At 61.0% G+C, this 42,823-nt stretch carries 40 protein-coding genes; 18 read left to right on the forward strand and 22 right to left on the reverse strand.

Translation table 11 applies throughout. The annotated features are described in order from the left end of the window. On the forward strand, positions 1-744 hold a 744-nt coding region (locus BN1143_RS00020), incomplete at its 5' end, for an MFS transporter (RefSeq protein ID WP_042049175.1). Positions 745-899: 155 nt separating this feature from the next. Here BN1143_RS00020 and BN1143_RS00025 read toward each other — a convergent pair. After that, entirely contained in the window at positions 900-1,940 is a 1,041-nt protein-coding gene (locus tag BN1143_RS00025; RefSeq protein ID WP_042049176.1) for an FAD:protein FMN transferase, read from the reverse strand. A 332-nt stretch (positions 1,941-2,272) separates the two neighbouring features. Between BN1143_RS00025 and azu the strand changes: the two genes are divergently transcribed. Beyond that, positions 2,273-2,713 carry an azurin gene (gene azu, locus BN1143_RS00030; RefSeq protein ID WP_016351438.1) on the forward strand — a complete coding sequence of 147 codons (441 nt, stop codon included), beginning with the start codon at positions 2,273-2,275 and terminating at the stop codon, positions 2,711-2,713. A gap of 192 nt (positions 2,714-2,905) precedes the next feature. Continuing rightward, positions 2,906-3,112 carry a hypothetical protein gene (locus BN1143_RS00035; protein WP_005302947.1) on the forward strand — a complete coding sequence of 69 codons (207 nt, stop codon included), beginning with the start codon at positions 2,906-2,908 and terminating at the stop codon, positions 3,110-3,112. A 24-nt stretch (positions 3,113-3,136) separates the two neighbouring features. On the opposite strand, the gene BN1143_RS00040 is transcribed toward BN1143_RS00035, so the two are convergent. Beyond that, positions 3,137-3,694, reverse strand: a complete 558-nt coding sequence (locus BN1143_RS00040; RefSeq protein WP_042049179.1) for a HutD family protein — start codon at positions 3,692-3,694, stop codon at positions 3,137-3,139. A gap of 301 nt (positions 3,695-3,995) precedes the next feature. Here BN1143_RS00040 and BN1143_RS00045 point away from each other — a divergent pair, with 301 nt between their 5' ends. Together BN1143_RS00045 and BN1143_RS00050 are read left to right on the forward strand one after the other, a co-directional pair. Next, the gene (locus tag BN1143_RS00045) at positions 3,996-4,964 is read left to right on the forward strand and encodes a nucleoside hydrolase (protein WP_042049181.1); all 969 of its coding nucleotides are present in this window, start codon (positions 3,996-3,998) and stop codon (positions 4,962-4,964) included. A gap of 121 nt (positions 4,965-5,085) precedes the next feature. After that, on the forward strand, positions 5,086-5,421 hold the full coding sequence (locus tag BN1143_RS00050) for a DUF3634 family protein (protein WP_042049182.1): 336 nt from the start codon (positions 5,086-5,088) through the stop codon (positions 5,419-5,421). Positions 5,422-5,483: 62 nt separating this feature from the next. Here the strand turns inward: BN1143_RS00050 and BN1143_RS00055 are convergent, their stop codons facing one another. Next, positions 5,484-6,677 carry a c-type cytochrome gene (locus BN1143_RS00055; protein WP_042049183.1) on the reverse strand — a complete coding sequence of 398 codons (1,194 nt, stop codon included), beginning with the start codon at positions 6,675-6,677 and terminating at the stop codon, positions 5,484-5,486. Next, positions 6,674-8,599 carry an NAD(P)-binding protein gene (locus tag BN1143_RS00060; RefSeq protein WP_005302938.1) on the reverse strand — a complete coding sequence of 642 codons (1,926 nt, stop codon included), beginning with the start codon at positions 8,597-8,599 and terminating at the stop codon, positions 6,674-6,676. The genes BN1143_RS00055 and BN1143_RS00060 overlap by 4 nt, the downstream gene beginning before the upstream one ends. Before the next feature lie 607 nt (positions 8,600-9,206). On the opposite strand from BN1143_RS00060, the gene cyoA reads away from it, so the two are divergent. From cyoA to BN1143_RS00090, 6 genes are all read left to right on the forward strand, one after another. Further along, positions 9,207-10,277, forward strand: a complete 1,071-nt coding sequence (cyoA, locus tag BN1143_RS00065; RefSeq protein ID WP_082038360.1) for a cytochrome o ubiquinol oxidase subunit II — start codon at positions 9,207-9,209, stop codon at positions 10,275-10,277. After that, on the forward strand, positions 10,277-12,253 hold the full coding sequence (cyoB, locus tag BN1143_RS00070) for a cytochrome o ubiquinol oxidase subunit I (RefSeq protein WP_042049185.1): 1,977 nt from the start codon (positions 10,277-10,279) through the stop codon (positions 12,251-12,253). Before cyoA ends, cyoB begins: the two co-directional genes overlap by 1 nt. Positions 12,254-12,257: 4 nt before the next feature. Continuing rightward, positions 12,258-12,869, forward strand: a complete 612-nt coding sequence (locus BN1143_RS00075) for a cytochrome o ubiquinol oxidase subunit III (RefSeq protein ID WP_011706742.1) — start codon at positions 12,258-12,260, stop codon at positions 12,867-12,869. After that, complete coding sequence (locus BN1143_RS00080; protein ID WP_005302933.1) at positions 12,869-13,198, forward strand: cytochrome o ubiquinol oxidase subunit IV; 330 nt, start codon at positions 12,869-12,871, stop codon at positions 13,196-13,198. Before BN1143_RS00075 ends, BN1143_RS00080 begins: the two co-directional genes overlap by 1 nt. Before the next feature lie 11 nt (positions 13,199-13,209). After that, positions 13,210-14,106: a heme o synthase gene (gene cyoE, locus BN1143_RS00085; protein WP_005302932.1), complete on the forward strand. Its 897-nt coding sequence runs from the start codon at positions 13,210-13,212 to the stop codon at positions 14,104-14,106. A 189-nt stretch (positions 14,107-14,295) separates the two neighbouring features. After that, on the forward strand, positions 14,296-15,657 hold the full coding sequence (locus tag BN1143_RS00090) for an MFS transporter (protein ID WP_042049187.1): 1,362 nt from the start codon (positions 14,296-14,298) through the stop codon (positions 15,655-15,657). Between the two features lie 92 nt (positions 15,658-15,749). On the opposite strand, the gene BN1143_RS00095 is transcribed toward BN1143_RS00090, so the two are convergent. The 6 genes from BN1143_RS00095 to BN1143_RS00120 all read right to left on the reverse strand — a co-directional run bounded on the left by BN1143_RS00095 (position 15,750) and on the right by BN1143_RS00120 (position 22,633). After that, positions 15,750-17,429, reverse strand: a complete 1,680-nt coding sequence (locus tag BN1143_RS00095; protein ID WP_042049188.1) for an alpha/beta hydrolase — start codon at positions 17,427-17,429, stop codon at positions 15,750-15,752. A 233-nt stretch (positions 17,430-17,662) separates the two neighbouring features. Further along, positions 17,663-18,517, reverse strand: a complete 855-nt coding sequence (gene tauD, locus BN1143_RS00100; RefSeq protein ID WP_042049189.1) for a taurine dioxygenase — start codon at positions 18,515-18,517, stop codon at positions 17,663-17,665. Beyond that, the gene (gene tauC, locus BN1143_RS00105; protein WP_042049191.1) at positions 18,514-19,344 is read right to left on the reverse strand and encodes a taurine ABC transporter permease TauC; all 831 of its coding nucleotides are present in this window, start codon (positions 19,342-19,344) and stop codon (positions 18,514-18,516) included. The genes tauD and tauC overlap by 4 nt, the downstream gene beginning before the upstream one ends. Further along, positions 19,341-20,108 (reverse strand): taurine ABC transporter ATP-binding subunit, encoded by a 768-nt coding sequence (gene tauB, locus BN1143_RS00110; RefSeq protein ID WP_042049192.1) that lies wholly within the window; start codon positions 20,106-20,108, stop codon positions 19,341-19,343. Before tauB ends, tauC begins: the two co-directional genes overlap by 4 nt. A 23-nt stretch (positions 20,109-20,131) precedes the next feature. After that, positions 20,132-21,106, reverse strand: a complete 975-nt coding sequence (tauA, locus tag BN1143_RS00115) for a taurine ABC transporter substrate-binding protein (RefSeq protein ID WP_042049194.1) — start codon at positions 21,104-21,106, stop codon at positions 20,132-20,134. A gap of 372 nt (positions 21,107-21,478) precedes the next feature. Further along, positions 21,479-22,633 (reverse strand): YdcF family protein, encoded by a 1,155-nt coding sequence (locus BN1143_RS00120; RefSeq protein WP_197069827.1) that lies wholly within the window; start codon positions 22,631-22,633, stop codon positions 21,479-21,481. Positions 22,634-23,115: 482 nt separating this feature from the next. Between BN1143_RS00120 and BN1143_RS00125 the strand changes: the two genes are divergently transcribed. Then, entirely contained in the window at positions 23,116-24,327 is a 1,212-nt protein-coding gene (locus BN1143_RS00125; protein ID WP_042049196.1) for a NupC/NupG family nucleoside CNT transporter, read from the forward strand. Between the two features lie 182 nt (positions 24,328-24,509). Beyond that, entirely contained in the window at positions 24,510-24,953 is a 444-nt protein-coding gene (locus tag BN1143_RS00130) for an inhibitor of vertebrate lysozyme family protein (protein WP_017765669.1), read from the forward strand. 69 nt (positions 24,954-25,022) lie between these two features. Here the strand turns inward: BN1143_RS00130 and BN1143_RS00135 are convergent, their stop codons facing one another. The 12 genes from BN1143_RS00135 to BN1143_RS00180 form a co-directional block, all read right to left on the reverse strand. Beyond that, positions 25,023-25,565, reverse strand: a complete 543-nt coding sequence (locus tag BN1143_RS00135) for a beta/gamma crystallin-related protein (RefSeq protein WP_042049197.1) — start codon at positions 25,563-25,565, stop codon at positions 25,023-25,025. 197 nt (positions 25,566-25,762) lie between these two features. Next, the gene (locus tag BN1143_RS00140) at positions 25,763-26,005 is read right to left on the reverse strand and encodes a DUF3297 family protein (RefSeq protein ID WP_005302916.1); all 243 of its coding nucleotides are present in this window, start codon (positions 26,003-26,005) and stop codon (positions 25,763-25,765) included. Positions 26,006-27,013: 1,008 nt separating this feature from the next. After that, positions 27,014-27,997 (reverse strand): PDDEXK family nuclease, encoded by a 984-nt coding sequence (locus BN1143_RS00145; RefSeq protein WP_042049198.1) that lies wholly within the window; start codon positions 27,995-27,997, stop codon positions 27,014-27,016. A gap of 147 nt (positions 27,998-28,144) precedes the next feature. Further along, positions 28,145-29,062: a phage exclusion protein Lit family protein gene (locus tag BN1143_RS21560; protein ID WP_156141268.1), complete on the reverse strand. Its 918-nt coding sequence runs from the start codon at positions 29,060-29,062 to the stop codon at positions 28,145-28,147. A gap of 106 nt (positions 29,063-29,168) precedes the next feature. Further along, positions 29,169-29,483, reverse strand: a complete 315-nt coding sequence (locus tag BN1143_RS21565; RefSeq protein ID WP_082038363.1) for a CBS domain-containing protein — start codon at positions 29,481-29,483, stop codon at positions 29,169-29,171. 88 nt (positions 29,484-29,571) lie between these two features. Then, positions 29,572-30,231 carry a 7-cyano-7-deazaguanine synthase gene (locus BN1143_RS21570; protein ID WP_082038364.1) on the reverse strand — a complete coding sequence of 220 codons (660 nt, stop codon included), beginning with the start codon at positions 30,229-30,231 and terminating at the stop codon, positions 29,572-29,574. Positions 30,232-31,262: 1,031 nt separating this feature from the next. Further along, on the reverse strand, positions 31,263-32,069 hold the full coding sequence (gene trpA, locus BN1143_RS00155; RefSeq protein ID WP_042049200.1) for a tryptophan synthase subunit alpha: 807 nt from the start codon (positions 32,067-32,069) through the stop codon (positions 31,263-31,265). After that, positions 32,066-33,259 carry a tryptophan synthase subunit beta gene (gene trpB / locus BN1143_RS00160; protein WP_042049201.1) on the reverse strand — a complete coding sequence of 398 codons (1,194 nt, stop codon included), beginning with the start codon at positions 33,257-33,259 and terminating at the stop codon, positions 32,066-32,068. Before trpB ends, trpA begins: the two co-directional genes overlap by 4 nt. Before the next feature lie 80 nt (positions 33,260-33,339). After that, positions 33,340-34,836, reverse strand: a complete 1,497-nt coding sequence (gene trpCF / locus BN1143_RS00165; RefSeq protein WP_042049203.1) for a bifunctional indole-3-glycerol-phosphate synthase TrpC/phosphoribosylanthranilate isomerase TrpF — start codon at positions 34,834-34,836, stop codon at positions 33,340-33,342. Further along, on the reverse strand, positions 34,836-35,849 hold the full coding sequence (trpD, locus tag BN1143_RS00170) for an anthranilate phosphoribosyltransferase (protein WP_005302896.1): 1,014 nt from the start codon (positions 35,847-35,849) through the stop codon (positions 34,836-34,838). The genes trpCF and trpD overlap by 1 nt, the downstream gene beginning before the upstream one ends. Positions 35,850-35,859: 10 nt before the next feature. Then, positions 35,860-36,459, reverse strand: a complete 600-nt coding sequence (locus tag BN1143_RS00175) for an aminodeoxychorismate/anthranilate synthase component II (RefSeq protein WP_005347355.1) — start codon at positions 36,457-36,459, stop codon at positions 35,860-35,862. Next, complete coding sequence (locus BN1143_RS00180) at positions 36,452-38,086, reverse strand: anthranilate synthase component 1 (RefSeq protein ID WP_042049205.1); 1,635 nt, start codon at positions 38,084-38,086, stop codon at positions 36,452-36,454. Before BN1143_RS00180 ends, BN1143_RS00175 begins: the two co-directional genes overlap by 8 nt. Positions 38,087-38,523: 437 nt before the next feature. Here BN1143_RS00180 and rnm point away from each other — a divergent pair, with 437 nt between their 5' ends. The 5 genes from rnm to rluB all read left to right on the forward strand — a co-directional run bounded on the left by rnm (position 38,524) and on the right by rluB (position 42,691). Further along, positions 38,524-39,405, forward strand: a complete 882-nt coding sequence (gene rnm, locus BN1143_RS00185) for an RNase RNM (RefSeq protein ID WP_042049207.1) — start codon at positions 38,524-38,526, stop codon at positions 39,403-39,405. A gap of 237 nt (positions 39,406-39,642) precedes the next feature. Next, positions 39,643-40,263, forward strand: a complete 621-nt coding sequence (locus BN1143_RS00190; protein WP_005302891.1) for an L-threonylcarbamoyladenylate synthase — start codon at positions 39,643-39,645, stop codon at positions 40,261-40,263. Beyond that, positions 40,256-41,146, forward strand: coding sequence for a segregation and condensation protein A (locus tag BN1143_RS00195; RefSeq protein WP_042049209.1), 891 nt, complete (start codon positions 40,256-40,258; stop codon positions 41,144-41,146). The genes BN1143_RS00190 and BN1143_RS00195 overlap by 8 nt, the downstream gene beginning before the upstream one ends. Positions 41,147-41,178: 32 nt before the next feature. Continuing rightward, complete coding sequence (scpB, locus tag BN1143_RS00200) at positions 41,179-41,775, forward strand: SMC-Scp complex subunit ScpB (RefSeq protein ID WP_017780785.1); 597 nt, start codon at positions 41,179-41,181, stop codon at positions 41,773-41,775. Then, a complete protein-coding gene (rluB, locus tag BN1143_RS00205; protein ID WP_005302885.1) occupies positions 41,768-42,691 on the forward strand; it encodes a 23S rRNA pseudouridine(2605) synthase RluB in 924 nt (307 codons plus the stop codon). The genes scpB and rluB overlap by 8 nt, the downstream gene beginning before the upstream one ends. The last annotated feature ends 132 nt before the right edge of the window (positions 42,692-42,823 follow it).

A 42,823-nucleotide genomic window follows, 5' to 3' on the forward strand; every position in this document is an offset into this window, starting at 1 on the left:
GTCATGGTGGGGCTGGGCGCGCGCCAGGAGACCTTCGTGGTGACGGCCGCCAGCTATGGCCTGCTCGGCATCGCCTTCCTGCTCGGCTTTCGCCGCGACTGCGCCAGCCGGCCGGATGCCGGTCTCTCCCTGGGGGCCATGCTCAGGGTGGTGGGGCGAGATCGCGCCTTCATGCTGTTCATCCTCGCCAACCTGCTGATGAATCTGGTCTATGCCCAGGTGGAGTCGCCGCTGATCCAGTACCTGACCCGCGCCGGCGCCCCCGAGGTGGAGACGCTGGTGGCCCTGCTGGTGGCCACCAATGCGCTCACCATCATCACCTTGCAGTTTCCGCTGCTGCACCTGACCCGGTGCTGGCGGGTGAGCCTGCGGCTGCAGTTCTCCATCCTGCTGATGGCATCGGCCCAGGTGATGTTCGCCCTGTCGAGCCCGGCCCTGCTGTGGCCCTGGCTGGTGGCGATGTTCTTGCTGAGCGTGGGGGAGGCGGTGCTGTTTCCGCTCTTCAACGTGCTGATCGACCAGATGGCGCCGGCTCACCTCAAGGGGAGCTACTTCGGCGCCAGCGCCCTGGCCGGGCTCGGTTGGGCATTCTCGCCTATGGTGGGGGGCTGGTTCTTGCAAGTGTGGGGTGGCCCGGCCCTGTTCGCCGTGATGACCGCGATCTGCATGCTGGTGTTTGCCCTCTACGGGATGGGTCGCCGGGAGGCGCGTCCGTCGGCCTCGCCTGCCGGCTGCGAGGATTAACACGCAAGCGCGTTGACGGCGCTCACTGGCTTGCTGTCGCCGAGGGAATACGCCAATGCCTCACTGCATTCCTATCGAATCACGCCGGCTTGCAAACAACGAGGCCCCGCACTGCGGGGCCTCGTTGTTATGATTGCTGGGTCATGGCTGCAGCTTTATGGCTGCTTGGGAACCAGATAGGGGGCGAACTGGGGTGTATGGCTGGCGGCGAAGCCCTGCTCGGTCTTGACGATGAGGTAGACCGCAAGCCCATGCTCCTTGGCAAAGGCCATCGCCTGCTCCGGACCCATCACCATGAGGGCGGTGTCGATGGCGTCGGCCTCGAGCGCGGTCGGGGTGATGACGCTGGCGGAGACCAGCTTGTGGGTGATGGGCTGGCCAGTGGCGGGGTCGATGATGTGGGAGTAGCGCTGGCCGTCGAGCTCGTAGTAGTTGCGATAGCTGCCGGCGGTGCTGAGGGCCATGCCGTTGGGGATCACCACGTCCGAGAAGGCGCCGGGCTGATCGGACGGCTCGACGATGGCCACCCGCCAGGGTTTGCCCTTGGCGTTGTTGCCCTTGCTGCGCACGGCGCCGGCCACCTCGATGAGGTAGTTGTGCACCCCCTTTTGCTCGAGCAGGCCGGCAATCTCGTCGGAGGCCGCCCCCTCGCCCAGGGTGGAGAGATCGAGGTAGAGATCGGGAATGCCCTTGCCGAGCAGGAAGTGATCCCCCTCTGGGGTCAAGGTCAGCCGGTCGATGCCCACCTTCTGGCGGGCGCTGGCGATCTGCTCGGCGCTGGGGCGCTTGATGGGACGTTTGTCCGGCCCGAATCCCCACAGGTTGACCAGCGGGCCCACGGTGACGTCGAGCTTGCCTTTGGTGAGATGGCCGGCATCGATGCCCTGCTGCACGATTTTGGCCATGGTGGCGGGAATGGCCATGGGGGGCTGGCCGCTGCCCTGATTGAAGCGGGAGATGAGGGAGTTCGGGTCGTAGGTGGAGATCTCGTGGTTCATGCGCGCCAGCAGGGCGTCGACCTCCTGCTGCAGTGCAGGCTCCCCACCCGGGAAGGGGTCGCTCAGGGTCACCGCATAATAGGTGCCCATGGTCTTGCCCTGGATGCGGGTCTGGGTCGGGGCTGGCTGACAGGCGGTCAGCATCAGCAGCAGGGTCAACAACAGGCCGCGGTGGGCCGGGCGAGCAAGGAGCGACATACGGGATCTCTCTGGCTAAAAACGGATGGCTCGGGCGCGGGCTGCGAGCCGGGGTCGCCAGCTTAGCCAAGGGCGCAGCGGCGGGCGAGCGCCGGTTGGAGAAAAGCGCGGGAGATAATTAAACGAAGAGTGGTTAATGGGCGGCGCGGCCGGTTTGTCCAGTCAAATAATGGGAACAATCTGGTGACCTGACCCGCAGCTTTGCGCTAAAGGCATAGCCGAATGACGACAGTTGAGTAGAATAAGGTCGATTTTGACAGCATGTTTGCCAGCCATGGTGCGAGCCTGCAGGCAATTGTGTTGCCATCTATTGCCAATCAAAGGAGAGGATGATGAAAAAGGCGATTACCCTGCTGTTTCTGAGCACCCTGGCTGCCCCGGCTCTGGCCGATGAGTGCGCGTTGGTCATCGAAGGCAATGATGCCATGCAGTACAACCTCAAGGAGATGAGCGTCCCGGCCACCTGCAAAGAGGTAACCGTGACCCTGAACCATACCGGCAAGATGCCGGTGACCGCCATGGGCCACAACTGGGCGCTGGCCAACACCGCCGACTATCAGGCCGTGGCCACTGCCGGCATGAGTGCCGGTGCCGACAACAACTACCTGCCCAAGGATGACCCGCGCGTGCTGGCCCACACCAAGCTGGTGGGCGGCGGTGAGAGCACCAGCGTCACCTTCAAGACCGACGGCCTGGCCGGCAAAGATCTCACCTTCTTCTGCTCCTTCCCCGGCCACTTCGCCATGATGAAGGGCACCTTCAAGGTCGGCTAAGCAGCGCTTGTCGATCCAGAAGCCGGGCAGTGCCCGGCTTTTTTGTGGCCGCTTGCCATGCCGTAGGAAACCCTGGCTCTGCGCCGGGAGTTGTGTGCCGTTTTATGATCCGGCGCGGGGTGAGTGGGGAGCATAGCGGGTAAGATAGGCCCCTTTCGGGCCTGATGGTCCACCTGAGAGGAGTCGTTTGTCGTGAGAAACGCCATCAATTGGGTGGTCGGCTGTTGCCTGCTGCTGGTATGCGCCATTGCGCTGGCGGCAGAGCCGCCGGTGAAGAAGAGCCGCAACGGCATCTGCCATCCCAAGGGCGGCACCTACTACAGCCGCACCAAGCACTACACCCCCTATGACTCCATGCAGGCCTGCCTCGACAGCGGCGGCCGGGCGCCGAAACGCTGACCGGGCTCGGCCTGCGCCTGCCACCTATTTGGGCTGCAGGGTAAAGAAGGCGATGGCGCTCTTCTTCTGGCAGTCGAACTGGATGCTCTGCTCGCCGCTGATCAGCAGGGTCTCGTTGACCGCCATGGGCTGGCCCGCCGCCGTGAGCTGGCCGCTCAGCAGGTAGCAGAGATAGGTCTTGTCCGCCTCCAGGGTGAGGCTGAGCGGGAAGGGGAGGTTGAGCACCCGCACGTTGGCACTGAGGCGGGCCGGATCATAGATGAGCCCCAGATCCGTCACCTCTTTTTTCAGCAGCTCGCAGTGGGTGTCGTCATCCCCGCTGAAGTGGGCCGCCTCGAAGGTGGCGTAGGGGTGGCCGTTGAGCACGAAGCCGGCCCCGCTGATGGGCAGCAGGATGCGCTGATAGCCGGGGAATTTCGAGAAGGGGCCTGCCCCCTTGATGGGCGCCGAGCTCAGCCGATAGGCAAAATCGAGCTTGTCGAGGCTGGCGCCGGCAGGGGAGATGAGGATCTGGGCTGTGGTGCCCTGCTTGTTCTTCCAGGGCATCTTCAGCTGGTCGGACTCTTTTATCAGGGTGATCAATGGCGCCTCGGCGGGTGGTTAGCGGAGTGAATTGTGTGGCCCAGTGATACCATCCCGCCCGCCGACCCACAAGGCCGCGTCTGTCCGTCCCGCACTGCCCGCCCACTATTTCATCAGTTTCATCAGTTTCATCAGTCAGGCCAGCCATCGCCCTTGCGTTGGCTGCTTGCCCGTCGCGGCTGTATGAAACGCAACCACTTGTGCGGGGCGGCGGGAGGGCAAAACGGCAGGCTGTGATCCCGTCGCTGTTAAAGCGGCGGCGGCTCGCTACACTGGCGGTTCTGTTGCCCAAGGAGGCCCCATGATTCACAAGATCATTCTGGATACCGATCCCGGTATCGATGACGCCATGGCAATTCTGTTTGCCGAAGCCCACCCCGCCATCGAGCTGCTCGCCATCACCACGGTATTTGGCAATGCCACCATCGAGAACGGCACCCACAACGCCCTCTGGCTCAAGCAGCAATATGGCATGAAGGCGGATGTGGCGCAGGGGGCGGCCGCCCCGCTGCGACGCGAGCCGGTGGGCCCGACCACTGTGGTACACGGCCCGAGCGGGTTTGGCGACGTGACGGCGGGGGAGGTGACGCTCACTCCGGATCCCCGGCCGGCCTGGCAGTATATCGTCGAAGCGGTGAAGGCAGCCCCCGGCGAGATCACCCTGGTCACCATAGGGCCGCTCACCAACCTGGCGCTGGCGCTGCAGGCGGCCCCCGAGATTGCCGGCCTGGTGAAGCAGGTGGTGGTAATGGGCGGGGCCTTCGGCGTCAACGGCCATCGCGGCAATGTGACCCCCTATGCCGAGGCCAATATCCACGACGATCCGGATGCCGCCGACCGGGTGTTCACCGCCCGCTGGCCTGTGGTGATCATCGGGCTGGACGTGACCCAGCAGAGTTTCTTCAGCAGCACCTATCTGGACGCACTGCGCGACGACGCGGGCGAGCCGGGCCGTTTCCTGTGGGATGTCAGCCGCTTCTACCTGCGCTTCTACTCCGAGCGGATCGGGCTCGACGGTTGCCACGTGCACGACCCGTCCGCCATCGCCTACGTGATCGATCCGACCCTGTTCACCCTGCGCGCGGGGCCGGTGCGGGTCATCAACGACGGCCCTGCCATCGGCCACACCCTGCAGAAATTTGACGGCAAGTCCCACCCCCACGATGAGTGGGCCGACCATCCTGCCCAGCAGGTCGGGGTGGCGGTGCGGGATCAGGCGCTGCTGGCGCTCTATCGGGAGACGCTGGTGGCCTGGGGTCGCAACCGCTAGAGGGCTCGGCGAGCAGGGTGGCTTGCGGTCGGACTTGAGGGACGGCTGTGATCCGCACCAAACAATTGGGGGCCAGTTGCGGCTTATACTGGCTGCAACCGTGTGAAGAAGGAGAAACAGGATGGCCTGGTTGTCGTTGCTGGTGGCGATTGCCCTGATCTGGTGGTTGATGAAGCTGGGGCGTGGCGCCCTGTTCGAGATCCGGCTTGCCCCCGGCAAGGTGCAGGTCAAGCGGGGCAAGGTGTCGCCCGCGTTTATCGAGCATGCCAAACAGATCCTGCGCCACGAGACGGTGCGCGGGCGCATCCTGGGTCAGCGCGATGGTGATGGGGTCAGGCTGGTCTTCTCCCGCTCCATTCCGGAGCCGGTGGCCCAGCGCTTTCGCAACATCTTCCCCTATGGCGATTACCGGCTGGGGGCAGTGCCGCTCTCCGGCTCCAAACCGCGCAAGGGGTGAGTCGTCACTCACACAGCAAACGGGCCTCCACTGGAGGCCCGTTTCGTTATGGTCGGCGCGAGTTATTGGTGCAGGGCGCGCTGGGCCTTGACCGTCTCCGGCTTGATGGCCACCCCTTCATTGCCCCAGGAGGCGCGCAAGGTGTTGACCAGCTCGGCGATCTGCTGGTCGTGGAGGGTCCAGCCGTAGCCCGGCATGTGGTAGCCGATGTTGCCCTGGGTGACCGGGGTCTCGGCGCCGTGCAGCAGCACGTTGAGCAGGCTGGCCGGATCCTCGGCCAGCACGGTCTGGTTGCCGATCAGGGAGGGGATGACGTGGTCGTTGCCGCGCCCGTCGTTGCCGTGGCAGGTGGAGCAGTACATGGCGTAATCCGCCTTGCCGCCGGCACTGGCGTAGGCCCGGTTGCCCCTGGCGGCCGGTGCCTCGTCATCCAGCCTGGTCAGGTAGGTGGCGATGCTGGCCAGATCCGCGTCGCTGAAGTACTGGCTGCTGTGAGTGATCACTTCCGCCATGGGGCCGCTGACGGCCTGATGCTGGCTGCGGCCGGTTTTCAGCAGATCGATGAGGGCCTGCTTGTCGTAGCGGCTGCCGCGAATGTCGGGGGCATACCAGCCATCCAGGGTGGCGCCGCTCAGATAGAGAGGATCCGCCTCGGTCAGGGCTTTCTCCTGCATGCCGATCCCGCGCGGGGTGTGGCAGCTGCCGCAGTGGCCCGCTCCCTGCACCAGATAGGCGCCGCGGTTCCACTCTTCACTCTTGCCGGCGACCGGGGTGAAGCGGCCGTCATCGTGATAGAGCCAGTTCCAGCCCCTGAGGGGCCAGCGCATGTTGAGCGGCCAGGGGATGTCGCTCGCCTTGTTGGCAATGGCCTGCGGCTGCACATCCTGCATCAGGTAGTGGTAGAGGGCGGTGAGATCCTCATCGCTCATCTTGGCGTAGGCGGTGTAGGGCATGGCCGGGTAGAGGGGGTCGCCGCTGCGGGTGATCCCTTCGCGCATCACCTTGATGAACTCGGGCAGGCTGTAGTTGCCGATGCCGTGGGTCTTGTCCGGGGTGATGTTGGTGGCGTAGACGGTGCCGACAGGGGTGGGGAAACCCTTGCCGCCGGCGAGCGGCTTGCTCGCCTCGCTGGTGTGGCAGGCGGCGCAGTCCCCCAGCTTGGCCACGTATTCACCCGCCGACATGGCGGGGGCGGCTTGCAGGGCGAAGGTGGGCAGGGCCAGCAGCACGGCGCTGGCAGTCAGGGAACGGATCATTTGGCACCTCCCTTGGTCAGGGCGACCAGCTCGTTGACGGCGCGCCACGCCTCGTCGATGGCGGCGTGGGCATAGGGGCTCCAGCCCGCGTCCGAGTTGGCGATGGTGATGTTGCCCACCGGCTGGCGACCCCGCTCAATGAAGCGCTCCGACTGCTCTTCGTCGTCAAACAGGGAGTTGGCGATGTAGGAGTAGCCGTGGGACCAGCGGTTGACCGTGATGGCGAGGATATCCTGCTCATGGTTGAAGCCGGCCTCGCCCAGCATGGCCTGCAGCTGCTCGCGGATCATCTGTTCGTGCTGCTCGAATGGCATGCCGAGGAGCATGGCGCGCCCCTTGCGGGACTGCTCGCGGGCCGAGAGGCCGCTGCCCGGCAGGGTCGGCACATAGACCATGTGCAGGCACATGGGTTGGTCCGGGTTCTTGGGATGCTCGTAGCCGCCGAGGTCGACCGGGTAGTCGAGCTTGACCCGGCTGTAGGGGGCGGCCGGGGCATAGACCTCGTGCACGCCGAGTTTGACGAACGGCTGCCAGTTTCTGATCACTACCTTGGTGTAGACCAGCGGCGCCTTGACGTTCTGGCGCAGCGCCTCCTTCTGGGGCTCCGGCATCTCGGGCACCAGGTAGGGGATCATCATGTTGTAGCCGGCCATGATGCACTGTCTGGCCTGCACCCGGTGCAGCTTGCCCTCCTTGATGTAGGTGACGTCCACCCCCTGTTTGCCGTCTTTGAGCGGCACGTTTCTGGCCTGCAGCGCCGTGCTGCCAAGGCGTAGCTGCACCTTGTGCTCGGGGCGGTCGAGCTGGCTGTAGTCGAACCTGGCCAGTACCACGTCCTGCATGGTGTGGCCCGGGGCCACCTGCGGGATGAGCTTGCGCACCATCAAGCGGGTGAGGCCGGCGTTGCCATCCGGGAAGTGGAAGATGTAGGGGTCGTCCAGCTCGGCCTGAGATTCCGCATCGAGCGGGGTGAGATCCATGCCGGCAAAGCCCGGCAGGGCGCACAGGCGCGCGTCGGCGCAGGAGGTGGCATCGATGCCGACTGCCTGGAAGTCGTCGGTACGCTGCTGGAAGAAGGTGATGGCCCGCTCGCTCAGCCCCACCTTGTCGCGCAGGAAGGTGGTGTAGCTGTTGCTCTCCATCCAGGCGTCTTTCTGCTCGCGGGTCATGCCGTGCAGATAGTCGGTCTTCTCTTCGTGCAGCGCCAGCAGGGCGGCCTTGTCGGTGTCGTCGAACGGGAAGTCGCCGATGAACTCGGCCAGCGGTCGGCCGTTCAAGCGATCGCGCGGGATGTCGTCTGCCACGCTGTGGCCCGGGTCGCCGCTTACTATCTTGTTGACCCCGAAGTGCTTCTCGTCAAAGAAGACGCCGCGGCTCAGGCCCAGATCCGGGTAGAAGGTCTGCTGGAAGCCTTTGGCCAGCTCATCGATGTTGACCTCGAGCGCCTTGAGCAGCCCCAGCGCCACCGGGCTGTAGACGGAGCGCGGCGATTGCAGGGATTCGCTGCCGCCGTAACCCAGCCGCAGACCATCCGGGGTGGTGAACTCGTTACGCTTGGCGTGGCCACCGAAGTCGTCGTGGTTGTCGAGCAGCAGGATCTTTTTGTCCGCCCCGAGCAGTTGCTGGTAGAAGCAGGCGGCGGAGAGGCCGCTGATGCCGGCGCCGACGATCACCAGATCGTACTCGCCCTCCAGCGGGAGGTGGGCGAAGTCATACTGCTTGCCGTCGCGGGCGATGCTGTGAGCCGGCTCGAAGGAGCCCGGATGGTTGCCGCGCAGGCCGGTGAGAGCGGGCGGATAGACCAGCGTCTTCTCGGCCAGCGCCTTGCCGCCTTCGGCGGCCTGCAGCAGCTGGATGGGGGCGACGCCGGCCGCAATGGCAATGGCGACGCCGTTGAGAAAGTCTCTGCGTGTGATGCTCATGGCAATCCCTGTAAATGAAGAGTCGAATGAGAAGTGGGATAGGGTTGAATTCGTGACTGACGAGTAACGAAGGGGCGCAACCTACCGCTATATCCCGATGGAGTCCATGGCTTTGATAATAACTTATTAAACAAAATGAGGGATCATGTGATGGCCATGGCGGTGAGATGGATGGAATATGCATGTTTGTGGGGCAAAGCCACATCAACACCAAGGAATTAATTGAAATTTAATTTGATTAATTATGGTTGATTTCGAGTCTCACCTTTATTCGGCCATGGTCGACAAACAGGGCCTGATTATCGTCTGAATTTTCACCGCAAGGCCACCAAATGACACCCTTTATCCTTGTGAAATAAAAGGTTAAACGACGAAGTGGTGATTTAATCAACGCAGATTGGGTGAAATTGAGCCAGCCGCTGATTAATTGAGAAGGGCCCGACATGGATAAATTCAGCGGCGTCAAGCCATTAACATGCGACACACAGAAATCGCAAACAGCACACAAGTGAAAGATTAATTTTTCATGTTGTTCACATCCCCCCCCGGTGAAATAGAATGCTGCGTTTTTCTTACCACTTTAGCCTTGCGAAGATGAGGACATTGCATGAGACCTTTTGATGTAAAGAGGGGCTTGGGCGCTTTGCTGTTGCTCGCGACTGCCGGCTTGCTGAGCGGCTGCGACATGGCACTGATGAGCCCCAAGGGGCAAGTTGGTCTGGAGCAGAAGTCACTGATATTGACCGCACTCGGCTTGATGCTGATCGTGGTGGTGCCCGTGATCGTGATGGCAGTGGCGTTCGCTTACAAATACCGAGCGTCCAACACCAATGCCACCTATGCGCCTGACTGGGCCCACTCCAACAAGATTGAAGCGGTCGTCTGGACCGTACCCGTCATCATTATCGCCATCCTGGCGGTGATTACCTGGAAAACGTCCCACTCTCTGGATCCCTACAAACCGCTGGAATCTGAGGTGAAACCGATCCAGGTCGATGTCATCTCCCTTGACTGGAAATGGTTGTTTGTCTATCCGGAGCTGGGTATCGCCTCGGTCAACGAGCTGGCATTCCCGGTCAACACCCCGGTCAATTTCCGGGTGACCTCCGACACCGTGATGAACTCCTTCTTCATTCCCCAGCTGGGCGGCCAGATCTACGCCATGGCGGGCATGCAGACCAAGCTGCACCTGATTGCCAACGAGGCAGGCCAGTACAAGGGCATCTCGGGTGGCTACAGCGGCGCCGGTTTCTCCGGCATGAAGTTCAACGCCATCGCCACGCAGGATCAGGCCGGTTTCGACGCCTGGGTCGCCAAGGTGAAAGCCTCTTCCAAGGCGCTCAACACCATGGATGAGTTCAATGCCCTGGCCAAGAAGAGCGAAAACCACCCGGTGGAGTACTTCGCCAGCGCCGATCCCAAGCTGTTCGTCAACATCATCAACAAGTTCATGGGCGACATGAAGCACGGCGAGCACGCCGCCATGCAACACGGCGAAGCGCAGGCCGCGATGCCGCATGATGCCTCCATGAGCCACGAAGGCATGGAGCATGACGCCTCCATGAGCCATGAAGGCATGGAGCACGGCGACGCCATGCACCATGAGGCCCAGGGCGAGCAGATGGACCACGCCGGTCACATGCCGGCCGACAAGACTGTGAAAGCGGGTACTAACTGATGTTTGGAAAATTAACACTCGATGCCATTCCGTACCATGAACCCATCATCATGGTCACGATCGCCGGCATCATTCTGGGTGGGCTGGGTATCGCCGGTCTCATCACCTATTTCGGCAAGTGGCAATATCTGTGGAAAGAGTGGCTGACCTCGGTCGACCACAAACGCCTCGGTATCATGTATCTCATCCTCGGCATGGTCATGTTGCTGCGCGGCTTCGCCGATGCGGTGATGATGCGTACCCAGCAGGTCATGGCCTCGGCCGGTGGCGAGGGCATACTGCCACCGCACCACTACGACCAGATCTTCACCGCCCACGGCGTCATCATGATCTTCTTCGTGGCCATGCCGCTGGTGATCGGTCTGATGAACATCGTGGTGCCGCTGCAGATCGGTGCCCGTGACGTCGCCTTCCCCTTCCTGAACAACCTGAGCTTCTGGTTCACCGCCGCGGCCGTGGTGCTGATCAACGTCTCCCTCGGGGTCGGTGAATTCGCCCAGACCGGCTGGCTGGCCTATCCGCCCTTGTCGGGGCTGGAGTTCAGTCCGGGGGTCGGGGTCGATTACTGGATCTGGAGTCTGCAGATCTCGGGTCTGGGGACCCTGCTGACCGGCGTGAACTTCTTCGCCACCATCATCAAGATGCGCGCCCCTGGCATGACCATGATGCGCCTGCCGGTGTTCACCTGGACCGCCCTGTGCGCCAACGTGCTGATCATCGCCTCCTTCCCGATCCTGACTGTCACCATCGCCCTGCTCACCGCAGACCGTTACCTGGGTACCCATTTCTTTACCAATGACATGGGTGGCAACATGATGATGTACATCAACCTGATCTGGGCCTGGGGTCACCCGGAGGTGTACATCCTGGTGCTGCCGGTATTCGGGATCTTCTCCGAAGTGGTGGCGACCTTCTGCAAGAAGAAGCTGTTCGGCTACACCTCGCTGGTGTGGGCGACCATCGCCATTACCGTGCTCTCCTTCATCGTCTGGCTGCACCACTTCTTTACCATGGGGTCGGGCGCCAACGTGAATGCCTTCTTCGGCATCACCACCATGATCATCTCCATCCCAACCGGGGTGAAGATCTTCAACTGGCTGTTCACCATGTACCGCGGTCGCATCGAGTTCACCTCACCCATGCTGTGGACCGTCGGTTTCATCATCACCTTCACCGTGGGTGGCATGACCGGGGTACTGCTCTCCGTGCCGGCCGCCAACTTCGTGCTGCACAACAGCCTGTTCCTGATCGCCCACTTCCACAACGTCATCATCGGCGGTGTGGTGTTCGGTTGCTTCGCCGGTATCACCTACTGGTTCCCGAAAGCGTTCGGCTTCAAGCTGGATGACACCTGGGGCAAGCGTGCCTTCTGGTGCTGGATCACCGGCTTCTTCGTTGCCTTCATGCCGCTCTACGTACTGGGCTTCATGGGCATGACCCGTCGCGTCAGCCAGAACATCGATCCCGAGTTCCACGGCTGGCTGGTGGTGGCTGCCTGCGGCGCCGGCCTTATCGCGCTGGGCGTACTGTGCCAGGTGATCCAGATCGTGGTCAGCATCCGCGACCGCGAGAAGAACCGCGACCTGACTGGCGATCCCTGGGGCGGTCGTACCCTGGAGTGGTCCACTTCCTCACCGCCTCCTTTCTACAACTTCGCCATCGAGCCGAAGATCAAGGGACTGGATGCGTTCTGGGAAGCCAAGCAGGACGGTTCCGCTTATCAGCAGCCCAAGCACTATGACCCGATCCACATGCCGAAAAACTCCGGTGCCGGCGTGATCATCGCCGCCTTCAGCGTGGTGTTCGGCTTTGCCATGATCTGGCACATCTGGTGGATGGCCATCGCCGGCTTCGTCGGCATGATCGCCACCTGGATCATCCACAGCTTCAACGACGACGTGGACTACTACGTGCAGGTTGACGAGATCGAGCGGATCGAGCGTCAGCATTTTGAAAATATCAACAAGGTGGCTTAATTCCATGGCGACTGACGTTCTACATCACACCCAGGGTGCCCATGAGGATGGGCACCACGATGCCGGTGCCAACAAGGTATTCGGCTTCTGGATCTACCTGATGAGTGACTGCATCCTGTTCGCGACCCTGTTCGCGACCTATGCGGTCCTGGTCAACGGCACTGCCGGCGGTCCGAGCGGCAAGGACATCTTCGAACTGCCGTTCGTGTTTGCCGAAACCATGCTGCTGCTGCTGAGCTCCATCACCTTCGGCTTCGGCATGCTGGCCATGAACAAGAACAAGGTCGCGGCGGTCAACACCTGGCTGTTCATCACCTTCCTGTTCGGCGCCGGCTTCATCGCCATGGAGATCTATGAATTCCATCACCTGATTGCCGAGGGCTATGGTCCGGATCGCAGCGGCTTCCTCTCTGCCTTCTTCACCCTGGTGGGCACCCACGGTATCCACGTGACCAGCGGTCTTATCTGGATCATCGTGATGATGGTGCTGGTCGCCAAGAAGGGGCTGACCGACCGCAACCGTACCCGTCTGATGTGCCTGAGCCTGTTCTGGCACTTCCTCGACGTGGTGTGGATCTGCGTCTTCACCGTGGTCTATCTGATGGGGGTCATGTAATGAGTCATTCCGTTGACAATCACGGCGCCAGCCACGGCAGCGCCAAGAGCTACCTGATCGGCTTCGTGCTGTCCCTGATCCTGACCGCGGTGCCGTTCTGGATGGTGATGGACGGTTCCGCCTCCCACACCACCGTGCTGGCCACCGTGGTCGGCATGGCGGTGGTGCAGATCTTCGTGCACCTGGTCTACTTCCTGCACATGAACACCTCGTCCGAGGAGCGCTGGAACCTGGTGGCACTGATCTTTACCGTGCTCATCATCGCCATCGTGGTCGTGGGCTCCCTGTGGATCATGTACAACCTCAACATCAACATGATGGTTCACTGAGCAGGTTGGCAATGATGATGAAGCAATACCTGCAAGTGACCAAGCCGGGCATCATCTTCGGTAACCTCATCTCGGTTATCGGAGGATTCCTGCTGGCCTCCAAGGGGAGCCTGGATGTGCCCCTGTTCATTCTGACCATGGCTGGTGTATCACTGGTGGTCGCCTCCGGTTGCGTGTTCAACAACTACATCGACCGGGACATCGACTGCATCATGGAGCGCACCAAGAACCGTGCTCTGGTGAAGGGTCTGATCGCCCCCGGCGTATCGCTCTGGTACGCCACCGCGCTCGGCATTGCGGGCATTGCACTGCTCTACTTTGCGGCCAATCCGTTGGCCGCCTTGCTGGCGGTGCTGGGCTTCATTGTCTATGTGGGGGTCTACAGCCTCTACATGAAGCGTCACTCGGTCTACGGCACCCTGGTCGGCAGCCTCTCCGGCGCGGCGCCGCCGGTCATCGGCTACTGCGCGGTGAGCGGTCAGTTCGACTCGGGCGCCTTGATCCTGCTGGCGATCTTCAGCCTGTGGCAGATGCCGCACTCCTATGCGATCGCCATTTTCCGCTTCAAGGATTACCAGGCCGCCAACATCCCGGTGTTGCCGGTGGTGAAGGGGATCCCGGTGGCCAAGCTGCACATCACCCTCTACATCCTGGCCTTCATGGTGCCGACCCTGATGCTGTTCCTCGGCGGTTACGCCGGCTACAAGTATCTGGTAGTGGCCACCGCGGTCAGCGTCTGGTGGCTGGGGATGGCGCTGTCTGGCTACAAGGCGGCGGTGGATGACTCCCTCTGGGCACGCAAGCTGTTCATGTTCTCCATCGTCACCATCACTTGCCTCAGCGTGATGATGTCGGTGGACTTCCAGCCGGAGGCCGAGCCTGCGGTGCTGGTGAGCATGCTGCCCTAAGGTGCATACCTGTCATGCTCCGTGTTGTGATGCGACGCGGGAAAATCAGTAGAATCCAGAGCCGGGAACCTTCCCGGCTCTGTTATTATGGGGCCGCCCCGTCGGGCACTTTTCCCTTGTGTCGGGTGTGGCATGGCGTGTGTCGGCCACCCCTTGAGTCTTCCTTTTCCCTGACCTATCGAGGCCATCATGAATGATTTCACCATGACGAGGGGCGAGCGCCGTGCCACCTGGGCGCTCGGCTCCGTCTTCTCGTTGCGCATGCTCGGCATGTTTATGGTGCTGCCGGTGCTGACCACCTACGGCATGTCGCTGGCGGGGGCCTCCGAGGCGCTCATCGGCCTGGCCATCGGCATCTACGGCATGACCCAGGCGCTGTTCCAGATCCCGTTCGGCCTGCTCTCCGACAAGGTGGGCCGCAAGCCCCTCATCGTCGGCGGACTGCTGATGTTTGCCCTCGGCAGCGTGATCGCGGCGCTGACCCACTCCATCTGGGGGGTGATCCTCGGCCGCGCCCTGCAGGGCAGCGGCGCCATCTCCGCCGCCGTGATGGCGCTCTTGTCGGATCTCACCCGCGAGCAGAACCGCACCAAGGCGATGGCCTTCATCGGGGTGAGCTTTGGCATCACCTTCGCCATCGCCATGGTGACCGGCCCCCTCATCACCCATGCGCTGGGGCTCTCCGGCCTGTTCTGGCTGATCGCCCTGCTGGCGCTGGGAGGCATCGCCGTCACTCTCTGGCTGGTGCCGACTCCGAGCGGCCACCTGCTCAATCGCGAGTCCGGCATGGTGAAGGGGGGAATGCGCACCGTGCTGACCAACCCGCGCCTGCTCAAGCTCAACTTCGGCATCCTCTGCGTGCACACCCTGCTGATGTCGAGCTTCGTGGCGCTGCCGCCGCTGCTGGAGCGTGCCGGCTTGCCCCGCGACAGCCAGTGGCAGGCTTATCTGGTCACCATGCTGATCGCCTTCGTCAGCGTGGTGCCGTTCATCATCTATGCCGAGAAGCGCAGAAAGATGAAGCGGGTGTTCCAGATCTGCGTGCTGGTGATGCTCGTCGCCGAGCTGGTGCTCTGGCAAAGCGGCCTGCAGCTGTGGGGCCTGCTCGCCGGCCTGCAGATCTTCTTCATCGGTTTCAACGTGATGGAGGCGCTGCTGCCCTCTCTTATCAGCAAGGAGTCGCCCCCCGGCTACAAGGGCACCGCCATGGGGATCTACTCCACCAGCCAGTTCATCGGGGTGGCCATCGGTGGCAGCCTCGGCGGCCTGCTCTACAGCCTGGGCGGCGGCGCCCTGGTGTTTGGCGGTTGCGCCGCGCTGGCTCTGGTCTGGCTCGGGGTCAGCCTGACCATGGCCGAGCCCCCCTATGTGAGCAGCCTGCGCATCGTGCTGCCGGAAGGGGTGGCGGCCGACACTGCGCTCGAGCAGAAGATCCGCGCCTGCGACGGGGTGAGCGACGTGCTGCTGGCCGCCTCGGAGCGCTCCGTCTATGTGAAGGTGGACAGCAAGCGCCTGAGCCGGCGCGATCTGGAGTCGCTGGTCGCCGCCTGAAGACGCTTGCCTACATGAAAAAGCCCGCCAATTCGGCGGGCTTTTTATTGGGCCGTATTCAGCTGGATTGTGCTCAGCTGGGTCGTGCTCCGTCAGTCAGCCAGGCAGCGCTGCTCGGCGGGCAGGCTTGCAGCATCCCCCAACAGCAGGGTGCTGAGGGCCGCCTGGGCGCAGCGGGAGCTGCTGAGCTGGCCATGCTGGTTGCTCTGCGCCACCTGCACCATTCGCGCGGCGCTGCCAAAGGCGGCCTGCATCTGGCGGGCACCGGCGAAGGGGGTATTGGGATCGTACTCGGCGCCGAGCACCAGGGCCCTGGCATCATCCGGCAGCTTTATCTCGCCGGCGCCGTAGCTGGCGATGGGCTGGCGCGGATAAGGCCAGTCGGCGCAGGTGTTGAAGCTGTTGGCCAGCAGCAGGGCGCCGGCCCCCTGGAAGGCGGCATCTTCCGGATCCAGCCCCTGCCAGCCATAGGGTTCGCTGTTGTCGGTGCAGTGGATGGCGCTGAAGAAGGGCATCTCCTGCAGTTCCTGATAGGGGTTGTCATCGTCCTGCCCGGCGAGGCGGGCCAGCAGGGGGCCGGCGTCGTCCTGCTGCCAGAAAGCGAGCTGATCGTCGCGCTGGCTGCCGCTGATGGCATCGCCCAGCACCGCCACCCAGTTGGCGCGGTCGAGCACATTGCCCTGATTGTCCACATAGCGGCCGTTGTCGCGCATCTGGCGGGTCACCGCCATGCTGCGCTGCAGCGCCTGATCCCCGAAGCGCCAGGCCAGGATGCGGTTGGCATTCTCGGCATCGCGGCGAAAGATGGCCGGGTAGCGGCTCTCGGCGGGAGACATCGGCGAGTCGACCACCAGATTGGCCACGTGGCTCGAGTAGCGGGCGGCATAGAGGGCGGCCAGACGAGTGCCGTAGGAGAAGGTGATGGGGGTGATCCGCTCGCGCCCCAGGTGCTGGCGCAGGCGCTCCATGTCCTCGACCACGGCCCGCGAGCCCAGGTGCGGCGCATGCAGCCGCAACGGCTCGTCGCAGCGCTCGCGCAGGGTGGTGCTAAAGGCCTTGCCCTGATCCGCCCCGCTCTCGAGTGCCGGCAGGGCGCCCTTGTCACGGCTGGCAAAGAGCTGGGCGAGCTGCGCCGGGGTCATGTCTGGCCGCACGCCTTGCTTGTCGGTCAGCAGGCAGCTGCGCAGTTCGTGGCCGAGGGCGCTGTAACCGGCCCCGCGGGGATCCAGGGTGACGATGTCGTAGTGCTCAAGGATGGCGGGATTGGCGCTGCGCAGCAGGTCGAGCAGGAGGCCGAGATCCGGGGTGGCCGAAGTGGGGCCGCCCGGGTTGTAGAACAGGGTGCCGCGATAGTCGCCGCTGGCGCGATAGTGCAGATAGAAGATATCCAGGGTGTCGCCCTTGACCGTGCGGGTCTCCTGCTTGATCTGGGTGCGGCTGGGATTGTTCGACCAGGAGGAGAAACGGCTGCTGTCGCCGGAGAAAAAGCCACTGCTGGAGCGCGAGGTGGAGCTTTTCTCCCACTTGCTCTCCTTGATCTGGACCCACTCCTTGTCGTAATCGAGCGGCACCGTCAGGTAGTGGCAACTGACCTGACTGGCGGGAATGGCGATACCGTCCTCTTGCCAGCCCTGGCGCAGCTGTTGGCAGACCTGGCCGGCGTCATAGCCGGCGCGAATATGGCGGCCCTGGAAGGGCTCCTCTTTCTTTTCCAGATTGCAACCTGCCAGCAATGCCGGTGCCAGCAGGGTCATGAGCAGCGTGTATTTCATTGTCGATTTCCATTTATCTAGCCTGAACCTCGAAATAGTACGGGGAGGGGCCGACCGGATGGCAGCCGGAAGTTGTATGGAAATATTGCAAGGTGTGTCGATTTACATATTTCTGGCGATATTTGGTGGCCTCATTGATCTATTTGAAAATAATGACCGACAACGCGCTCCGTTATTTTATGCGGGATCAATAACGACGGTGCGACCGGTCGGTGCAGGGGGCGGCGCCGGCGTTACGCGGGCGCGCGCCAGAACGGCTTGTCCCCCAGCACGGTGGCCCTGTGCATTACTCGCCGGGCCGGCAGATAGTCGGCGTTGGCGTAATGCTGGGTGACCCGGTTGTCCCAGATGGCGATGTCGTGCTCCCGCCAGCGCCAGCGCACCTGATACTCGGGCTTGGTGACATGGCGAAACAGGAAGGCGAGCAGTGCCTCGCTCTCTTGCGCCGGCAAGTCGGGCAGGCGGGTGGTGAAGCCTTCATTGACGAACAGTGCCTGCCGACCGCTCAAGGGGTGGGTGCGAACCACAGGGTGGCGCAGCGGCGGGTGACGGGCCACCGCCTCCTGCCAGCGCTGGTACTCGGCCGGGCTGGCGCTGTGGCGATGGGCCGGGAACGACTTGGTGAAGTCGTGCTCGGCCTCCAGCCCCGTCAGCAACTGCTGCAGGCGGGGGGAGAGCCCCTCGAAGGCGGCGATGCCGCTGGCCCACAGGGTATCGCCCCCCACCGGCGGCAGCTGCTTGGCGGCCAGAATGGCCAGCGCCGGCGGCGTCTCGATGAAGGTGACGTCGGTGTGCCAGTTGTCGTTGTCCGGTGGGTTGTCGTCGTGGGTGTCGAGCACGATGATCTCCTCGGCCTCCGGCGCGTGGGGATAGACAGGGTGAATGTGCAGATCGCCGAAGCGGTTGGCCAGCGCCCGCTGCTGGCGGGGGTTGATGGGCTGATCCCGAAAGAACAGCACCTGATGGGTCAGCAGGGCCTGCTGCAACTGGGCGAACTGGCCCTCATCGAGCGGCCCGGCCAGGCTGATGCCGCTGATCTCGGCGCCGATGTGGGGGCCGAGGGGGGTGATATACAGGGAATTGCTCATAGTCCTTCTCCATGCCACGGCGTTAGGCGACGCTGCAGCGCACGTAAACCAAGTTCCAGAGTGAAGGCGATCAGGGCGATCACCAGAATGCCCGCCAGCACCACGTCGGTGGCGAGAAATTCGCCGGCGGCTTGAACCATGAAACCCACGCCGCGGGTGGCGGCGATGAGCTCGGCCGCCACCAGGGTGGACCAGCCGACCCCGAGCCCGATGCGCAGCCCGGTGAGCATGTCCGGCAGGGCGCCGGGCACGATGACGTACCACAGTACCTGCCAGCGGTTGGCGCCGAGCGCCCGGGCGGCCCGCAGTCGCACCTGCTTGGCGCCCTGCACTCCCGCCAGGGTGGCCATGGCGACGGGCGCGAAGATGGCCAGATAGATGAGCAGCACCTTGGAGGTTTCGCCGATGCCAAACCAGATCACCATGAGTGGCAGGTAGGCAAGGGGCGGCACTGGCCGGTAGAGCTCGATCAGCGGGTCGAGCATGCCGCGCAGGGTGGGGCTGAGCCCCATGGCGAGACCCACCGTTACGCCGCACAGGGTGGCGGCCGCGAGGGCGATGAGGATGCGCTGCAAACTGGCGGCGAGGTGCTGCCAGAGGGTGGCGTCCATGAAGCCCTGCGGCCCGGCGAGGGTGGCAAATTGCTGCAGCACCTGGGCGGGAGGGGGCAGAAACAGCGGGCTTATCAGCCCGAGCCTGGCCACCAGCCACCAGAGCGCTAGGAGGGAACCCAGGGTCAGCAGACTTATCCCAAGCCGGCGTGGCAGCGGCCAGCGTAGGCGTATCCGGCGGGCCGGGTCGAGCGGGCGGGAGAGGGTGAGGCTCATGCAAACACCTCCCGCTCGGCAAAGACCCGCTCCAGCACATACTCGCGCCGCGCGATGAAGGCGGGATCCGACTTGATGCTGCGGCAGGGCTCGCCGGCGGCGAAGCGGCGGCCAAAATCCAGGGTGAGCCGCTCCATGACTCTCCCCGGCGCCGGGGAGAGCAGCACCAGCTCGGTGGCCATGAACACCGCCTCCTCGATGTCGTGGGTGATGAGCAGTACCTGCCGGCGCTGCTCGTGCCACAGGCGCAGCAGCAGGGTCTGCATCTGCTCGCGGGTAAAGGCGTCGAGGGCGCCGAAGGGTTCGTCGAGCAGTAGCAGTTGCGGTTGGGTGGCCAGCGCCCGGGCGATGCCGACCCGCTGGCGTTGGCCGCCGGAGAGCTGCCAGACCGGCTTGGCGTGGGCTTCTTCCAGCCCCACCTTGCGCAGCATGGCCAGCGCGCTGGCCTCGCGTTCGCGGCGCGGCACGCCGGCCAGCTGCAGGCCGAAGGCGACGTTGTCCAGCACGTTGCGCCAGGGCAGCAGCCCCTCGTGCTGAAAGACCACCCCCCGCTCGGCGCCGGGGCCGCGCACCGGTTGCCCCTGCAGGCTGATGGTGCCCTGTTGGGCGGGCTGAAAACCGGCGATGAGGTTGAGCAAGGTGGTCTTGCCGCAGCCGGAGGGGCCGAGCACCACCATCAGCTCGCCTGCATCCAGGGTCAGGTTGATGTTGTCGAGGACTCTGCGTCCGGCGTAATCGGCACAAAGGTGAGTGAGCTGCAGCATGCATGCCTCCTTGTGTTGCGGGGTCAGCGGGCGTGAGCCTTGACGAAGCGGTCGGTCACGTAGGCGCGATAATCACTGCCGGCACTCTGCACCTTGCCTTGCTCCTTGAGAAAGCGACTGGTGTCCACCAGGGTCTGGTTCACCAGCTCCCCCAGCTCGGCACCCTGCTGGCTGGCGCTCAGGTAGCTGTTGCCCCTGACCAGCGCGGGCACGTCCGCCTCGGGTACGCCGCTCAGGCTGGCCAGCTTGGCGAGGTTGTCCGGCTTGGCGAGCCAGCCGTCGGGGTTGGCCAGGTAGTCGCGCTGGGCCGCCAGGGTGCTGTCGACGAAGGCCTGCACCAGCTCGGGATGGGCCTTGGCGAACGCCTTGCGTACCACCCAGACATCCAGGGTGGGGGCTCCCCACTCGCCCACCTGGGCCGAGTCGGTCAGCACCTTGCCGCCCTTGGTCAGCTCGTTGAGGGCTGGCGCCCAGACATAGGCGCCATCGATGTCACCCCGCTGCCAGGCGGCGATGATGGCCGGTGGCTGCAGGTTGACGATCTGCAGGCTGGCCGGATCCACTCCCCAGTGCCGCAGCGCGGCCAGCAGGCTGTAGTGGGTGGTGGAGGTAAAGGGCACGGCGATGCGCTTGCCGGCCAGGGCTGCGGGGGAGTTGAGCCCGGGCTTGACCACCAGCGCTTCCGAGTTGCCGAGCTTGGAGGCGAGCAGAAACACCTCGATGGGCACCTGCTGGTTGGCGGCTACCGCCAGCGGGCTGGAACCTATGTTGCCGATCTGCACGTCGCCGGAGGCGAGTGCCCGCACCACGCTGGCGCCGCTGTCGAACTTGAGCCACTTCACCGTGGCGCCGCTGCTGCGGGCAAAGGTGTCGTCGGCCTGGGCCACCTTGGCCGGTTCGGCCGAGGTCTGGTAGGCCACAGTAACGTCCACGGCCCTGGCTTGCAGGCTGAGCAGGGCGAGCGCCGCCAGCCAGAGGGAATGTCCTTTTCCTGTCATGATATTGCTCCATCGGGGGAATGAAGCGGCAGTTTTCCCATTTATTGGGAGATTGAGGAAAGACCGAAAATATATGGCTGATGAAATATGGTTCTTAGAAAAAGAACGGCAATAAAATCCGTTTATTCATATATCTCAATATGGCAAGTCGATATTTGGTGGCTGGCAATGAGTGCTGAAAAAATGCTGAAAATATCGGCAATCTTATTCGAATATGGCAATGCTTGCCCAGTTATTGAATATCGAACCGGTTTGGCTGATTGGGCGGATAAAATAAAACCCGCCGGTTGGGCGGGTTGGTATGGGGCAGGGGATGCCGCTGAGGCAAGACGCGCGCTGGCAACGGGCCGGGTGAGCACGGCCCACCCGGACTCAACGCTCCAGCAGGGGGGCGGAGCGGTAGCTCCAGAGCCCATAGGTGCGCAGGGCGTCGCGGTAGATGCCGAGCAGCTCGCTGTCGCTCACCTTGGCAAGCTCGGAGAGCGGTTTGTCGGGATAGCTGACGCTGTCTATCCGGATCCCGGCCGGCCCGCTCTGCCAGCAGGCGATCTCCAGCAATGTCTGGCCCCGGCGCACATGGCTAGCGGAGCTCACCAGGGTGGCGTACTCGATCTGGTGGCGGGCGAGGGCATAGCCGCTGTAGAGGGCGTTCTCTACCGTGCTGGTGGCGTAGTTCTCCTCGATGATGCGGGAGCGATCGATCCCCTTTTTCACCAGCCAGTCGGCCATCAGCTTGCCCTCGGTCTGACGGTGCTGGGGCACGCCGCCGGTCAGGATGATGAGGGCCGCCGGGTTGGCCTTGGCCAGCGCCCGGGTGGTTTCCAGCCGGCCCAGCAGGATGTCGTGCATGGAGCCGTCGGGATTGAGGGCATAACCCAGGGTGACGATGGCCCGGTTGCCCGGCTTGGGTGAGCGTTCACCCTGCTCCTTGAGCGGGGTGGCGACAACGCGCTCGACCGTATCGAAGATGCGCTGCAGATCGGCGGCCCGGCCGGGATTGAGGGTCGCCAGCTTGCTTTGATACCCCTTGGCGGCGGTCTCGTTGTGCTTGAAGGTCTGCCAGGTGGCGAGGTAGGTCAGCAGGTCGATGTCATCGGGCGCGGTGCTGAGGGCCTGCTCGAACAGGCCGATGGCCTTGTCCACGTTGCCGTTGTAGATCTGGGCATTGGCCGCCGAGATGAGCAGGTCGGTGCGATAGGGCTCGAGCTGGTAGGCCTGCAGCAGCAGCTCGGTGACCTGCTCCATGTTGCTCGGCATCTTGGCGGTGAAGCCGGCGGTGGAGATGCGGGCGGGGGATTTGAAGATCTGCCAGGCGTCCGCCAGCAGCTGATCCACCACTTGGCGCTTGCTGATGTACTGGTCGTAATTCTGCTCCTTTTGCAGGGAGCGTACCGGGGTAGCCCAGGCTTCGGAAGGGAGCACGGCAGGCAGTGTCAGCAGGCCGGCCAGCGTCAGGGCAATCGCGGTTCTTTTCATCATGATGGCGTTCCACCGAAGGTTGATGGCTCCAGGCCATTCCAGGACCATGGGGCTTTTTCAATAAAAACATAAACTTGGTGATTGGTCAGTGTACCGCGTCGCGGCATGAAAAAACGTGAACCGCTTCGGTTATCCGGGGAAGGGGGCACTGTTTGCCCTATTCGGGGGGAGCGAGGTGTGGTTTCCCTGTGAAGTGGCTCAGTTGTGGCGCAATCCTGCCGCGTTTTCGGCGAAAAGGAGAACGGCCGTGAAAAAGTTGACGGTGCCAATCGTTTTACCGCTTTTTCTGTGACTGCGATCACTGTACCATCGCCGCCCGACCTGCCACCCGGCGCGCGGCTCCCTGCGTTCTGGTTGGCGTCACCCGATACTCGCCGTCACCCGGAACGTGAATGACCCCAGGATGGGACCCGCCACTAACCTGTAGGTTTGTGGTCTGCGTGTCGCGGGGTCGGCACCTCTCCCGCCCGCTCCCTGCGATGCCTGTCTGCAGACTTGCCGTATGAAACTTCTCTCTTCATAGGTGCAAGATGACGCTGTTATTGAGTCTGGTCGGTATGCTGGCCCTGATGTTTATCGCCTGGCTGGCCAGTGAAAACCGCCGTGCCATCCGCTGGCGGACCGTGCTGGGGGCGCTCGCCCTGCAAACCGGCTTTGCCGCCCTGGTGCTCTACTTTCCCCCCGGCCAAATCATGCTCGGCGCCATGAGCAACGGCGTCTCCGCCCTGCTCGGCTTTGCCGACAGCGGCATCCGCTTCGTGTTTGGCGATCTGGCCAGCAACGGCTTCATCTTCGCCGTGCGGGTGCTGCCGCTGGTGATCTTCATCAGCGCGCTGATCGCCGTGCTCTATCACTTCGGCATCATGCTGTGGGTGATCCGGGTGTTGGGGGGCGGCATTCACCGCCTGCTCGGCACCAGCCGCGCCGAATCCCTGGTGGCCACCGGCAACATCTTCCTCTCCCAGGGGGAATCCCCGCTGCTGATCCGCCCCTTCCTGGCCGGCATGACCCGCTCCGAGCTGTTTGCGGTGATGACCTGCGGCATGGCCTCGGTGGCAGGATCTGTGCTCGGTGGTTACGCCGGACTGGGGGTGGATCTGAAATACCTGATTGCGGCCTCTTTCATGGCGGCGCCGGGGGGCCTCTTGATGGCCAAGCTGCTGGTGCCTGAGCAGCAGCAGGTGAACGAGCAGGCCGAGATCACCCTCGACAAGAGCGACTACAGCAACGCCATCGACGCCCTGGCGGGCGGCGCCATGAGCGGCATGAAGATCGCGGTGGCCATCGGCACTATCCTGCTGGCCTTTGTCAGCGTGATCACCATGATCAACGCCGGTCTCACCACCGTCGGCGAGTGGTTCGGCTGGGCCGACCTCTCCCTGCAGCAGGTGCTGGGCTATCTGTTTGCCCCGGTGGCCTGGCTTATCGGCGTGCCGGCCAGCGAGATGATGGCGGCAGGGTCACTCATCGGCCAGAAGGTGATCATGAACGAGTTCGTTGCCTACCTGGACTTTGCCAACATCAAGCAGGATCTGAGCGCCCACACCCAGATCATCATCACCTTCGCCCTCTGTGGTTTTGCCAACCTGGGCTCCATTGCGGTGCAGCTCGGCTCCATCGGCACCATGGCGCCGGAGCGCCGCCACGACGTGGCGAGCCTCGGCTTCAAGGCGGTGCTGGCCGCGACCCTGGCCAACCTGATGAGCGCCACCCTGGCGGGGCTGTTCGCTTCCCTCGGCTAAGCGACCCTTGCCTCCATGCACACCCCGTCTCGCCACTGGCGCGGCGGGGTGTCGTTCATCTGGCGCCAGCCACTGACGCCTCGGCACGGCGTGGGCTCGACAGGGGCGGGCGCAGGCGGTAGCGTGATGACGCGCGGCCAGTCCGCGCCCGTTCAGGCATTCATATAACAAGGAATCACACCATGACCCGTCTCTCTCGCGCATTGGCGCTCTCCCTGCTGCTGGTCGGCGCCGCGCCGGCGTTTGCCGCCGCCACCTATACCTCTGATCTGCTGCTGTCGGCGGACTTCAAGGCCACCTGGGCCAAGGCGACCCAGGGCATCAAGAACCTGCCCAAGTGGGTGCGCAGCGGCAACGGCACCAGCTCCCCGCTTGAAGCCGTGGCCGGTACACCGTATCAGAGCGGCTCGGTCTGCAAACCTCATGACTGCGCCAGCCACTACATGCAGCTGCTGGTGGATGCCAAGGCCAAACGGGTATGGGGCGTGCTGATCGACCTGCCAGATAGCGACGCCGCCCGCGAAACCCCGTCCAAATTCGCCCGCTACACCTGGCTCGGCCAGCCGGACAAGGGGATGCAGGCCGCCCTGATGAAGCAGGTGGAGGCCGACCCCAACTGGCAGTAAGCATCAAAAAGCAAAAACCTCTGCCTGGGCAGAGGTTTTTTTATGGCGAAGGAGTGATGGGGCAGGGCGCTAGCGGCTCAGGATCCGCACCGAGCGGATGCGATTGTTGAAGTCGGTCGCCTCCTGCTCGCCGCCCTTGCGGGTGTAGTAGCCACCGCGAAAATCGGTCTCCTCGAAGAAACGTACCACCCAGCCAGCCGGCACGGTGAAGGAGGAGATGCGATTGGCAAAGCCGTAGCGGCCGAGATCCGCAATATCCCGGTCGATGCGCAGGGACTCGCCACTCTGGTGGGCACCGTCAAACACCAGCAGGGTGCTGGCATCGTCGCTCTCATCGAGTGTGGTGGTGATGCAGCTTGCCTTGGCCGCCTCGCAAAACAGGCTGTTGTTGCCTTGGCCCTGCTCACAGCGGCGGCTCACCTTCTGGCGCGCCAGCCACTCGCTGCGCCCCGCATCGGCATAGACGCTGTTGAAGGGGGTCAGGGTACAGACGTGGATACGCCCGCCGCCATTGCTTTGGCCGTTCACCACGATCTGGGGATTGATAAGGATATCGGCGCGGGCCGCTGTGCTCAGGGTCAACAGCGCCAGCAGGGCAAACAGCTGGTTCATGGATGAGATCTTGCCAGTTCAAGGGGCGGCAAGAATTGCCGAGACGCAGCCCCGACGCAAGAGGGGGCGGCGCCCGCTGCGACACTCCTTGCCCGCCATCGATGCAAAGATGCAGGGCCCAAAGCAGAACACCGGCGCAAGGCCGGTGTTCTGAACAGCATGGCGGCGGGCCCGACGGGGCGCGCGGTCAGGGCGGCTTAGGCGTAGAAGGCCTCGACCGTGCCCTTGACGGTGATCAGCATGGGGTTGCCGTAGCGATCCTTGGCCTTGGGGGAGGGGATCTTCACCCAACCTTCGCTGATGCAGTACTCCTCGACATTGGTGCGCTCCTTGCCGTTCACGCGAATGCCGATCTCGTGCTGGAAGCACTCCGCCACATGGTGCGGGCTGCGCGGGTTGGCCGCCAGACGGTCGGGCAGGGCCGGTTTGTTGTCGCTCATTTTATTTACCTGAGTGTGATAAAAAGTGGGTCATTGTAGGCAATGCCCGCCATGGGCTCAAGGTTGGGTTACGTCCCATGGGGGTGGGCAAGGTTTGGCTATAGCGGCAGGCAGGGCAGTTCGCCCCAAAGAGCAAGATGAGGGAACCGCCGCACACGGGCGGTTTGACGGGGGCTCAAAAAGGTGGGAGTCCTATTGTTTCTGTTGTCACCGCATAAAACCTTGTTTATACAGTTGTTCTCTGACAAGGTTGTAGTAAATTTTCGGTTCACTTGGGGAAACATTATATAAGTCTTCGATTCGTTCCTAAACCAAAATGAACCATCAGATATGTAACAATGGATTCTATTTTACAGTACCAATTGGACTTGCCTAGCTTTTTAACTGAGTTTGACCTAGGCATTTCTGATAATAAATGTAGCCGACAAGTAATGGGATGTTTTTTGTAGATTCCATCAATACTTTAAAATCTTGTTGAGAATAAAAATGTGTATCTACAATCTCGATAGAAATTAATGGGCTTTTATCGATAAGAGAAATTCCACTTGAATGTCTACCCAAAATATCAAATAGAATAAATTTTCCATAAACCAGACCAAACTTAACTTCTTTTGCCCACTCATAGTTTTTGACTCTCAGTTGGTTCTCGTAACCTTTATTATCAGCCCAAGGGTTTTCGAAGTAACCAAAATCATGTGTTGTCGTTCATTATGAGCGTCACTTTCAGTAGCACCTGGATCAACATCATTACAGACCGACTTTTTCTCAAGGAAATGTGGAGTTTTAGGATGATTTCTGATTCCTAGCTGATGATTGCCATCAGCCATATATCTAAGATCTTTTTCTCTCAGTTCAGTTCTGCGCTCATCGAGAAAAAGCTCTCGATAAGAGACCGGTTCCTACTCTTCATTCTCGTTGTAATAGTAAGCCACCTCATATTTAGGCACTTTCTATACTCCTTATAGCCCTAACGTCTTGTTAAGGATCGGTTTGAACCAATTGTTATATTCATTTCAGGAAATCCGGCATGCTGCATGGGATCTGGTCGATTACATGATGCACAATCTTCTTTTTCATATTCTCGAGAATTCCAGACTTGAAGTTTGATATCGACGCTATATTTCCTCCACCTCCTAGGATTCCCCTCCATTGGATGGACTTATCCTGCAATGAAGAATGGAAATTTAGGACCCTCGTCAAAGCCATGTGAGCGAATACCATTGACTGTTCTTTGCAGGTGTTATGTAGAGTCACATGGGTGTCGGTGTGGGTTTCTTCTTCTGTTAGATCCCACGAAAAGAAAACTTGTTGGGCGATGGATGAAAGGTCTCGTGTTTTTTCTTCCTCATAAGTTGAGAAGTAAACATCGTCAATGACCATTTTCCAGTTTTCAGTGGTGTCGCCAGAGCTATCAGTTTTTCTTTCAATCAGTTCTTGCTTTTTTAAGCTAATATGAACTCCTGCGCCAACGCCTAAAGAATATGAGAAGTCGCCGGCCAAGATCCCTAGAAGATTATTCTTCAATGCACTTTCAAACGCTAGATTAAAGTTTGAATTGTTTTTTTTAAAATCTTCAAGAGTAACAAGAACCCAGACTCCCCATTTGTTTTTCCATGCTATGAGCACCGGGATATTTAGAAGGGACGAATACCTTTTTAATTTTTCTTTGTACTCAGGCTTGAAAGACAGCACGTTCTTATTTGAAGATTTAACCTCAATAAGCACGGTTACATTCTTGCCGTTGTATTCAAATACAGCCAAAAGGTCAGGGACTTGAAATTCAAGTCTAGATCTTTCCGGATATTGCTGTTGGTCGAGTTTGTGAATTATCTTACATTTTCCTAGCCACCCACACAAAACACTAAACTCGTCCTCTAGTGGAAGACCATAATGTAGCCGCTGAACTTTTTTGGCCATTTCATGGGCGTCAGCTTTCCAGCCAAGCTGTTCAAGAGACTCATGAATAAGCCTTTCTAAGTCATTTGGTTCCATTTATTCCTCTAGGCTGAATTCGAACGAATATAACGTCCGCTTAAGGGGCTGACAACGCTACTACCGAACTTCTGCATAACACCGTAATCACAAAAACCAAAGCATATTAAAAATGCCGCGCGTTGTCTGTCCCTCTTGAAGCGTTTGTTATATGCTGGCATTGAGAGTTTCAAGTATGTTTAGGCAAAACTCTTTGATGCTACTAGCAACCATGGGTTTAATTGTTATTGAATGATAATAAGCAATTCCTAAAGCTAAACTCCCGAAATACAACCAGAAATAATCGCCATCTCTTAAATCAAGTTCGTTTGTTAGATTATAAATGCGGTCACAAATATTAGGATGTGTATCTGTCTGCCCCCAGCGTTCTTTTGACGTTATTGCTAATAATAAAAATGAAGCTAAGCCTATACTCATAGCCCTTTTACTTGTAACGATACCTTTGTTATATCCCGAAGATTGCGAGTACCTCTCGATATCATCTAATAGCATCGAACGAGCAAATTTGTCGCATGCGTGCTCTTCTTGATACACATTCAACTCTGTACCATCTACACTGAATCGAATATGCTGAAGCTCATGCAAAAAACAATATGCACCAGAAATACAGTTCAGATCGAATACCATTGCCCCATCAATGTCTTGAGGTTTCCCTTGGTCTGGATGCGGAATATTAGCAGGCCATACAAACTGTGAAATATTAGAGATTGACTTGATTTTAATGATGTCATCCATTAATGAATAAAACTGTTTTAGTTGCTCTTTCTGAGTTGCATCATCAGGTAATGAATCAGTGGATATTGGTGAATGACACAAGTTTGATAACATAATTAATGGCGAATAAGCGTGAAACGCTTTTTGTGCAGCAAAGCCTAGTAACCACATCTGACACATCGACTTGTGGTCAAACACAACCGAGCCAAAAATAACGCTTAAGGAAAAATCGCTACAATCTTCACGTAAGCTAAAGTTTGGCTCATATTGTTTCCATAGGCTCATTATTTCATCATATTTCTCAGGTGCTGCTGCTAAAAGCAAACCTTTTATCACTTCATTTTCTGACACTAATCTCTCCTGTTATCAATAGCATTTAACGTTTGGTTAAGGGCGGGCTTTAGCCCGTCCCAGTGAGCGGAGCGAACGGTTTGAACCACTAATTAGGGCGGACACATTATTCTGGGGGAATGTTGACATCTGTGGTGCCAAACGGGAGAGGAGAATATCCAGCAAAACCCGGATAGCCCGGATAACCGGGGTAGCCAGGATATCCAGGGTAGCCTGGATACCCTCGATACGGATGATTGCTTATTTTGTAAAGCCGGTCACCATCATGGATGGTTCCAAGGTATTCACCTTTTTCTGTAACAACATCATGATCATCCCATGGAAGCCAACCTACCAACTTAGCTTTTTTGTTGTATACAAATCGTTCAATGCGAAAGGCAATCCACTCGCCTCTGGAATTAAAAAGGAATTGTGTAGACATTGGGTAAACTCCTTTAGACTCTAACGCTTGGCTTTGCGGTGTGCCGGAGCGCAGCGTAGGCGCGTCCGGCAACAGCCACTTGTTAGATTTACTTGAACGAATACCGCGTCATATCTTTAATAGCTCCAGCCTCAAAAGCCTCTCTTCTTGCTCTACAGGCTCCACAAGCACCACACTGCACACCTTTTATAGGCGATACACAGCTCCAAGTTTTCTGAAGGGGAACATTTAGCTCCATGCCGTGTTTGAGGACATCGATTTTACTCCAGTCATGAAAAGGGGCTTTTACTTCGCATGACTCACCAATTAAATTGACACCGGAATTTATGTAGTCAATAAACTTTGGGCTATATTCCGTTGCTTCATCAGCGTCTTCTTTGTGCAAAGCAAGCCAAACACTTGGGATTTCGTGTTGAATTGCATAAGCACAAGCCATAGTTAAAATTACACCAGTACCAAACCTGAGAACATGTGCTTCACTATGTATCGTCGGCATAGCACCACCGGCACTTGCAATGAAGTGGCTGATGTCGAATATTTGCATAGGCACTTCGATTTCTTTTAGAAGTGCTTTTGCTTGACTCAGCTCCTTTTGGTTTGGAGCCAAACCAGTTGAGAAATGGAGGGCCAAAGGCTTTAACCCCTCCTTTTTCACCATGTGGTATAAAAGCGTTGTTGAATCGGGACCTCCAGATACTAAAGCCAAAGCATCATAGCGTACCCCACGATCACCTCTAGATTTTGCCATCGTTTTTCTCCTTTGTAGTTTATGTACATCCCTGTACTGCGAACGACGCAGGGAAATCTAACCGTGATTAGAGAGAAGGCGGCACTAATCCGATAGCAGAACCTTCCATATAACTCCGCTCTGTCCTGATAGTTGCCACGAAAAAATAAAATCAAAGTATTTAATTGATTGAATTCGCTGGACTTCCTTGTTTAACCTTTCCATTACTCCTGTGTAAAGAAACAGTGAAGGAGTGGGCGATGGCAAGCATCTGCAAGGCTACCGCCCCTGAGTTCCAGCCCTCAGCCCGCTGCTTTTCACCTGGGAGATATCGACAATCGATCTCATGGCGCTCTCCCTAGAGATGGATTGTTGATTGCCATCTTAAGGGGCCGGATTGAGACATTGAAAGAGGAAGTTGATAGAAATCTGAGCTGGTTCAACCAATTAGTGAGAAACTGCTGTTTTAAGTGGGTTGTGGGGTTGTGGGTTGGCACGGTATTGATCCCCCTCCAAGCCACTGAGTCGAGCTCAATGGGTCAGGGGCGCCGTCAGGGATGACTGCGCAGCCGCAGTTGGTACAGGGATGTACCATTTGCGGCGTACCGCCCGACCCAGAGAGCGAGATGAGGGAAACCGCCGAAGGCGGGCGGCTTGGCGGGGGAGAAGACCTTTGGTGTTATTTGCCAAAGAGAGTGGGTCTTTCCAAAGTCACTCGCCCAGGCCCGAAGGGCGGGCGAAACCCCGTCGAGGGCGGAGCCCTCGCATCCAGCGTGGCAAAGCCATGCCATCAGGAATATCTGCCGGCTCGAGCGTTCGGATTAACTCCGCCCGGATCGCGAATGTCCGAATACGCTTCGCTATTCGAACCTACATTCGAACCTACGATTCAATAACGCCGCGGGACTATGGGTTCCCTCACCCTGGCCCTCTCCCAAGGGGAGAGGGGACAAAGATGCAGGGAACGGCAACAAGCAGGAAGAAATAGAAAGGGAGCCTATCAGGCTCCCTTTCTTCAGACACTGCCAATGGCATGTGGCCCATGCCGCCCCTTATCGATTGGTCGCCGCCTTCATCCCTTCCACAAACTCTTTCAGACGGGTCAGCATATGCTCCGGGTTCTGGTGGTGGGTCTCGATGATCTTCACCACGGCGGAGCCGGAGATGGCACCGGCGGCGCCCGCGGCGATGGCTTCACGCACCTGAGCCGGTTCGCTGATGCCAAAGCCGAGCAGGGCGGGCGGGGCATTGAACTCGCGCAGGGTATTGATGAGACCTTCCACCGGCATGCCGGCCTTGGTCTCGGCACCGGTCACACCGGCGCGGCTTACCAGATAGGTGTAACCGGAGCCCAGCTCCGCCACCTGTTTCAGGGTCTCGGCGTCGCCATTGGGCGGGGCGATAAAGATGCTGTCGATGCCGAACTTGTCGGCAGCCGCCTTGTAGGGGGCGCACATCTGCACCGGCACGTCGGCGACCAGCACCGAATCCACGCCCGCCTGCTGGCACTTCTCGTAGAAGCCGTCAATTTTGCGCACATAAACCAGGTTGGCGTAGACCAGCAGGCCAATGGGCAGCTGCGGGTACTTGGCGCGGATGCGGCCGAGCAGCTCGAAGCAGTCGTCCGGGGTGGTGTGGCTGGCAAAGGCGCGCAGGGCGGCGCCTTGAATGGTGGGGCCGTCCGCCACCGGATCAGAGAAGGGAATGCCGAGCTCGAGGGCATCGGCGCCCCCTGCGACCAGCGCATCGACGATGGCCAGCGACAATTCAGGGGTGGGGTCACCCAGCATCACGAACGGCACAAAGGCGCCCTGATTGGCCTTGTCCAGACGGGAAAAGAGTTGTGCGTAACGGTTCATGACAAGGTTCCTTCTTTTTCAAAGATGTCGGCAACGGTGAAGATGTCTTTGTCGCCACGGCCGGAGAGGTTGACGATGAGCACCTGCTCTTTTTCCGGTTCACTGCGGGCCATCTTGAGGGCATGAGCCAGGGCGTGGGAGGACTCCAGTGCGGGTATGATGCCTTCGGATTTGGCCAGCTCCTGGAAGGCGTCCAGCGCCTCCTTGTCGGTCACCGAGGGGTACTCGGCGCGGCCGATGGCGGCCAGATGGGCGTGCTGCGGGCCGACGGAGGGGAAATCCAGCCCTGCCGAGACGGAGTAGGACTCCTGGATCTGGCCCTGAGTGTCCTGCATCAGGTAGGAGTGCATGCCAAAGAAGACCCCCTTGCTGCCGTGACCGAGCGGCGCACCGTGCTCGCCGCTCTCGATACCATGACCACCCGGCTCGACGCCGATGAGGCGCACCGACGGCTCATCGATAAAGTACGCAAACATGCCGATGGCGTTGGAACCGCCGCCGACGCAGGCGATCACCGCATCGGGCAGCCGCTCCTCCTTCTCGAAGCACTGGGCCTTGGCCTCTTCCCCGATCATCTTCTGGAACTCCCGCACGATAGTGGGGAAGGGGTGCGGGCCGGCGGCGGTACCGAGCAGGTAGTGGGCTGACTCGTAGTTGGCGGCCCAGTCGCGCAGCGCCTCGTTGCAGGCATCTTTCAGAGTGGACGAGCCGGAGTGCACCGGGATCACGGTGGCGCCCATCAGCTTCATGCGAAAGACGTTGGGCTTCTGGCGTTCGCAATCCTTGGCGCCCATATAGACCCGGCACTTGAGGCCGAGCAGGGCGCAGGCCAGCGCAGTGGCGACGCCGTGCTGGCCGGCACCGGTCTCGGCGATGATCTCGCTCTTGCCCATCCGCTTGGCCAGCAGCGCCTGACCCAGCACCTGGTTGGTCTTGTGGGCGCCACCGTGCAGCAGATCTTCGCGCTTCAGATAGAGGCGGGTCTTGGTGCCCTTGGTCAGATTGCGAGTCAGGGTGAGCGGGGTCGGGCGACCGGCATACTCGGTCAGCAGGGTCTGAAACTCGGCGATAAAGGCCGGATCATCCTTGGCATCGACAAAGGCCTTTTCCAGCTGGAGCAGGGCGGGAATGAGGATCTGGGGCACATACATGCCGCCAAATTCACCAAAAAACGGGTTGAGCAGGGTCATGGCTTCTTCCTTATACCTTGAGTCGAAAACGGAACATCAATTACGAAACAGCGATTCAGTGGCGGCCTCACAGGGCACGCTTACAGGTTGCGCAGGGCGGCAAACGCGGCCGCCAGCTTGTGCGCATCCTTTTGGCCCGGGGCACTTTCTACCCCGGAGTTGAAATCAAGGCCGAGGCAGCCCACTTGCGCGGCTTGCAGGGCGTTGTCGGGATTAAGGCCCCCCGCCAGCATCAGCTTGGCTTTATCCAGATGGGCCAGCAGAGTCCAGTCGAACGCCTGACCGGTGCCGCCGCTCTGGCTGCCTACTTTGGTATCCAGCAGCAGCCGATCGGCCGGGTAGTCGAGGGCGGGCAGCGGTTCGCCACTTGTGACTCCAACTGCCTTCCAGATCTGGCAGCCAGCCGGTAGCAGTGGGCGCAGCGTCTCGATATAGGCGGCATCTTCATCCCCGTGCAGCTGGACTGCCGCCAAGTTCAGAGTCTCCACCGTCTTGACGATGGTGGCGGGCTGGGCGTTGCGAAATACCCCGACGTAAGAGAGCGGCGCGCCCGCCATCACGGCGCGGGCGGCGGGAATGTCCACGTAGCGCGGGCTTTTGGCCACAAAGATAAGACCCCCGAACACCGCCCCCGCCTGATGGGCGGCGGCGGCATCCTCGGCGCGGGTGAGGCCGCACACCTTGTTCTGGCCCAGTACCAGCTTGCGCACCGCCACCTCCAGATCCGGCTCGGCCATCAGGGATGAGCCCACCAGGAAGCCCTTGGCATGGTGGCGCAGATCCGCCACCTGGGCGCGGTGGTTGATGCCGGATTCGCTGATCACTACCCGATCGCTTGGAATGTCTTTGGCCAGCTGTTTGGTGCGGGCGAGGTCGACGCTCAAATCCCGCAGGTCCCGGTTGTTGATGCCAATCACCGGCGCCCCCAGCGCGATGGCGCGGGTCAGCTCCTCCTCGTTGCTCACCTCGGTGAGCACGCCAAGGCCCAGCTCCTTGGCGACGGCGAACAGGGCGCGATAGCCCTCGTCGGTGAGCACCGAGAGCATCAGCAGGATGGCGTCCGCCTGATAGTGGCGGGCCAGATAGACCTGATAGGGGTCAATCATGAAATCCTTGCAGAGCACCGGCTGGCTGACGCGACTGCGCACCCGGCTTAGATAAGCAAAATCCCCCTGAAAGAACTTCTCGTCGGTCAGCACCGAGATGGCGGTGGCGTATTTGCCATAGATGTCGGCGATCGCCTCCGGGCTGAAATCGTCGCGGATCAAGCCCTTGGAGGGGGAGGCCTTCTTGCACTCCAGAATAAAGCGGGTGGAGCCCGCCTTGAGCGCCCCGACGAAATCCCGATCGCTTGGGGTCAGCGCGCTCTGGAAGCTCGCCAGCGGCTGGGCCAGCTTGCGGGCGGCAACCCACTCCTGCTTGGCCGCCACGATTTTGCCGAGAATGGTCTGGCTGATGGAGGCCATGTTCAGAAAAGCATGGGGGGCAATAAGGTCTGACATCTCGTTATCCTTGCGAAACTGGCTCTTGCCCTGCGGGCGTTCTGAATGACTGCTGTGCAGAGTCGTGGCTGACATCATGCCTCCTGATGACTCAAGGTGGCGAGCCGGGCGGCGAGCTCCGCCGTCTTGCCGCTTGCCAGCACCGCCAGCACCTCGGCCGCGGCGCTCTTGAGATCCTTTGCCTTGCCTGCCATTAGCAGCAGCGGTGCCACGTTGGCGGCGATGGCTGCGTTGTGGGCCGGGGTACCACGCCCTTCCAGAATGGCGGCGGTGATGGCGCGGTTCTCCTCAGGTTCCCCCCCCTGAATGGCGCTGACCGGATAGGTCTCCAGGCCAAAGTCAGCCGGGGTGAGCAGAAACTCGCGGATCTCGCCGTCACGGATCTGGGCCACCTGGGTCGGGCCGTGGATGGCAATTTCATCCAGCCCGGCGCCGTGCACCACCATACCGGTTTTCAGCCCCAGTGCCAGCAGGGTTTCGGCGATGGGGCGCACCAGCTCGGGGGCATAGACTCCCATCAGCTGATAGGTGGGGCGAGCCGGGTTGATAAGCGGCCCCAGCACGTTGAACAGGGTGCGGGTCTTGAGGGCCTGACGCACCGGCATGGCATGGCGCACGCCAGCGTGGTACTGGGGGGCGAACAGGAAGCAGATGCCAAGCTCATCGAGGCAGCGGCGCGCCTGCGCTGGGCTCATATCGAGCTTGATGCCCATCTTGTCCAGCAGATCGCTCGAACCCGACTTGCTCGAGACCGAGCGGTTGCCGTGCTTGGCCACTTTCAGGCCGCAGGCGGCAGCGACCAGCGCCGAGGTGGTGGAGACGTTGATGGTGTTGAGACCATCGCCACCGGTGCCGACGATATCGCAGAACTCGTAATCCGGACGCGGGAAGTCGCGCGCTTCTGCCAGCAAGGCCTCGGCGGCGCCGGCGATCTCCTCCGGGGTCTCCCCCTTGATCTTGAGGGCGGTCAACAGACTGGCGAGCACGATGGGATCCACTTCGCCACGTACCACCTGGCCGAAGGCGTCACGGGTACTTTCACGGCTCAGAGACTGACCCTGGTAGAGGGTGTTGAGATGATGATGCATGTTGGTCTCCTTACCGCACACTGCTAACTGGACGGGTGATATGGGCGAGCGCCTGGGTCAGCAGGCGGGCCCCTTCCGAGGTCATGATGGATTCCGGGTGGAACTGGAAGCCCAGCACCCGCTCATCCTGCTGCTCGATGGCCATGGGCATGCCTTGATAGTGGGCAATCACCGTCAGCTCTTCCGGTACATAGGTGGCGACCAGCGAGTGATAGCGGGCCACCGGCAGCGGGCTCGGCAGACCGGCGAAGGCACCGTGGCCGTTGTGCTCAATCAAAGAGCGCTTGCCGTGGACGATTTCGCCTGCCGCGCCGACGGTGCCGCCGTAGGCTTCGCACAGGGCCTGATGACCGAGGCAGATGCCGAGGATGGGCACCTGACCGCGGGCCAGCTTGATCAGATCAATCAGACAACCCGCCTCGTGGGGGGCACCCGGCCCCGGCGAGAGCACCAGCACGGCGTCCCCTTCACAGGCGGCGATCTCGCTCATGATGCGGCTGGCCGGCAGGCTGTTGCGGTAGATCCGCACCGGATAGCCGAGGGAGCGGAACTGGTCGACGAGGTTGTAGGTAAACGAGTCGAAGTTGTCGAGCAGGAAGATATTAGTCATGGCTCACGTCCTTATGTTGCTCCTGCTGGGCGCTCAGGGCTTGCAGAGAGGTGCCATGGCTGGCGGCGATGGCAGCCAGCACGGCGGCCGCCTTGGCGCGGGTCTCGTCCGCTTCGGCTTGCGGCTTGGAGTCATAGACCACCCCGGCACCGGCCTGCACGTGGGCCACACCCTCTTTGACAAAGGCGGAGCGAATGACGATGCAGGTATCCATCTCGCCGGCGCCGTTGATGTAGCCGACCGCGCCGCCGTAGCTGCCGCGGCGCTTGCCTTCCACCATGCGAATCAACTCGCTGGCGCGGATCTTGGGGGCGCCGGTGAGGGTGCCCATGTTCATGCAGGCCTGATAGGCGTGCAGGGCGTCAAGGTCGGCGCGCAAGGTGCCGACCACCTTGGAGACCAGGTGCATCACGTGGCTGTAGCGATCCACTTTCAGCAGCTCCTTGACGTAACGGGTACCGGGCTCCGAGATGCGGGCGATGTCGTTGCGACCCAGATCCACCAGCATCAGGTGTTCGGCCACCTCTTTCTCGTCCTGACGCAGTTCCAGCTCGATGCGGCCGTCGAGATCTCGGTTGATGCTGCCATCGGGGTTGAAGCCGCGGCGGCGGGTACCGGCGATGGGGTACATCTCCACGTCGCGGCTGGTGGCGCAGAATTTCACCGCGCTCTCCGGCGAGGCGCCAAACAGGGTGAAGCCCTCGTCCTGCACATAGAACATGTAGGGGCTGGGGTTGGTCTGCTTGAGGCGGCGATAGGCGGCGATGGGGCTGGGGCAGGGCAGGGAGAAGCAGCGTGACGGCACCACCTGGAAGATGTCGCCACGGCGGATAAAGCCCTTGAGCTTCTCCACCTCGGCGCAGAACTGCTTGTCGCTCTTGTCCACGCTCATGCCGCCGACGAGGGGCGGGGTGGCCGGTGCCTGCGCGGGGGCTTGCTGGCAGGCGTGTTTGAACTGGGCGAGGCGCTCGCTCAGGCGGTGGTATCTGTCTTCCACCCGGCTCTCGTCGCTGTCACCGCCAAAGATGCAGGCGAGCAGCGCAGTGGAGCGCGCGATATGGTCGATGGTGATCAGGGTCTCGGCCACGTAGAAGCAGTAGTCGGGGCAGTCGTTGCTCCCCTGTGGCACTTCGGGCAGATCTTCAAAGGAGGCGATGAGGTCGTAGGCGAAGCTGCCGGCCATAAAGAGCGCCTCTTTGCCCAGCTGGCAATCGAGCTCCCGCTGCAGGGTGCGCAGCACGTCCAGCACGCTGATCCCCTTGAGGCGGCTGTCTTCGTCCTGCTCCCGATCAGAAGCCGGGAAGTCGAGCTGCAGCTCGCCGGCCACCAGGCTCTGGGCAACGGCGGCCGGCAGGCGCTCGGCCAGCAGGCTCTGCAGCTGGGAGCCGTTGTCATTGAGGCTGCGCACCCGCACGGTGCGGCCCCGGCACTCGATGCGCAGGCTGGCGTCCACCAGCAGCAGACTCTGTTTGCCGGCCTTGGAGTCGATCTCCACCGATTCAAGCAGCAGGTTGTTGGGGCGACCCTGGCAGAGCTCGCTGTAGAGCGCCAGCGGGTCGGCCACGTAGGGGGCGTTGAGGGTGAGGGTATCGAATTCACCCAGAGGAAGGCGATGGCTGGCTGTCATAGTGCGTTCCCTTGCGTGTGATGTTGTTTACCGATGTTCATGACGTTGAATTCCTTGAAAATTTAATGGGTCTGGGGTGGCTGGTTCAGGGGCGCCATCGCCAGGTCAGCTTGCTTGTCTGAATTCTCGGTTTCATCACAGGTCCATTTGCCGGATAATAAAAAAGCCCGCTGGGGTCAGCGGGCTTTTTCTTTGGGTTCTTTATTTGCTGTCAGATTTACAGGTACAGCAACGACCACACGCCCGCATGTCAGGGAGTGTGCCACCACCAGATGGTCAGGATGGAAGTCGTTTGCATGATAAAGTCCTGTAAAAAGATGTTTGCAATGAAGTGCCTACAGAAAACGATAAAGCCGCGGCCAAGTCAAGTCGCTTTTTAGCCTTCTTTCACCGAATGTGTACCCATGGTGACCTGACCACGAGAGCGGAATAATCTGATGAGATTCGATCTACACTGCCATACCACGGCCTCGGATGGGGTGCTGAGCCCCGCCGAACTGGTGCGCCGCGCCGCCGAAAAACAGGTCGAAGTGTTAGCAGTTACTGACCACGACACCCTTGCCGGGATTGATGAGGTGCGCCGCACCATCGAGCACGAGCAACTGCCGCTGCGGCTGGTGAGCGGGGTCGAGATCTCCACCGGCTGGGAGCATCACGAGATCCATATCGTGGCGCTGGGGGTGGATGAAAAAAATGTGGCGCTCACCGATTTTCTGGTCGGCCAACAGGCTCGTCGCGAAGCACGCGCCCAGGAAATAGGGCGTCGTCTGGAGAAGTGTCTCATTCCCGGCACCTATGAAGAGGCCAAGCAGCTGGCCGGTGATGCGGCCGTGACCCGGGCCCACTTTGCCCGGGTGCTGGTGGCGCGCGGGGTGGCCGACAACATGCAGAAGGTATTCAAGAAGTACCTGAGCCGGGGCAACAAGGGCTATGTGCCGGCCGAGTGGCCCGAGATGGGCGAGGCGATCAGCTCCATTCACGGCGCCGGTGGCCTGGCGGTGCTGGCCCACCCGAGCCGCTACGATCTCACCGCCAAGTGGATCAAGCGGCTGCTGGTGGCCTTCAAGGCGGCCGGTGGCGATGCCATGGAGGTCTCCTTGCCCCAGCAGAGCCCCCAGGAGCGGGCGAATCTTGGCCAGTGGGCCAAAGAGCACGACCTCTATATCTCGGTGGGATCGGATTTTCACTTCCCCTCCAACTGGACCGAGCTGGGGCGCCACCTCTGGTTGCCCAAGGAGGGGATGCCGATATGGTTGGCGTATCCCGGTCATTTTGGGCTTACCACTGAGCAACACGCAGAGTTGCTGGCGAGTCGGTAACAGCATTTGCGAAATAGGGTACATACCGGACAAGAGGGTATGGCCTTATTTATGGTTGGCGTATCCCGGTCACTTCGGGCTTACCACTGAGCAACACGCAGAGTTGCTGGCGAGCCGGTAACCGCCCCGGTATTGCAGGCGCCAACGGGCGCCAAACAGAGTAAGGTAGTGTCGTGAAGCCCGGCTTCGCGGCCATCAAGCGGGCAGAGATTGCTGCCCCCATTGCGAGAACGAGTCATGAGTCAGCACTTTTACGTACACCCGGAAAATCCCCAGGCCCGTCTGATCAGCCAGGCGGTGCAGATCATCCAGAATGGCGGCGTCATCGTCTATCCCACCGATTCGGGTTATGCGCTGGGTTGCCAGATGGGTGACAAGGGCGCGCTGGAGCGCATCTGCCGCATCCGCCGCATCGATCCCAACCACGATTTCACCCTGGTGTGCCGCGATCTCTCCGAGATCTCCACTTACGCCAAGGTGGACAACAGTGCGTTTCGCCTGATCAAGAACAACACCCCCGGCCCCTACACCTTCATCTTCAAGGCCACTAAAGAGGTGCCGCGTCGCCTGATGAACGAGAAGAAGAAGAGCATCGGCATCCGGGTACCGGACAACAAGATTGCCCAGGCGCTGCTGGAGGCCCTCGGCGAGCCGCTGCTCTCCACCACCCTGATCCTGCCGGAATCTGACATGGCGGAGTTTGACCCGGAGGAGATCTTCGACAAGCTGGGCAAACAGCTGGATCTGGTAGTCAACGGCGGTTATCTGGGCGAGCAGCCCACCACCGTGGTGGACTTCTCCGACGACGAACCCGTGCTGCGTCGGCGCGGTGCCGGGGATCCGACCCCGTTTGAGTGATACGGTCGAACCGGTCGCCATGACGGCCGCCCAGCCGCCCGCAGGGGCTAGTGAGGGGGGGCCGTCGGCGCTCTCTCCCATCGCCCGGGTGCTGGGGCAGCCCTACCATGAGCTGCCCCAGGACTTGTTCATCCCGCCCGATGCGCTGGAGGTGTTTCTCGATACCTTCGAGGGGCCGCTCGATCTGTTGCTCTACCTTATCCGGCGCCAGCAGCTCGACATCCTCAACCTGCCGATCCTGCAGATCACCGCCCAGTACATGGAGTACGTGGAGCTGATGCAGGGGCTCAATCTGGAGCTGGCAGCCGAGTACCTGCTGATGGCGGCCTGGTTGGCGGAGATCAAATCCCGCATGCTGCTGCCCAAGGCGCCGGAGCTGGAGGACGAAGAGGAGGGGGAAGACCCCCGTGTCACCCTCATCCGCCGGCTGCAGGAGTACGAGCGCTTCAAGATGGGGGCTGAGCGGGTCAACGAGTTGCCACGGCTGGAGCGGGAGATCTTTGTCGCCAGCGCCATGGCGCCGGATTTTGGCGATCTCAAACCACTGGCGCCCGATGTTTCGCTGGTTGAGCTCGCCCTTTACATGCAAAGTGTGGTAAAACGCGCGACTCATTTTGAACATCACCAGATCCGCCGCGAGCAGATCCCGACCCGGGTGCGCATGGCGGAGATCCTCGCCATGCTCTCGCTGGGCCAGACCCTGCGCCTGGAGCAGGTGCTGCGCGCCGAAGAGGGGCGCATGGGGGTGCTGGTGACCTTCCTGGCCCTGCTGGAGCTGTGCAAGGAGCAATTGATCTGGATCTTGCAGGCGGAACCGCTGGGGCCGATCCACTTTGCCCTGGCCGGCCAGCATGAGGAGAGCGAGCGTGGCGCTGCCCACTGAACGACTGCGGCCGATAATGCGAGGAGCGAACCATGGCGCTGCCGGCTGAACGACTCAAGACGCTGATCGAAGCGGCGCTGTTCGTTGCCGGGCGCCCGCTCAACGTCAGCGAGCTCAAGAGCAGCGTACTGGCGGACTACCCGGTCACCAGCCGCTACGTGCAGCTGCTGCTGGCGGAGCTCAAACAGGATTACAGCGAGCGGGGGGTGGAGCTCAAGGAGGTCGCCTCCGGCTGGCGCTTTCAGGCCCGCCAGGAGTACGCCGAGGAGCTCTCGAGGCTCTGGAGCGAGCGGGCCCCGCGCTATTCGCGCGCCGTGATGGAGACGCTGACGTTGATCGCCTATCGTCAGCCCATCACCCGGGCCGAGATCGAAGCCATCCGTGGGGTGGCGGTCTCGAGCCAGATAGTGAATACCCTGAAAGAACGTGGCTGGGTGCGCAGCATAGGTCACAAGGAGGTGGTGGGTCGCCCAGAGCTGCTCGCCACCACCCGAGAATTTCTGGATTATTTTAATCTGCAGAGTCTGGAGCAGCTCCCCGAGCTTGATCCCGAACTGCAACCCTCGTTGTCCACTCTGACGTTGGCAGAGACGGGCAGCGATCAACAATCAGGTAACCCCGATGAGTGAAAAACTGCAAAAAGTGTTGGCCCGCGCGGGTCACGGCTCCCGTCGTGAGATGGAGGCCCTGATCACCGCAGGTCGGGTCAGTGTGGATGGCAAGGTCGCCACGCTGGGGGATCGCGTCGAAGTGAACGCCGTGATCCGGGTGGATGGTCACCAGGTCAAGACCCGCGCGGCAGAGGAAGTGATCTGCCGCGTGCTGGCTTACCACAAGCCGGAAGGGGAGATGTGTACCCGTCACGATCCGGAAGGTCGTCCCACCGTGTTTGATCGTCTGCCCAAGATGGAAGGGGCCCGCTGGATCGCGGTCGGCCGCCTCGACGTCAACACCTCAGGTCTGTTGCTGTTCACCACCGACGGTGAGCTGGCCAACCGGCTGATGCACCCGAGCCACGAAGTGGAGCGGGAATACGCGGTGCGCGTGTTTGGCGAGATCACCGAAGCCATGCTGCAGCGCCTGCGCAAGGGCGTGCAGCTGGAAGACGGCATGGCCAAGTTCAACAAGATCAAGCCGGCCGGCGGTGAAGGTCTGAACCAGTGGTTCAACGTTACCCTGACCGAGGGTCGCAACCGTGAAGTGCGCCGCCTGTGGGAATCCCAGGAAGTGCAGGTGAGCCGCCTGATGCGTATTCGCTACGGCGACGTTAAGCTGGATCGCGGCATCCCGCGCGGCGGCTGGCAGGAGCTCAAACTGCCCGAGGTGAACTACCTGCGCGGCCTGGTCAACCTGCCGCCGGAGACCGAGTCCAAGGTCGATCTGCAGCAGGATGGCAAGGCCAGCCGCCACAAGCAGGCCGCCCAGATCCGTCGCGCCGTCAAGCGTCACAAGGAGATGCAGGGCAAGGAGCCGCGCGCCCGCGCCACTACCGCCCGTCGCAAGCCGCAAGCCTCGACCCGCAACTCCGGCACCGGCAGCAAGTAAGCGCCGCGTCGCACTGTAAAAGGCCCGCCTCTTCGGCGGGCCTTTTCGTTGGCGCCTGCTGCGTCCGTTATTGTTCAATGTGCAAGATTGCTGAATTAATGGGGCCAGGCAGGCGGCTGGTGGGGGCCGGGG

The organism is Aeromonas dhakensis (assembly GCF_000820305.1).
GTDB classification, from domain to species: Bacteria; Pseudomonadota; Gammaproteobacteria; order Enterobacterales; family Aeromonadaceae; genus Aeromonas; species Aeromonas dhakensis.

Bases quoted from the DNA above. Each gene is read 5' to 3' on its own strand.
- BN1143_RS21565 (WP_082038363.1), bottom strand. From the start codon at position 29,483: ATGTCTACACAATTCCTTTTTAATTCCAGAGGCGAGTGGATTGCCTTT.
- BN1143_RS21570 (WP_082038364.1), bottom strand. From the start codon at position 30,231: ATGGCAAAATCTAGAGGTGATCGTGGGGTACGCTATGATGCTTTGGCT.
- trpA (WP_042049200.1), bottom strand. From the start codon at position 32,069: ATGAACCGTTACGCACAACTCTTTTCCCGTCTGGACAAGGCCAATCAG.
- tauA (WP_042049194.1), bottom strand. From the start codon at position 21,106: ATGACAGGAAAAGGACATTCCCTCTGGCTGGCGGCGCTCGCCCTGCTC.
- BN1143_RS00190 (WP_005302891.1), top strand. From the start codon at position 39,643: ATGAGTCAGCACTTTTACGTACACCCGGAAAATCCCCAGGCCCGTCTG.
- BN1143_RS00090 (WP_042049187.1), top strand. From the start codon at position 14,296: ATGAATGATTTCACCATGACGAGGGGCGAGCGCCGTGCCACCTGGGCG.
- rnm (WP_042049207.1), top strand. From the start codon at position 38,524: ATGAGATTCGATCTACACTGCCATACCACGGCCTCGGATGGGGTGCTG.
- trpD (WP_005302896.1), bottom strand. From the start codon at position 35,849: ATGCATCATCATCTCAACACCCTCTACCAGGGTCAGTCTCTGAGCCGT.
- BN1143_RS00120 (WP_197069827.1), bottom strand. From the start codon at position 22,633: ATGGTCCTGGAATGGCCTGGAGCCATCAACCTTCGGTGGAACGCCATC.
- BN1143_RS00175 (WP_005347355.1), bottom strand. From the start codon at position 36,459: ATGACTAATATCTTCCTGCTCGACAACTTCGACTCGTTTACCTACAAC.
- BN1143_RS00025 (WP_042049176.1), bottom strand. From the start codon at position 1,940: ATGTCGCTCCTTGCTCGCCCGGCCCACCGCGGCCTGTTGTTGACCCTG.
- tauC (WP_042049191.1), bottom strand. From the start codon at position 19,344: ATGAGCCTCACCCTCTCCCGCCCGCTCGACCCGGCCCGCCGGATACGC.
- scpB (WP_017780785.1), top strand. From the start codon at position 41,179: ATGGCGCTGCCGGCTGAACGACTCAAGACGCTGATCGAAGCGGCGCTG.
- BN1143_RS00135 (WP_042049197.1), bottom strand. From the start codon at position 25,565: ATGAACCAGCTGTTTGCCCTGCTGGCGCTGTTGACCCTGAGCACAGCG.
- BN1143_RS00045 (WP_042049181.1), top strand. From the start codon at position 3,996: ATGATTCACAAGATCATTCTGGATACCGATCCCGGTATCGATGACGCC.
- BN1143_RS00130 (WP_017765669.1), top strand. From the start codon at position 24,510: ATGACCCGTCTCTCTCGCGCATTGGCGCTCTCCCTGCTGCTGGTCGGC.
- BN1143_RS00140 (WP_005302916.1), bottom strand. From the start codon at position 26,005: ATGAGCGACAACAAACCGGCCCTGCCCGACCGTCTGGCGGCCAACCCG.
- BN1143_RS00080 (WP_005302933.1), top strand. From the start codon at position 12,869: ATGAGTCATTCCGTTGACAATCACGGCGCCAGCCACGGCAGCGCCAAG.
- cyoA (WP_082038360.1), top strand. From the start codon at position 9,207: ATGAGACCTTTTGATGTAAAGAGGGGCTTGGGCGCTTTGCTGTTGCTC.
- BN1143_RS00095 (WP_042049188.1), bottom strand. From the start codon at position 17,429: ATGAAATACACGCTGCTCATGACCCTGCTGGCACCGGCATTGCTGGCA.
- tauB (WP_042049192.1), bottom strand. From the start codon at position 20,108: ATGCTGCAGCTCACTCACCTTTGTGCCGATTACGCCGGACGCAGAGTC.
- BN1143_RS00050 (WP_042049182.1), top strand. From the start codon at position 5,086: ATGGCCTGGTTGTCGTTGCTGGTGGCGATTGCCCTGATCTGGTGGTTG.
- cyoE (WP_005302932.1), top strand. From the start codon at position 13,210: ATGATGATGAAGCAATACCTGCAAGTGACCAAGCCGGGCATCATCTTC.
- BN1143_RS00125 (WP_042049196.1), top strand. From the start codon at position 23,116: ATGACGCTGTTATTGAGTCTGGTCGGTATGCTGGCCCTGATGTTTATC.
- BN1143_RS00060 (WP_005302938.1), bottom strand. From the start codon at position 8,599: ATGAGCATCACACGCAGAGACTTTCTCAACGGCGTCGCCATTGCCATT.
- BN1143_RS00145 (WP_042049198.1), bottom strand. From the start codon at position 27,997: ATGGAACCAAATGACTTAGAAAGGCTTATTCATGAGTCTCTTGAACAG.
- BN1143_RS00055 (WP_042049183.1), bottom strand. From the start codon at position 6,677: ATGATCCGTTCCCTGACTGCCAGCGCCGTGCTGCTGGCCCTGCCCACC.
- tauD (WP_042049189.1), bottom strand. From the start codon at position 18,517: ATGAGCAATTCCCTGTATATCACCCCCCTCGGCCCCCACATCGGCGCC.
- cyoB (WP_042049185.1), top strand. From the start codon at position 10,277: ATGTTTGGAAAATTAACACTCGATGCCATTCCGTACCATGAACCCATC.
- trpB (WP_042049201.1), bottom strand. From the start codon at position 33,259: ATGACCCTGCTCAACCCGTTTTTTGGTGAATTTGGCGGCATGTATGTG.
- BN1143_RS00180 (WP_042049205.1), bottom strand. From the start codon at position 38,086: ATGACAGCCAGCCATCGCCTTCCTCTGGGTGAATTCGATACCCTCACC.
- trpCF (WP_042049203.1), bottom strand. From the start codon at position 34,836: ATGTCAGCCACGACTCTGCACAGCAGTCATTCAGAACGCCCGCAGGGC.
- BN1143_RS00075 (WP_011706742.1), top strand. From the start codon at position 12,258: ATGGCGACTGACGTTCTACATCACACCCAGGGTGCCCATGAGGATGGG.
- azu (WP_016351438.1), top strand. From the start codon at position 2,273: ATGAAAAAGGCGATTACCCTGCTGTTTCTGAGCACCCTGGCTGCCCCG.
- rluB (WP_005302885.1), top strand. From the start codon at position 41,768: ATGAGTGAAAAACTGCAAAAAGTGTTGGCCCGCGCGGGTCACGGCTCC.